This window comes from Thalassospira sp. GO-4, from assembly GCF_023588965.1.
Lineage (GTDB): Bacteria > Pseudomonadota > Alphaproteobacteria > Rhodospirillales > Thalassospiraceae > Thalassospira > Thalassospira povalilytica.
The window spans coordinates 4,394,918-4,452,588 of record NZ_CP097807.1 but is presented as its reverse complement, the minus strand read 5'-3'; the positions used below and the strand labels follow the sequence as shown (position 1 = coordinate 4,452,588).

At 55.2% G+C, this 57,671-nt stretch carries 53 protein-coding genes (2 of these 53 running past the window's edge); 17 read left to right on the top strand and 36 right to left on the bottom strand.

Annotated elements, in window-relative coordinates:
• Together M9H61_RS20240 and cyaY are read right to left on the bottom strand one after the other, a co-directional pair.
• Nucleotides 1-698: the start of an ABC transporter transmembrane domain-containing protein gene (locus M9H61_RS20240; RefSeq protein ID WP_068519707.1), read on the bottom strand. It extends 1,099 nt beyond the left edge of the window; only the first 698 of its 1,797 coding nucleotides appear in the window; its start codon is at nt 696-698; its stop codon lies off the left edge, out of view.
• 46 nt (nt 699-744) lie between these two features.
• On the bottom strand, nt 745-1,077 hold the full coding sequence (cyaY, locus tag M9H61_RS20235; protein WP_228196492.1) for an iron donor protein CyaY: 333 nt from the start codon (nt 1,075-1,077) through the stop codon (nt 745-747).
• A 278-nt stretch (nt 1,078-1,355) separates the two neighbouring features.
• Between cyaY and rpmE the strand changes: the two genes are divergently transcribed.
• Entirely contained in the window at nt 1,356-1,580 is a 225-nt protein-coding gene (rpmE, locus tag M9H61_RS20230) for a 50S ribosomal protein L31 (protein WP_068519706.1), read from the top strand.
• Here the strand turns inward: rpmE and M9H61_RS20225 are convergent.
• Entirely contained in the window at nt 1,577-1,723 is a 147-nt protein-coding gene (locus tag M9H61_RS20225; protein ID WP_250282623.1) for a hypothetical protein, read from the bottom strand. The two genes, rpmE and M9H61_RS20225, sit on opposite strands and share 4 nt — an antisense overlap.
• Before the next feature lie 114 nt (nt 1,724-1,837).
• Between M9H61_RS20225 and M9H61_RS20220 the strand changes: the two genes are divergently transcribed.
• Complete coding sequence (locus M9H61_RS20220; protein ID WP_250282621.1) at nt 1,838-3,658, top strand: adenylate/guanylate cyclase domain-containing protein; 1,821 nt, start codon at nt 1,838-1,840, stop codon at nt 3,656-3,658.
• Nucleotides 3,659-3,816: 158 nt separating this feature from the next.
• On the opposite strand, the gene M9H61_RS20215 is transcribed toward M9H61_RS20220, so the two are convergent.
• Both M9H61_RS20215 and M9H61_RS20210 read right to left on the bottom strand, forming a co-directional pair.
• A complete protein-coding gene (locus M9H61_RS20215; RefSeq protein WP_068519704.1) occupies nt 3,817-4,266 on the bottom strand; it encodes a DUF1465 family protein in 450 nt (149 codons plus the stop codon).
• 501 nt (nt 4,267-4,767) lie between these two features.
• The gene (locus tag M9H61_RS20210; RefSeq protein WP_101245844.1) at nt 4,768-4,962 is read right to left on the bottom strand and encodes a DUF1192 domain-containing protein; all 195 of its coding nucleotides are present in this window, start codon (nt 4,960-4,962) and stop codon (nt 4,768-4,770) included.
• Between the two features lie 214 nt (nt 4,963-5,176).
• Between M9H61_RS20210 and M9H61_RS20205 the strand changes: the two genes are divergently transcribed.
• From M9H61_RS20205 to M9H61_RS20195, 3 genes are all read left to right on the top strand, one after another.
• Nucleotides 5,177-6,184 (top strand): NAD(P)H-quinone oxidoreductase, encoded by a 1,008-nt coding sequence (locus M9H61_RS20205; protein ID WP_250282619.1) that lies wholly within the window; start codon nt 5,177-5,179, stop codon nt 6,182-6,184.
• Between the two features lie 308 nt (nt 6,185-6,492).
• Nucleotides 6,493-7,173, top strand: a complete 681-nt coding sequence (locus M9H61_RS20200; protein WP_250282617.1) for a DUF1013 domain-containing protein — start codon at nt 6,493-6,495, stop codon at nt 7,171-7,173.
• A gap of 167 nt (nt 7,174-7,340) precedes the next feature.
• On the top strand, nt 7,341-8,150 hold the full coding sequence (locus tag M9H61_RS20195; RefSeq protein WP_068519700.1) for a DeoR/GlpR family DNA-binding transcription regulator: 810 nt from the start codon (nt 7,341-7,343) through the stop codon (nt 8,148-8,150).
• A 27-nt stretch (nt 8,151-8,177) separates the two neighbouring features.
• Here the strand turns inward: M9H61_RS20195 and M9H61_RS20190 are convergent, their stop codons facing one another.
• The gene (locus tag M9H61_RS20190) at nt 8,178-9,077 is read right to left on the bottom strand and encodes a LysR family transcriptional regulator (protein ID WP_250282615.1); all 900 of its coding nucleotides are present in this window, start codon (nt 9,075-9,077) and stop codon (nt 8,178-8,180) included.
• Nucleotides 9,078-9,176: 99 nt separating this feature from the next.
• Here M9H61_RS20190 and M9H61_RS20185 point away from each other — a divergent pair, with 99 nt between their 5' ends.
• Both M9H61_RS20185 and M9H61_RS20180 read left to right on the top strand, forming a co-directional pair.
• Nucleotides 9,177-9,746, top strand: coding sequence for a GNAT family N-acetyltransferase (locus tag M9H61_RS20185; protein ID WP_250282613.1), 570 nt, complete (start codon nt 9,177-9,179; stop codon nt 9,744-9,746).
• Complete coding sequence (locus M9H61_RS20180) at nt 9,743-10,999, top strand: MFS transporter (RefSeq protein ID WP_250282611.1); 1,257 nt, start codon at nt 9,743-9,745, stop codon at nt 10,997-10,999. Before M9H61_RS20185 ends, M9H61_RS20180 begins: the two co-directional genes overlap by 4 nt.
• Before the next feature lie 211 nt (nt 11,000-11,210).
• Here the strand turns inward: M9H61_RS20180 and M9H61_RS20175 are convergent, their stop codons facing one another.
• Entirely contained in the window at nt 11,211-13,106 is a 1,896-nt protein-coding gene (locus M9H61_RS20175) for a propionyl-CoA synthetase (protein WP_068519696.1), read from the bottom strand.
• A 395-nt stretch (nt 13,107-13,501) separates the two neighbouring features.
• Nucleotides 13,502-13,666 carry a YdcH family protein gene (locus tag M9H61_RS20170; RefSeq protein ID WP_082817874.1) on the bottom strand — a complete coding sequence of 55 codons (165 nt, stop codon included), beginning with the start codon at nt 13,664-13,666 and terminating at the stop codon, nt 13,502-13,504.
• 115 nt (nt 13,667-13,781) lie between these two features.
• Here M9H61_RS20170 and M9H61_RS20165 point away from each other — a divergent pair, with 115 nt between their 5' ends.
• Nucleotides 13,782-14,399 carry a UbiX family flavin prenyltransferase gene (locus M9H61_RS20165; protein WP_250282608.1) on the top strand — a complete coding sequence of 206 codons (618 nt, stop codon included), beginning with the start codon at nt 13,782-13,784 and terminating at the stop codon, nt 14,397-14,399.
• 15 nt (nt 14,400-14,414) lie between these two features.
• On the opposite strand, the gene M9H61_RS20160 is transcribed toward M9H61_RS20165, so the two are convergent.
• A complete protein-coding gene (locus M9H61_RS20160) occupies nt 14,415-14,885 on the bottom strand; it encodes a TIGR02444 family protein (protein ID WP_206927089.1) in 471 nt (156 codons plus the stop codon).
• 38 nt (nt 14,886-14,923) lie between these two features.
• The gene (locus tag M9H61_RS20155) at nt 14,924-16,030 is read right to left on the bottom strand and encodes an ATP-dependent 6-phosphofructokinase (protein ID WP_250282607.1); all 1,107 of its coding nucleotides are present in this window, start codon (nt 16,028-16,030) and stop codon (nt 14,924-14,926) included.
• 154 nt (nt 16,031-16,184) lie between these two features.
• On the opposite strand from M9H61_RS20155, the gene M9H61_RS20150 reads away from it, so the two are divergent.
• Entirely contained in the window at nt 16,185-16,391 is a 207-nt protein-coding gene (locus M9H61_RS20150) for a YdcH family protein (RefSeq protein WP_068519692.1), read from the top strand.
• A gap of 193 nt (nt 16,392-16,584) precedes the next feature.
• On the opposite strand, the gene M9H61_RS20145 is transcribed toward M9H61_RS20150, so the two are convergent.
• Nucleotides 16,585-17,421: a diguanylate cyclase domain-containing protein gene (locus tag M9H61_RS20145; RefSeq protein WP_228196486.1), complete on the bottom strand. Its 837-nt coding sequence runs from the start codon at nt 17,419-17,421 to the stop codon at nt 16,585-16,587.
• Nucleotides 17,422-17,683: 262 nt separating this feature from the next.
• On the opposite strand from M9H61_RS20145, the gene purE reads away from it, so the two are divergent.
• From purE to M9H61_RS20130, 3 genes are all read left to right on the top strand, one after another.
• The gene (gene purE, locus M9H61_RS20140; RefSeq protein WP_068519690.1) at nt 17,684-18,184 is read left to right on the top strand and encodes a 5-(carboxyamino)imidazole ribonucleotide mutase; all 501 of its coding nucleotides are present in this window, start codon (nt 17,684-17,686) and stop codon (nt 18,182-18,184) included.
• Between the two features lie 114 nt (nt 18,185-18,298).
• Nucleotides 18,299-19,387 (top strand): 5-(carboxyamino)imidazole ribonucleotide synthase, encoded by a 1,089-nt coding sequence (locus M9H61_RS20135; RefSeq protein ID WP_250282605.1) that lies wholly within the window; start codon nt 18,299-18,301, stop codon nt 19,385-19,387.
• A 191-nt stretch (nt 19,388-19,578) separates the two neighbouring features.
• Entirely contained in the window at nt 19,579-20,253 is a 675-nt protein-coding gene (locus M9H61_RS20130; protein ID WP_114113914.1) for a thermonuclease family protein, read from the top strand.
• A gap of 111 nt (nt 20,254-20,364) precedes the next feature.
• On the opposite strand, the gene M9H61_RS20125 is transcribed toward M9H61_RS20130, so the two are convergent.
• From M9H61_RS20125 to M9H61_RS20110, 4 genes are all read right to left on the bottom strand, one after another.
• Nucleotides 20,365-21,060, bottom strand: coding sequence for a COQ9 family protein (locus M9H61_RS20125; protein WP_250282603.1), 696 nt, complete (start codon nt 21,058-21,060; stop codon nt 20,365-20,367).
• On the bottom strand, nt 21,061-21,666 hold the full coding sequence (gene def / locus M9H61_RS20120) for a peptide deformylase (protein WP_068519686.1): 606 nt from the start codon (nt 21,664-21,666) through the stop codon (nt 21,061-21,063).
• Nucleotides 21,667-21,811: 145 nt separating this feature from the next.
• A complete protein-coding gene (locus M9H61_RS20115; RefSeq protein ID WP_068519685.1) occupies nt 21,812-23,044 on the bottom strand; it encodes an HlyD family secretion protein in 1,233 nt (410 codons plus the stop codon).
• Complete coding sequence (locus M9H61_RS20110; protein WP_250282601.1) at nt 23,037-23,564, bottom strand: hypothetical protein; 528 nt, start codon at nt 23,562-23,564, stop codon at nt 23,037-23,039. Before M9H61_RS20110 ends, M9H61_RS20115 begins: the two co-directional genes overlap by 8 nt.
• A gap of 366 nt (nt 23,565-23,930) precedes the next feature.
• Between M9H61_RS20110 and rpsU the strand changes: the two genes are divergently transcribed.
• On the top strand, nt 23,931-24,134 hold the full coding sequence (gene rpsU / locus M9H61_RS20105) for a 30S ribosomal protein S21 (RefSeq protein ID WP_008891676.1): 204 nt from the start codon (nt 23,931-23,933) through the stop codon (nt 24,132-24,134).
• 143 nt (nt 24,135-24,277) lie between these two features.
• Here rpsU and M9H61_RS20100 read toward each other — a convergent pair whose 3' ends face one another.
• The 6 genes from M9H61_RS20100 to M9H61_RS20075 form a co-directional block, all read right to left on the bottom strand.
• Nucleotides 24,278-24,865: a hypothetical protein gene (locus tag M9H61_RS20100; RefSeq protein WP_250282599.1), complete on the bottom strand. Its 588-nt coding sequence runs from the start codon at nt 24,863-24,865 to the stop codon at nt 24,278-24,280.
• 122 nt (nt 24,866-24,987) lie between these two features.
• Nucleotides 24,988-26,385 (bottom strand): NAD(P)(+) transhydrogenase (Re/Si-specific) subunit beta, encoded by a 1,398-nt coding sequence (locus tag M9H61_RS20095; protein ID WP_068519681.1) that lies wholly within the window; start codon nt 26,383-26,385, stop codon nt 24,988-24,990.
• Between the two features lie 12 nt (nt 26,386-26,397).
• Nucleotides 26,398-26,829: an NAD(P) transhydrogenase subunit alpha gene (locus M9H61_RS20090; RefSeq protein ID WP_068519680.1), complete on the bottom strand. Its 432-nt coding sequence runs from the start codon at nt 26,827-26,829 to the stop codon at nt 26,398-26,400.
• On the bottom strand, nt 26,822-27,985 hold the full coding sequence (locus M9H61_RS20085; protein ID WP_068519679.1) for a Re/Si-specific NAD(P)(+) transhydrogenase subunit alpha: 1,164 nt from the start codon (nt 27,983-27,985) through the stop codon (nt 26,822-26,824). The genes M9H61_RS20090 and M9H61_RS20085 overlap by 8 nt, the downstream gene beginning before the upstream one ends.
• Nucleotides 27,986-28,701: 716 nt before the next feature.
• On the bottom strand, nt 28,702-30,081 hold the full coding sequence (locus M9H61_RS20080) for an AarF/ABC1/UbiB kinase family protein (protein WP_250282596.1): 1,380 nt from the start codon (nt 30,079-30,081) through the stop codon (nt 28,702-28,704).
• Between the two features lies 1 nt (nt 30,082).
• Nucleotides 30,083-31,858 (bottom strand): M3 family oligoendopeptidase, encoded by a 1,776-nt coding sequence (locus M9H61_RS20075; RefSeq protein ID WP_206927081.1) that lies wholly within the window; start codon nt 31,856-31,858, stop codon nt 30,083-30,085.
• A gap of 478 nt (nt 31,859-32,336) precedes the next feature.
• On the opposite strand from M9H61_RS20075, the gene M9H61_RS20070 reads away from it, so the two are divergent.
• Together M9H61_RS20070 and M9H61_RS20065 are read left to right on the top strand one after the other, a co-directional pair.
• On the top strand, nt 32,337-34,157 hold the full coding sequence (locus M9H61_RS20070; protein ID WP_250282594.1) for a long-chain fatty acid--CoA ligase: 1,821 nt from the start codon (nt 32,337-32,339) through the stop codon (nt 34,155-34,157).
• Between the two features lie 89 nt (nt 34,158-34,246).
• Complete coding sequence (locus M9H61_RS20065; protein ID WP_250285096.1) at nt 34,247-34,591, top strand: AAA family ATPase; 345 nt, start codon at nt 34,247-34,249, stop codon at nt 34,589-34,591.
• Between the two features lie 44 nt (nt 34,592-34,635).
• Here M9H61_RS20065 and M9H61_RS20060 read toward each other — a convergent pair whose 3' ends face one another.
• Nucleotides 34,636-35,439, bottom strand: a complete 804-nt coding sequence (locus tag M9H61_RS20060; RefSeq protein WP_250282592.1) for a DUF4197 domain-containing protein — start codon at nt 35,437-35,439, stop codon at nt 34,636-34,638.
• Nucleotides 35,440-35,582: 143 nt separating this feature from the next.
• Entirely contained in the window at nt 35,583-38,174 is a 2,592-nt protein-coding gene (clpB, locus tag M9H61_RS20055; RefSeq protein ID WP_250282590.1) for an ATP-dependent chaperone ClpB, read from the bottom strand.
• Between the two features lie 352 nt (nt 38,175-38,526).
• Between clpB and M9H61_RS20050 the strand changes: the two genes are divergently transcribed.
• The gene (locus tag M9H61_RS20050; protein WP_101245829.1) at nt 38,527-39,291 is read left to right on the top strand and encodes an MOSC domain-containing protein; all 765 of its coding nucleotides are present in this window, start codon (nt 38,527-38,529) and stop codon (nt 39,289-39,291) included.
• Between the two features lie 93 nt (nt 39,292-39,384).
• On the opposite strand, the gene M9H61_RS20045 is transcribed toward M9H61_RS20050, so the two are convergent.
• The 11 genes from M9H61_RS20045 to M9H61_RS19995 all read right to left on the bottom strand — a co-directional run bounded on the left by M9H61_RS20045 (nt 39,385) and on the right by M9H61_RS19995 (nt 54,357).
• Complete coding sequence (locus M9H61_RS20045) at nt 39,385-40,974, bottom strand: type IV secretory system conjugative DNA transfer family protein (RefSeq protein WP_250282588.1); 1,590 nt, start codon at nt 40,972-40,974, stop codon at nt 39,385-39,387.
• Between the two features lie 265 nt (nt 40,975-41,239).
• Complete coding sequence (locus M9H61_RS20040; RefSeq protein WP_250282586.1) at nt 41,240-42,019, bottom strand: DUF4167 domain-containing protein; 780 nt, start codon at nt 42,017-42,019, stop codon at nt 41,240-41,242.
• A 292-nt stretch (nt 42,020-42,311) separates the two neighbouring features.
• Nucleotides 42,312-43,202, bottom strand: coding sequence for a peptide chain release factor N(5)-glutamine methyltransferase (prmC, locus tag M9H61_RS20035; protein ID WP_068519669.1), 891 nt, complete (start codon nt 43,200-43,202; stop codon nt 42,312-42,314).
• Nucleotides 43,203-43,204: 2 nt separating this feature from the next.
• Complete coding sequence (gene prfA, locus M9H61_RS20030; RefSeq protein ID WP_250282585.1) at nt 43,205-44,287, bottom strand: peptide chain release factor 1; 1,083 nt, start codon at nt 44,285-44,287, stop codon at nt 43,205-43,207.
• Complete coding sequence (hemA, locus tag M9H61_RS20025; protein WP_068519667.1) at nt 44,284-45,630, bottom strand: glutamyl-tRNA reductase; 1,347 nt, start codon at nt 45,628-45,630, stop codon at nt 44,284-44,286. The genes prfA and hemA overlap by 4 nt, the downstream gene beginning before the upstream one ends.
• A gap of 7 nt (nt 45,631-45,637) precedes the next feature.
• Nucleotides 45,638-46,879: a histidine--tRNA ligase gene (gene hisS / locus M9H61_RS20020; protein ID WP_250282583.1), complete on the bottom strand. Its 1,242-nt coding sequence runs from the start codon at nt 46,877-46,879 to the stop codon at nt 45,638-45,640.
• A gap of 128 nt (nt 46,880-47,007) precedes the next feature.
• Entirely contained in the window at nt 47,008-48,132 is a 1,125-nt protein-coding gene (gene ispG, locus M9H61_RS20015) for a flavodoxin-dependent (E)-4-hydroxy-3-methylbut-2-enyl-diphosphate synthase (RefSeq protein ID WP_068519665.1), read from the bottom strand.
• Nucleotides 48,133-48,311: 179 nt separating this feature from the next.
• The gene (locus tag M9H61_RS20010; RefSeq protein WP_250282581.1) at nt 48,312-49,499 is read right to left on the bottom strand and encodes a helix-turn-helix domain-containing protein; all 1,188 of its coding nucleotides are present in this window, start codon (nt 49,497-49,499) and stop codon (nt 48,312-48,314) included.
• A 168-nt stretch (nt 49,500-49,667) separates the two neighbouring features.
• Nucleotides 49,668-51,950 carry a phosphoenolpyruvate--protein phosphotransferase gene (gene ptsP / locus M9H61_RS20005; RefSeq protein ID WP_250282579.1) on the bottom strand — a complete coding sequence of 761 codons (2,283 nt, stop codon included), beginning with the start codon at nt 51,948-51,950 and terminating at the stop codon, nt 49,668-49,670.
• A gap of 5 nt (nt 51,951-51,955) precedes the next feature.
• Nucleotides 51,956-52,984: a nitronate monooxygenase family protein gene (locus M9H61_RS20000; RefSeq protein WP_068519739.1), complete on the bottom strand. Its 1,029-nt coding sequence runs from the start codon at nt 52,982-52,984 to the stop codon at nt 51,956-51,958.
• 152 nt (nt 52,985-53,136) lie between these two features.
• Nucleotides 53,137-54,357 carry an aspartate kinase gene (locus M9H61_RS19995; protein WP_068519662.1) on the bottom strand — a complete coding sequence of 407 codons (1,221 nt, stop codon included), beginning with the start codon at nt 54,355-54,357 and terminating at the stop codon, nt 53,137-53,139.
• Between the two features lie 428 nt (nt 54,358-54,785).
• Between M9H61_RS19995 and ubiG the strand changes: the two genes are divergently transcribed.
• Entirely contained in the window at nt 54,786-55,550 is a 765-nt protein-coding gene (gene ubiG / locus M9H61_RS19990) for a bifunctional 2-polyprenyl-6-hydroxyphenol methylase/3-demethylubiquinol 3-O-methyltransferase UbiG (protein ID WP_068519661.1), read from the top strand.
• Between the two features lie 38 nt (nt 55,551-55,588).
• Here the strand turns inward: ubiG and M9H61_RS19985 are convergent, their stop codons facing one another.
• Nucleotides 55,589-56,986, bottom strand: a complete 1,398-nt coding sequence (locus M9H61_RS19985) for a diguanylate cyclase (RefSeq protein WP_250282576.1) — start codon at nt 56,984-56,986, stop codon at nt 55,589-55,591.
• 286 nt (nt 56,987-57,272) lie between these two features.
• A protein-coding gene (locus M9H61_RS19980; RefSeq protein WP_068519659.1) for a DUF1178 family protein crosses the window boundary here: on the bottom strand, nt 57,273-57,671 show its 3' portion. 39 nt of this gene lie beyond the right edge of the window; only the last 399 of its 438 coding nucleotides appear in the window; its start codon lies beyond the right edge, outside the window — the gene reads right to left on this strand; its stop codon occupies nt 57,273-57,275.

Here is a 57,671-nt window from a genome sequence, read left to right as displayed (position 1 = left end):
TCGTGGGTATAGGCCTGAACCGTCCGCAATGCATTGAGGGTTTCTTCGGAAAAGGCACTGACATCGGCAATCCGGTCCTGGGATTCGCGTGACAGGCGACGTACCCGACGGCCATAACCGACAATCGGCACCACCACCAGCGGCACCACCAGCAGGACCAGAGCTGTCAGCTTGGGACTGGTGATTGCCAGCATCGTCAAACCGCCGACAAACATCAGCGCATTGCGCAGCGCGATCGAAACACTTGATCCGATGACCGATTGCAAAAGCGTGGTGTCGGTCGTCAGCCGCGACAGAACTTCACCGGTACGGGTGACTTCAAAGAATTCCGAATCCAGCCGGACGATGTGACGATAAACCGCAGAACGGATATCGGCGACCACCCGTTCACCGATCCAGGACACCAGGAAAAAGCGCATATAGCTGGCGCCAGCCAAAAGCAGGGTCACCGCAAACAGCACAAAAAGCGCGCGATCAAGCAACCCGCCATCACCGTCGGCAAAGCCTTCATCGACCAGCATTCGCAGACCGTTGCCCAGCGCGAGCACGGTTCCCGATGCGGTCACCAGCGCAATCAGCGCACCGATCAGCTGTAATCGATATTTCAGAACAAACGGAACAATGGCCCGCAACGAGGACAGGTTCCGACTGGTTTCCCGGTCAATCAGTCTTGCAGAAGCAGTAGGTGTACGCGCCAAGGCCCTTTATCCCGCATGCATAGGGAACGATATAGCCGATCAGCGATCAGCCAAGATCAAGCTTGTTTCCGGTTTTCACCGCCAGATCGGCAGAAAGCTGATCATGGAGCGTGGTCGAACCGCGGGTCGAGGTCCAGGTTTCATTGTCTTCATCAAAGTCATAATGACTTGCGCCACTGACCGGTGAGGACAACCAGACCTGACGGTTCGGGCCATGCTTGTTGATAATGAATTGTTCGCCCGAATCGAGTTCGATTGTCAGGATTCCGGATTGCAAATCGACTTCAAGGTCATCGCCCAGCGCGTCATCGATGACATCGGAAAGGGTCTCGATGGTTTCATCTGCAATCTGATGGAAGCGGGTTTCCTCAAGGGCCACAGTCTTGTTCTCCGTCTGTCGCCGGAAGCGCATCTGCCCCGGCAAGGCGATAATCAATTGTCGGCGCACCATACTATATAAAGTGTGCTGTGCAAGTATGCATAAGATACCGCTTGCGAGAAAAGCTTGAAACGTACGCGCCTGGCTGCTACATGACCGCAAGATCGCTACTGCACTCCCCTCATTTGGCGTTAATCGGATAATTCCCGGTTACAGGGGTTGCGCGAGCCGATTTTTTACACTATACACCGCGCTTCAAATTCCGGAGTGATTAGGCGATGAAAAAAGATATCCATCCCGATTACCATGAGATCACCGTTCAGATGACTGACGGCAGCACCTTCACCACGCAGTCGACCTGGGGCAACCCTGGTGACGTGATGAAGCTCGACATCGATCCGAAAAGCCATCCGGCTTGGACTGGTGTTCACCGTCTTCTGGACAGCGGCGGGCAGCTTGCGAAATTCAAAAAGCGCTTCGCTGGTTTCAATATCGGCAACTAAGCAAAGAACACATTCATGTGTTCTGTGGGATCAGCGCCCGTCGCATCTTGTTGATGCTGCGGGCGTTTTTCTTTGGCAGAACCATTGATTGCGCCCTTGCCGGCACTACGAAACCTGGAATGACCATAAGGATGATCTGCCATGCAGCATATCTGGTGGTTCTCCGGGCATTTTTTTGCCATAATTCTATTTCGTTTGGATAGGGTGGCACCTGACGTGCCGCCCTCTTTGGCTTGTCAAATCGACCAGGGTTGTAGATGAACCAGGTGGCGGCGCGTAACCAGGTAAGTTATGAGGTCTATATCAAAGACCGTTCAGGCCGTTGGCAGATCCACGGCCACTTTACCGGTGCGCAAAAAAAGCAGGCCGAAGAAGAGGCAAAGCAGATCGAACGCGCGAAACATGTTTCGGGCGTCAAGGTGATTCGCGAAGTCTATAACCACGCGACCAACAGCTCGGACGAGTATGTGGTCTATGAGACGCGTGGTCAGGGCAACCTTGAAAACAGCAATGCCCAAAGCCGCCCCAAAGCCAACCGTCCCCCAGCGGCCCAGAAACCGACCGCCCCAACACCCGAGCAGACAAGGCAAACCGAAAGCAATGGCGCGGACGCCAGCAGCAGCGATGAGGCAAAGGCACCGAAACCCGCAAGCCCCAAGCGCACATCCGCGGCAGAAAGCCAAAGCATTCTTGGTTTGGCCCTTAAGATGATGATCGCGTTTTGCGTGGCCATCGCCATTGGTCTGGCGACCATGCTGGTTGCGGCCAAGGGATTGGAATATCTGCCCAATATGGGCATGCAGATCAGCCAGGGCTTTTACGACAAAGCCAATTTCATGTCCTTTACGGTCGGTTTCCTTGCCAGTGTCGTGCCGATGCTGATGGCATTGACCAAGAAGTTCAAGGGACGCGCGCGCAGCAAGCCATCATCTGGCCGACCGCCAAAACCCGCGCGAACCAGCCCGGCACAGCGAAGCCGCGCCCGCGGGGCATCAAACAGCACGCCATCGTCCGGATCACGGATGTCCGCCGCCGAAATGGCCGCGGAACTTGAACGAGACGGGATGGCATCCGATACGGATGATGACACCGCGGACTCCGTTCAGGATCAAACCCCGGACGCCCCGATTGATGATACGCCCGACCGGCCACTGGTCGAAACGCGTGAAATGCGCGCAACCCGCGAGCAGATGAAGAACTTCATTTCCGGATCAATGCAGGCGATCAAACGCACGGTGCCGGTTCTCGATGCCTATCACAAATTTGGCGTCAATCTGTATGTCGCAGGCGCGTGCGATGCGTGCAGCGAGAAGAATGCGCTCGAACAAAGAGACGGCCGGGCCGTTTTGCGCGACTGCATTTCGGCGCTGGGTGCAAACAAGAATATGGCCGATACGTTTTGCAAGAATGTCGATGACTATATTCTTGAGCCGAAATACAAGGATATGTACGGCGCGGGCCGCGAATCGATGGATGCCTATCTGAAGGATGAGAAAAGCATCATGTCATCGGTATCGCGTGCGATAGCAAACTGGAGCGAAAAGCCCGCGGCCAATCCGCAAGGTGGCGCAGGCAAAAAGCTGCACGCGCTGATGTTTACCGACATTGTCAATTCGACGGCCAAAACCCAGGAACTGGGTGATCATGGTGCACAGCAGATGGTTCATATCCACAACCAGATTGTGCGCACCGCACTGATCAATAATTATGGCAAGGAAGTCAAACATATGGGTGATGGCATCATGGCCGTCTTCCCGTCTTCAGCCAGCTCGGTCGAGGCTGCCATCGAAATCCAGAAGAATATGGCCAATCACAACGCCACCCAGGACCTGAAATTCCAGATCCGCATCGGGATCAATGCCGGCGAAGCCATTGCCGAAGAAAACGACCTGTTTGGCAGCGTTGTGCAGCTTGCCGCGCGCGTTTGCGCCCAGGCTGGCGGGGATGAAACGCTGGTGTCAGGCAATGTCAAAAACACCTATAGCGGCAGCCGTGCGAAGTTTGTTTCGATGGGCACCCGCCAGATGAAAGGCTTTGCCGAACCGGTTGAGGTCTTTCAGGTTCAATCGCGCACCTGATCCGTATCTTTGCGGCACCGGGTTCCGTGCGGGAAAACTTGTTGCCCGCGCTTCGGCCTCTCCCCCACACATCTACTTACATGCGAAATTGCGCCAGTGCGTCAACGCCACGCCCGGCCGTCAGGTGATCCGTTGATGTCAGGGATTAAAACGAGCAGTCAGTTTGCGCAGCGTGCGGCGACCTGCAGTTCCATGCGCGCAGTACGCATATAAAGTGCCTGTGCCCGGTCCATCAGATCCAGCAATCCCGGCGACAGAAACTGACACGCATCGCTGCGCTCTTCGAGACAAATGCGCAGATCCACCATCAGGTCATCGGTATCGATTGCTTCTTCCCAGCCGATTTCGCCTTCTTCGACAGCACGTACCGCAAGAAGCCATGCCATTGCCCGTATCAGGCGCGTGGTCATGCGCATTTCTTCCAGACAGCGGACCATGGCTTCGCCGCTGTTGTTCTTTTTACGATGCTGACTTCTGTGAGCGGCGAGATAGTTACGGGCCTCGACAAGCAGGGTAAAGGCTTCGTCATATGTCCGCGAGAAATGAACAACCGCAAAATTGCTTTGATATGACGCCTTTTCGGACGCCGGTGGATGCTCGTGTGTCATCCTGTTTATATTGGAAAGGTGCCGAACTGCTTCAAGGCACGGTTCGGCCAAATAGAAAGACCGCCCACTTGCGGGGCGGCCTCACCTCAACCTGCTAAACTTGCCGGACTTTTAGTTTTATTTTTCTTGGTGAGCGAACTTTAGCCAGCGGTTCATAAGCGGTCAAGGCTATTCATGGCACAAATGTGACAATACGTATTAACCCGTACCCTTTTGCACATTTTACAGATGCGCATTGCCATGGCCCGCAGAACTACAAGCAATACAAGTAATTGAATATACAAGATAAAGAAAAAGAACCGCCCTAAAAGGGCGGCTCAGTTTAACAGGGAGGCATCGAAACATCACGTTCGACAAGGGGGTCAACAGATGACCCTCTATTCCACATATAAGACGGGAAGTTTAAATTTCAATTAACCTCAGGTTTAAAAAAATTATCCTCACGTCTAATATTTGGAAAGACCATCAATCCTTGTTGCACCACCCGAAACTGTTTCGGACTTAACTTTTGAACAATGCCTCGGCCCCGGCATGGGCACCTTTGCGATGTTCAAGTGCCGCATCGACCCGTTTGATTTCCTGTTCCAGTGCGGTCCGGTATTCTTTCAGGCTTTCAACCGAAATGCCTTCGAGGTTGCGCGGCAGGCCAAATTCACGCTTGCTGACAATGCCAAGATCTTCTTCTTCCACACTCATCCTCCATTTCCTGCAGTCGCTTTTTTACCAGCACCCATGCCCCGGTTCGGGTAACGGGATGTCGGTTTGGCTTGTGACCTGTTAGATTTATCGCACTGGTGTCCGGACATTTTGGCGGCTAACTTGCGCCAAAGACCGGTTGACCATTTCAACAAAATTAACAGGTCCTGACCCTAGATAGGTACTAAATCCACAATTCGCCACGGAGGTCGCAATGTCGCACGCCCAATTGCCAACGAAAATGCAGGCTGTCGAAATTCGCAAGGATGCCGATGCCCCCTATCTGGCACTGGCCGAAGCCGATATTCCCGAAATTGGCGATGATGATGTTCTGGTCCGGGTTCAGGCCGCCGGGATCAACCGCCCCGATCTGATGCAGGTTGCCGGCATGTATCCGCCACCGCCAGGCGCATCCGAAATCCCGGGCCTTGAACTTGCGGGCGAGATCGTTGCAACCGGCCAAAAAGTAAGCGACTGGAAAGTCGGGGACAAAGTCTGTGCGCTGGTGGCCGGTGGCGGGTATGCGCAATACGCTGCTGTACCGGCGGCGCAATGCCTTCCTGTTCCCGAGAACCTAACGATGGTTCAAGCCGCTGGCCTTCCTGAGACCTTCTTTACGGTCTGGCACAATGTTTTTGACAAGGCCAAGCTGACATCCGGTGAAACATTCCTGGTGCATGGCGGCACGTCGGGGATCGGCACAACAGCGATCCAGTTGGCCAAGGCATTCGGGGCCAAAGTGATCGCAACCGCAGGCAGCGATGAAAAATGTCAGGCCTGCCGCGATCTTGGCGCCGATGTTGCAATCAATTACAAAACGCGCGATTTCGTCGAAGACGTGAAATCCGCAACCGATGGCAAGGGTGCCGACGTCATCCTTGATATGGTTGCCGGTGACTATGTCAGCCGCAATTTCAAGGCGGCGGCCTTTGACGCCCGCATTCTGATCATTGCCTTTTTGCGCGGTCCGAAGGCCGAAACCAATTTCACGCCGCTGTTGCTTAAGCGCCTGACATTGATGGGCTCCACACTTCGTGCCCAGCCGGTGGCGAACAAGGGTGCTATTGCAAAGTCACTGCGTGAACAGGTCTGGCCGATGATTGCAAACGGACAGATTGCACCAGTCATCCACAAAACCCTTCCGCTGGCCAAGGCAGAGGAAGGCCATGGCATATTGAAGGGTGGCGCACACATCGGAAAAGTGATACTGGAAGTCAGTTGATCGTTTTTGGATATCGGGCCGAACCGTTTATCGGACCTTTCCATCGCAACATGACGATGTTTGCAGATCGAAAAGAAATATTCTTTTCGCAAGTCCGCAACAGATTGTTGCATTTACCCGCACATTGATCGAAAAGAACGCAATGGCGGGTCCGACGATGCGCAGCAACCCTTGGTTCACCCCTTGGTTGCCTTTGCAGCATTGCCGGACCACCAAAAGAGATTATATTCTGGGGCATAGATTCCCGCGCTTTTTGGGCTCATACCCATTGCCGGTCTCCAGAGAGAAAGAAGGAAACAGGAGGAATTATGGCACAGCCCCTCATGCCCAAAGCAACCGCTGTATGGCTTATCGACAATACCGGCTTGTCGTTCCGGCAGATTGCCGCCTTTACCGAGCTTCACGAGCTTGAAATCCAGGCAATTGCGGATGGTGACGTTGGCCAGGGCATCGTCGGTCTTGACCCGGTTGCCAACGGGCAGCTGACCAAGGAAGAAATCGCGCGCTGCGAAAAAGACCCGCGCGAATTCCTTAAGATGGCGAAAACCGATTTGCCGCGTCCGCGCGCGCAGTCCAAAGGTGCCCGTTACACCCCGGTTTCCAAGCGTCAGGATCGCCCGAATGCGATTGCCTGGTTGCTTAAGCATCACCCGGAACTGTCGGATGCACAGGTTTGCAAACTGATCGGTACCACCAAGGACACCATCGGTAAAATCCGTGACCGTACGCATTGGAATTCCGCCAACCTGACGCCGCGCAACCCGGTGACCATGGGTCTTTGCTCCGAACTTGATCTGGAAAAACAGGTCGTGATCGCACGTTCGAAGAACCCGGAAAAAATCGCCCGCGATGTCGAGCCCGATCCGCTGCCCGAAGAATTGCAGATCAATCCGGAGCCGGATTATCCGGGCAAAAAGACCGAAGAGAAAAAAGAAGAGCCGAAAACTTCCGATTACATGGAAGCGGCAGAAAACCTTTTCCGGTCCTGATACGTTTCAAAAGGTCGCCCACGGGGCGGCCTTTTTTCTTTGGGTTGCCCGGCACTTATTGCATAAAGTTTGTTTCACACGATTGCCGCTAAACCGTAACGCAACCGACATATGCGCGACATACCATTCGCCTGCTTTCGAACGAACAACACCGAAGAAACGTTTCCATGCAAAAACGTCCAACTGAACGCCAGGCTGGCATTGTTGAACTTGTCCGCGCCGATGGTTTTCGCACCATTGATCAACTTGCTGAACGCTTTGACGTCACCCCGCAGACCATCCGCCGTGATGTGAATGCGCTGTGTGACGAAGGATTGCTGCGCCGTCGCCACGGCGGCGTCGAACCGGCACTTGAACATGAAAATATCGCCTATCGGGCGCGCAAGGTTCTGAACGTTAATGAAAAGCGCAAGATTGCCGCCCTTGTCGCACGCGAAATCCCCAACGGGGCATCGCTGTTCTTTTCGATCGGCACCACACCGGAACTGGTGGCAAGCGCGTTGCTTCAGCATCGCGACCTGCGGATTTTCACCAATAATCTGAATGTGGCCTATGTTGCGGCAACCAATGACAGCTTTGACGTCACTCTGATTGGTGGCCGGTTGCGTAACCGTGACCGCGATGTTCTTGGCCCCGAGGTCGAGGCATTCTTTAACAGCTACAAGGTCGATTACGGGATTTTCGGCGTCGGCGGTATTGATCCCGATGGCAGTCTTCTTGATTTCGATGAACAGGAAGTCCGCGCCCGTTCGGCAATCCTCAAGAATGCGCGCAAATCATACCTTGTTGCCGATCATACCAAATTCGGTCGGAACGCTGTGGTGCGGGGTGGTTCGATCACCGATGTCAGCGCATTCTTTACCGACTGCCTGCCCCCTGATCACATCATGGCGATGATCAACCGCGCGGGTGTTACCATGCACATGCCCGAACCCAACGCGGAATTTCCGACCTTTTACGTGCCCGAAGAAGACTAGGCCGTATCGAATGCGCCCCCGCATTTGTCAGGACGACTTGCGGGTTTGCGCTGCTGCAATCAGGCTGTTGCGGACTTCGCGCAATGCCGGGGTCAGTGTTTTATCCCGGCGCATGACGATGGCCAGTTCACGCGATAATGGCGGATTAAGCGGCCGGGTCGTAACCGGAAACTGGGTGCGACCCGGGCGTGCGCCCATTTCCGGCAAAATTGTCGCCCCGATCCCCGCCCCGACCAGTTCCTTGATGGCTTCGACACTGCCAAGTTCCATGATCGAATGTCCGGCAACCCCGGCATCACGCAGCCAGTCATCAACAAGGGTTCTGGTCAAACCACCGCGTTCATAAAGCACCAGCGGCTGGGTTTCGAGATCCCGGGGGTGAATAATATCGGGCACATCCGCATCCCCGGCAAAGATCGCCACGAACGGATCGGTCATGACCGGCATGATCGACAGGCTTCTGCCGCTGCACGGCATGGTTACCAGCCCGATATCAAGCTGGTTGTCTTCGATCGCGCGGACAATGTCGCTGGTATTGCCGGTCCGCACCATGATTTCGAGCTTCGGATAGGCCCGTTGCAGTTTTTCCAGAATGGCTGGCAGAAAATAGATACAGGCCGTTGCACCGGTGCCGATCCGCACCTGACCGGCCGGGCCATCGGCAAAGCTTGAAACCGCATCCAGTGCAGAACGGATCGATGCATCAATCCCGCCAATATGGGACAGCAATGCCTGCCCGGCAGCGGTTGGTTCGGCCCGCTTTCCCACCCGTTCAATCAGCTTGACACCAAGCCGTTCTTCGAGCTGGCGCACCTGCTGGCTGATCGCGGGCTGGCTCAGATTAAGTTTGGCGGCGGCTGCCGAAAAACTGCCAAGTGCGACCACATCGGCAAAGGCATGAAGCTGATCAAGATTAAGAGCACGCATATCAAACTTTTCCTTATGACATGCATAAGATTTCAAAACTTACGTTATGATAGAATTCGCCGTACTGTCTGGTCAAACAAATCAACACCGGACAATAAAATGTGCCTGACTACCAGCGGCCCGATCCCAGTTACCCGCATAACCGTGCGCGATGCATGCGATGCAGATATGGCGCACATCACCGCGATTTATCGCCACCATGTGCTGACCGGGACGGCATCGTTCGAAGAAATTCCGCCAACACAGGATGAAATCACCATCCGGTTTCATGCAATCCGTGACAAGGGAATGCCCTATCTGGTGGCGATCAATGATCGGAACATCGTCGGATATTGCTATGCCAGTTCCTATCGTCCGCGCACGGCCTATCGCCATACGGTGGAAAATTCGATCTATGTGGCCCCGGATTGCGCCGGTCAGGGTGTCGGCAGTCTTTTGATGGGTCATCTGATCGAGCGTTGCGAAAACGGTCCCTGGCGTCAGATGGTCGCAGCGATCGGTGACAGCGCCAATCACGCATCGATTGCCCTTCATCGCAAATTCGGGTTTGAGCAAACCGGCGTTTTCCATAATGTCGGCTTCAAGTTTGGGCGCTGGCTTGATTCCATTCTGATGCAACGATCCCTTGGCGAGGACAAACCGGTTCTTCCCGGTCCGCTCGACAAATGATCCGTCCACGCACTGTTATTGCCCTTGGCCTTGCCCAATTGATCAGTTGGGGGACGGCCTATTACCTGATCGGGAATTTCGGTGCGATCATTGCCGCACGACATGGCTGGGACAGTGCAGTCGTCTATGCCGGGTTTTCATCGGCACTTCTGGTCATGGGGATCTGTTCGTCGACATGCGGGCGGCTGATTGATCACTGGGGCGGACGACCGGTGATGCTGGCGGGATCGGTGCTTAACGCGCTTGGTTGTTTGACGCTGGCCTTTGCCGATCAGATCTTCTGGCATTTCGTTGGCTGGATCATTCTGGGCATTGCCATGCGCGCGACGCTTTATGATGCTGCCTTTGCCACACTGGCGCGCATCGGCGGTCCGAATGCCGGTCGGGCCATGGGACAGATCACCCTGTTTGGCGGGCTTGCATCCACCGTGTTCTGGCCGGTCGGTCATCTGATCGAAAGCCAGTTTGGCATCACCACCGCCCTTGCAAGCTATGCCGGATTTGCCCTTTTGACGGTTCCGCTGCATTTGATGCTGCCGCCGGCTTCGCCCAACAGTGACGATGAAACCGATACCCCCGCCCCATCTTCACCAACGGCCCATGCCCCGCCTGGTAATATCGCGGCAAATCCAAAAGCCCAAACCCGCGAAGGAACACCGGTAAACAAGCAGCTGTGCGGCATTCTCTATGCGGTGATTGTGACGGTTCTGAATGTCGTCAATGCGGCGATGTCTGCCCATATGATCGCGGTTCTGATCGGGCTTGGCCTGGGCACTGTGATTGCCATTGAAACAGCAAGTCTGCGCGGAATTGGTCAATCGATCGCACGGGCCGCCGAAGTGCTGTTTGGCAAACGGCTTGCGCCAACCAGACTGACGGTGCTGGCGACTGCGATCCTGCCGGTCTCCTTTTTGCTGGTTCTGATCGGGGATCCCCATGTGATGGCGGCGATGGCATTCACGTTTTTATATGGTGCTGCCAATGGCGTTCTGACCATCACGCGCGGGACATTGCCATTGATGATTTTCGGGCGGCGCGGATACGGACAGCAGGTCGGCAGATTGCTGATCCCGGGCTTCTTTTTATCCGCCATCGCGCCCAGCCTATATGATCAGCTGATTGCCCGTTTCGGACCGCAATCTGCGATCTGGGTATCAAGCGGGTTGCTTCTGATCGGGTTCATCAGTGCAATCGTCCTTTACCGGATGCTCACCCCCGGTCACACGCGCATCCCGATGGCAGAACAATCCTGACAGCCCGCCCTTTCACCAAGTCCGGCAACCCCGCACCGAGCTGAGCTGAACTGAACCGAACCGGACCGGACCGGACCGAACAGAGCCAACACCTCCGCCATTCCGACCACGTCCAAGAAAAAACGCCTGCCAATCGGGGATGGCAGGCGCAAGGTGTGCTCTGTGATGAAAGAGCCGGGAGTATCCGTGCTTACGGGATCTTTGGTTGGTGTTATTTCGCGTATCCGATTTCCTTGAGTGCCTCGGCGATTTCCGGAAGGATCGCCGGATCATCAATGGTGGCCGGCGTGTTATAGGTTTCCCCGTCGGCAATCGATCGCATGGTCTTGCGCAGGATTTTGCCAGACCGTGTTTTCGGAAGCCGGTCAACCACGGTTGCCTGCTTGAACGCCGCAACCGGTCCGATCTGATCGCGGACCATGGCGACTACTTCGGCAAGGATGGCATCATGGGGCCGCGTCACACCGGATTTCAGGACGATGAAACCAAGCGGCAATTGCCCCTTAAGATCGTCATGCACGCCAATGACCGCACATTCGGCAACGTCGGGATGACCGGAAAGAACTTCTTCCATTGCCCCGGTCGACAAGCGATGCCCGGCGACATTGATGATGTCATCGGTGCGCGACATGACATAGATATAGCCGTCTTCATCAATGAAACCGGCATCACCGGTGGCGTAATAGCCCGGGAATTCTTCGAGATAGGATGACTTGAACCGGTCGTCATTCTGCCAAAGCGTCGGCAAGGTGCCGGGCGGCAATGGCAGCTTGGCGGCCAATGCGCCGATCTGCCCGCGTTCAAGCGGTTTGCCCGCCTCGTCAAGAACCTGAACATCCCAGCCACAGGCCGCAACCGTCGGCGACCCGTACTTGATCGGCAACAGTTCAATGCCGCGCGGGTTGGCACAGATCGACCAGCCGGTTTCGGTTTGCCACCAGTGATCAATCACCGGCACACCAAGGCTTTTTTCCGCCCATTGCAGGGTATCGGGATCGGACCGTTCACCGGCCAGATACAGCGCCTTTAGACAGCCAAGATCGTAATTCGCCATATGGGCGGCTTTGGGGTCGTCACGTTTGATCGCACGAAATGCGGTTGGCGCGGTAAACAGGACCTTGACCCTGTGTTGGGAAATCACCCGCCAGAAGGCACCGGCATCGGGGGTGCCAACCGGCTTTCCTTCATACATCACCGTCGTACAGCCCGCCAGAAGCGGCGCATAGACAATATAGGAATGCCCGACCACCCAGCCGACATCGGACGCCGCCCAGTAAACATCACCGGCTTCGACGTCATAGATGTTTTTCATCGACCAGTGCAGGGCAACCATATGGCCACCATTGTCGCGGACAACGCCCTTGGGCTGACCGGTTGTCCCGGACGTATAAAGAATATAAAGCGGATCGGTCGCCGCCACCGGCACACAATCCGATGGCGCGGCCTTGGCACATTCCACGGTCCAGTCAAAATCCCGCCCGGGGATCAGCAAGGCGTCACATTGCGGGCGCTGGTACAGAATGACCGATGACGGTTTATGGTCGGCAAGTTCGATCGCACGATCAAGAAGCGGTTTGTATTCAATGATGCGCGATCCTTCGATGCCGCAACTGGCCGTCAGGATCAGTTTGGGTTTGGCATCATTGATGCGCGTGGCAAGTTCGTTTGATGCAAACCCGCCAAACACCACCGAATGCACAGCCCCGATGCGCGCGCACGCCAACATCGCCATCGCGGCCTGCGGGATCATCGGCATGTAGATAATTACCCGGTCGCCCTTGGTCACACCGCGTGCATGCAGGGCCCCGGCAAGGCGGGCCACATCGTCGCGCAGATGGCGATAGGTGATTTTTTCGACCGTGTTGGTGACCGGGCTGTCATAGATCAGGGCCGTTTGGTCCCCGCGCCCGTTTTCGATATGCCGGTCAAGCGCGTTATAGCAGGTATTGACCTCGCCGCCGGTGAACCACCGGTAAAACGGCACATTGCTGTCATCAAGAACGCGGTCCCATTTTCGGTACCATGTGATGTTTTCGGCAGCTTCTGCCCAGAAACCTTCCTTGTCAGCAAGGGAGCGATCATAGGTTTCCTGATAACGACCAGTCATTGGCGAAAATTCCTCCCGCGATGATGGATCTTGTGCCCATACGGACCGCGTTTTTGTGGCGAGCGATTAAATCGGCATCATAATACCTATTTAATGCGCACTTACCCCTTAGACATTGGTAGAGCGTCGGTATTCCGCCATTTTCTGCGGATTAAAATCACTAAAATCCATTACGCCGTGATCGACTTGGGCCGCACGGGCGTATCGGATCAGGTGTCATCAGTGAAGCGGGAATGTCGCCGGGCGCTTTAAAGCGCAGACATAAAGTTGCCGCCTCACGCGTGGGCGACAATCGGAGGCGGCAAAAGCAAGAGTTAGGAAATCTGTGAGGTCGTCAAACCGTCTGCATGGTTGATCGCATGTTTTTCATCACGCGTTTGGCCATGCTCAAACGGCTAATGGTTTATTCGGTTTATCTCGTCCTTGATTTCAAGCTTGCGACGTTTAATGTCTGCGACAAGGGAATCATCGGGCGCCGGTCGGCGCGTCTCGAGGTGGAGTTCCTGCTCAAGTGCAGCATGTTTGGCAGTAAGAGCTTCGATATGGCTTTGAACGCTCATTCGCCTACTCCTTATATCTGACATTGCCCACAAGAAGATGGTATTAATTTCGTAACATGATTTCCAGTGTTTCAATCACAATCGTGAACCAGAACACAGTCCAGCAAGGATCGGCATGACGCAAAAAGATCGACTTATCATCGGCATAACCGGCGCATCGGGTGTGATTTACGGCATACGTTTTTTAGAATTGCTCAAAAACACACCAATCGAGACTCATCTGGTTCTTTCGAAGGCAGCCGAACGCACCATCGCCTATGAGACCGATTTTAAAATCCGCGATATCAAGGAGATGGCAAACGTCATCCATGACAATGCCGACATTGGTGCATCCATTGCGTCGGGATCGTTCCGGGCACGCGGGATGGTGGTTGCCCCCTGCTCGATGAAGTCCCTGGCCGAGGTCGCAAGCGGAGTCGCCGATAATCTGATCGCGCGTGCAGCTGACGTGATGCTCAAGGAACGCCGCCGTCTGGTGCTGATGGTGCGCGAAACCCCGCTGCATGCCGGGCACATCCGCAACATGGCGCAGGCCACCGAAAACGGTGCGATCATTGCCCCGCCGGTTCCGGCCTTTTATGCCCGGCCGCAATCGCTTGATGAAATGGTCACGCAAAGTTGCGGGCGGGTACTTGATCTGTTTGATATCGATTTGCCCGACACCGCGCGCTGGGGCGATGAGGATGCAGCCAATCACATCCCGGTCACCGGCAAGCCGAAAAACCGGAGCTGATCGTTCATTGCGGCCTCAGGCCGTGACCAACCCCATCAGCGAGATCAGGCGATTTAGCGCCTGATCACATTCGCCCTGTTCCAGATCGAACCGGGTGGGCGACAGATATGCCCGTGCCCCGGCAAACGGGTCATCCGACGGGATCGGCGTTACCGCGTCACACAGGATATGCTGTTCAATCCGTTCTGCCTGCAATTCGTCTGATTTGACCTTTTGGCGCAGTTCCTGGGCAGTTGCTCGCGGGTCATCACGCAAAAAGCGTCTGGTTTGGCGCAACGGAACGATCACGTTGTCGCGCCAGTCCCGCACGGCTTCTTCCAGTGCGCTGACGCTGTGCGGTGCCAATCCTTTCTGACCAAGAAAGAACATGAACAGCAGCATGTTCACATCCAGACCACAGCGTTCCTGCAATTCCAGACACAGCTTTGCCACACCGTCGCGACCATACATCCCGACCGTAAAGGTCCAGACTTCATCCTGATCCATTGTTACCTGCTCGTATCGTTTTTTGTTTTGTCTGATCATCACACGGTTTTTGCCGTGCGCGCGACCTTTGGCGGATGCCCGAGATAAGCACCAAGCCCCTTTGCCGTCGAGACCATCGTACCCGCCGTATCAACCAGACGCGGACCGACAATAACATCGGCCATCGCCACATCGACGACCTTGCGCTTTGACCAGGCGACAACCCGGTCAAACTTCTGTTCGGCAATCAGATCGACCGCATGAACCCCAAAGGCCGATGCAATCACCCGGTCACGCGGCGATGGCGTTCCGCCGCGCTGAACATGCCCCAGAACAGTAACCCGCGTGTCCCAGCCCGTACGCGCACCAAGTTCATCGGCCAGCCAATGCCCGATCCCGCCATAGCGGACCTTTTGGCCGTCATCGTCCTGGGTCACGGCCGCCCCGTCATCGCGTTTGACCGCCTCGGCGACAATCACCAGCGCATGGTTGCGCCCGCGTTTGCGGATATTGAGACAATGTTCGGTCAACGCATCAAGATCGTAATCCATTTCCGGGATCAGAATGGCATCTGCCCCACCCGCGACCCCGGCAAACAACGCAATATGCCCGGCATCGCGCCCCATGACTTCAAGGATCATGATGCGATCGTGGGATGCGGCAGTCGGTTGCAGGCGGTCCAGTGCCTCGACCGCGACATTGACCGCGGTGGTAAAGCCGACCGAATATTCGGTCTGGGCCAGATCGTTATCGATGGTTTTGGGAATACCGACCAGATTGATGCCCCCCATCTGGGCCAGCCGATGCAGGATCGCCATGCTGCCATCCCCGCCAACCCCGATCAGCGCATCCAGTCCAAGCTTGTGATAGCCATCAATCACTTCCTGCGAGCGGTCGGCAAAACTGCCATCGGGCATCGGATAATGAAACGGATCGCCTTTGTTGATCGTGCCAAGAATGGTCCCGCCAAGACGCAACATGCCGTCATTATTGACCTGATCATTAAGATCAATCGCCTGGGGCGGGTCCTGCATCAGGCCGTGCGTGCCCTGACGGATACCGACAACATCCCAGCCATAACCAAGAACCGCGCGGCGCACGACCGCAAGAATAACAGCATTCAGCCCGGCACAATCGCCACCACTGGTCAAAATCCCGATCCGCATGTGTTTCCTTCCCAAGGTCGCCATCATTATTTTAAAGTCCGGATCCTGATTTCAGGGTCCCGCCCGCAAAGGGTGATACAAATCATATGGGTTGCCCACCTCAATTCTGGTATTATCAGAATCCCTTCGCGTTGATTATTAAGCTGGATCAAAAATGGACGAAATCAATCAGATCGAGATTGAAAAGAAACTTCTTTCATTGCGCGAGGAACACCGCGATCTTGATATCGCCATCGAACAGATGGTTCAGGCCCCGCACCATGACCAATTGCGTCTGGGCCGCATGAAAAAGCGCAAACTCGCGTTAAAAGATGAAATTCGCTATGTCGAGTCGCAACTCGTGCCCGATATTATTGCCTGACCGGGCCGGCAATTGCGCCCGCGTGGGGCGCCGATTTTGCCCATACGCGAAAGCGCCCGGCACCCTGTAAAAATTCGATCCGAACCGCACCCCGACCGTCAATTGACGATGCGGGGTTTGTGTTTTGACGACCACACAAAAAAACATGCAAGGCCAAGCCTTGCATCGGGCATTCAATCCATATGCGAAGCAATCAGATGCCGTAAGGGATACGGTCAAGCTGGGCAAGGCGCATTTCCTTTTGCGCGCGCAAGGCGGCATCCGCAGAATTCAGAACCGACTGGGCCGTATCGCCATTGGTCGCCTGATACAGGCCAAAGACCGGCACGACATAGATGAATTTGTCATTATGCGAATAGGGGTTCTGTTCAAGCCAGCGCGTTATCGCATCGGCACGCTGCAACACATCGTCACGATCGACATTATACATCAAGGCGACAAAGTCGTTACATCCCAGATAGCCCAGATGATGCGGTGCCATCACGAAATCGGCCATGATTCTGCGGACATAGTTGAACAGGCCGTGTTTGCAGCCCTGTCCATAGCGCTGAAGAATATCGTCAATGTTAAACAACTCGCAGATCAGAACCGTCCTGTTGGTGCGATCCGTACCGATCAGGGAAACCTCGTTTTCAAGGATCTGCATAAAGGTCGGATAGCTGAGCGCCCCGGTAAACGGATCGCGGCCTTCGGTGCGGGCCAGACGTGCCTGCCGCTTTTTCAGTTCATTGACATTTTCCGTCAGACTGTTGATGCGCACCATCAACCGGCCGATGGCCTGTTCAACGGCCGGGGTTACCTGACTGTCGGGAATGCCAAGGACATTGGCCATATCAGGCGTGTGAAAGGGAACGTCATCCACCGTGTCGGGATGCGTTTCCGTATCGATATCAACCTGATGTTCGCGGCTGGGCGCACGTCGACTTCCGGCATCCCTGCCATAGGCAAGTACACCATACGGATTGGATGGGTATCTGCCATCCCCGCCCCCCATGGAGGGTGTCAACGAACCGGGCCTTGTGACTTTCATGTCTGACCTTCCCGTGCTACCTGCACAGTTATATGAGTGATTGGTAAATAATAAATCAAAAGTACAATCATTTCACATTAATTTTCAATCGACAGTAAGAATAGTATCGCTACCCTTCCGGGTAGCGCGGAATAATTGAAGATCGGACAGGAAAATATAAAGGATTCTGCGGGTCTGGCATGTTGCAAGCAGGCTTGCATGATGGCCCGTGCTGCATATAATGCGGCCCTTCACGAAACCGCCCGAATACGGAGCCGCCAACATGAGCGATCAAACACCGGTCATCGGCATTATCATGGGAAGCCAGTCCGACTGGGAAACCATGAAAAACGCAGCAGATGTCCTCGATGCGCTGAACGTCCCTTACGAAAAGAAAATCGTTTCGGCCCATCGCACCCCTGATCGCCTGTATGACTATGCCAAAACGGCAAAGTCGCGCGGCCTTAAGGTCATTATCGCCGGTGCGGGCGGGGCGGCCCATCTTCCGGGCATGGCAGCGGCCATGACGCCGCTTCCGGTGCTGGGCGTGCCGGTTCAAAGCCGCACCCTTAAGGGCCTTGATAGCCTGCTTTCCATCGTGCAGATGCCGGGCGGCGTTCCGGTTGGCACCCTTGCCATCGGATCGGCGGGTGCAAAGAATGCCGGTCTGATGGCAGCGGAAATCATGGCGCTGATGGATGACGGACTTGCCGCACGCCTTGATGACTGGCGCGCAGCCCAGACCGCATCGGTCGCCGACGAACCGGTTGATCCGGCACCATGACCCAAGACAGGCGCGCCCAAACGGGCGCGTTTTTGTTTTGCCCGTCACAGATTTGAAATTGGCCTGACGACAGGCAATGTTTTCCCACCGGGAAGATTTTTGATCGAGGATTAAATGACGCAGGATTTCGACACGCGCATCATCGCACCGGGAAGCACGATTGGCATCATGGGCAACGGGCAGCTTGGCCGTATGGCGGCCTTCTGTGCGGCTGAACTGGGCTATAAGGTCCATGTGTTTGGGCCGGGGGCCGACAGCCCGACCGAACAGGTTTGCGCCAAGGTAACCGTTGCCGATTACACCGATCTGGATGCGCTGCGCGCCTTTGCCGAGGATGTCGATGTCGTCACGTTTGAATTTGAAAACGTCCCGCATGACAGCGTAAAGCTTTTGTCGGAACTGGTGCCGGTACGCCCGGGCTGGAAATGCCTGCATATTTCGCAAAACCGCCTGCGTGAAAAGACCTTCTGCAACGAGCACGGTATCGGCACCGCCCCGTTTGAAGCCGTCCGTTCGCTTGCCGATCTTGAAGCAGCGGTCGCCAAACTTGGCCGCCCGTCGGTTCTCAAGACCACCGAACTTGGCTATGACGGCAAGGGACAGGTCAAAATCAACGCCGATACAGATCTGGCCGAAGCCTGGGACGAGATGAAGGGGGCCGAGGCCATCCTTGAAGGTTTCATTTCCTTTGAGCGCGAAATTTCGGTCATTGTCGCACGCGGCGTTCAGGGTGATACCGCCTGCTTCTGCCCGGTCGAAAACGTGCATACCAACCACATTCTTGATGTGACCGTCGCCCCGGCTGAAATTGCCGACAGCCTGTCAAAAAAGGCCGAAGACATCGCAATCAAGCTGGTCAGTGCGATGGAGTTCGTCGGCCTTCTGGCGGTTGAAATGTTTGTCACGACCGATGGCGACATTCTGGTCAATGAAGTGGCCCCACGCCCGCACAATTCCGGTCACTGGACCATTGATGCCTGCATCACCAGCCAGTTCGAACAGTTCATCCGCGCTGTTTGCGGCCTGCCGCTGGGCGATCCGGCCCACCATTCCAAGGCCCGCATGAAGAACCTTCTGGGTGATGACATCAATGACTGGCAGGCAATTTTGACCGAGCCGAATGCAAAACTGCACCTTTACGGCAAGGCCGAAGCAAAGCCGGGACGCAAAATGGGTCACGTGACCTGGGTTCTTCCCAAATAAAGTGCCCCGACCGTAAGGTCACACAATATCCAAAGCCCCGGACAGCCTATGCTTCCGGGGCTTTTTGTTATGTATTTCATTACGTTACGCATCAACATCGCATCAATATCACCGGCTGGCATTTTATGCCCAGCAGATTGGCATCGGGTTTGCTGTTGATCAGGCAGGAAACTCTTTACGGACTGAAGGTGATGAAGAAACTTCTGATCATTGTTGCAATGCTTGCCGGGCTTGGCGCCATTGAAACCCGCCTGAATGACGCACATGCCGCACCGGGTGCGGCCGGATTTCCCGAAGTTGTCGAAGGCGACAAGCTTCGTTTTGGCAATCTGATTGTTGAACTGTTTGGCATTCGCGCCCCGAAACCGGGCATGATTTGCCGTGCGGGGTCGGTTGAATTCCAGTGCGGTGCCGCCGCATCCCAGGCACTTGATCGCATCATCGACAACTATGCCATCAAATGTCAGCAGGTCTCGGATGTGCAGCTGTTCCCGATGCTGACCGAATGCACCATCGGGCGCAATGACCTGAACCGGTTGATCCTGCGTGCCGGGTGGGCAATGGTCGATATGGTCAGTTGCGACAGCCATCCGAGCTGTGCGACCTATTTGCGCGATCAGGAATTTGCCAAGGAAAACCGCAAGGGTATCTGGATGGGAACGCCGCCGTCCGAACTGGTTGCGCTGGCGGCCAAACCGACCCTTGAAGAAATCCAGTCCGCCGATGACAAGGCAAAGCGCAAAGCCAATGGCGACAGCCCGCGCCATCTTTTCGGATCAGCCTTCACCGTCGACCTGGCCGAGGACATGAAGCGCGCAAACGCCCCGGACAGAACGCTTCTGAGTTTTCTTGAAAACACCTTTTAGGTCCGCATTCCGGACCATCGCCCCAAAGAGTTCCCGATCCAAAACAAAACGCCACCGCATTGCTGCCGGTGGCGTTTCTGATTTCGTCTTTATGCTTGGCAGTCGGTCGGCTCAGCCCCCGAACTGACGGCGCAGCCGCCCCGGGGTCGGCACGCAATTGGCGACCTTTGCACCAAGCTTGAACGGGGCTGTGGCAAATTTGCCGACCTTGCCCAGCTTGGCGGTGATTTTCGGGATTTGCAGAACATTGCCGATCCGGCGATCAAGGAACGCCCAGGTATCGGCATGGTCATCGGATGTATCATCCAGCCAGTAAGCCAGCGTCGATCCATACACCCCGGCCAGCAGCATGCGCTTGGTGTACCAGTTATGATCGGTCGATGTATCACCGGCGGCAACCCACATCGCATCAACCGTGCCATGGGTCAGTTTAAGGCCAAGGGCGGCATTTTGCGGAAGGGTCATGAAGGCCAGCGCACCGCGCACGGCGTCTTTCTGATTTTCCACCAGATCAAGCCGGGTTTTGACCGCCGTGGCAATCCGGTCGCGGATTTTCATGTTTTCCAGCCCCTTCTCATCAAGGGCGGAGATCATTTTGCGATCGGTCATTTCGACATATGTCACAATGGCCTGACGGATACCATTTGGCAGCAACCGGTCCACTTCACCCGGCGCAAGATCAAGATCTTCTGCCCCGGCCAGCAGCGCCTGTCTGGTCCAGCCGTCAAAGGGGATATGTTCAAGGGCGGCCTCGACCAGTGCTTCGCGCTGGGCTTGCAGGCGGCTCATGCTTTCGGACACGGTCATTTATGCCTCCTCGTCAGGTGATCCGGCGTCTTGCGCATCGTCATCACTTCGCGATGCACAAGCCTGCCTGAATGTAGTCTCGGGCGGGTATTCGCGCAATTCTTCGTTAAACCCAAGAAGCGTCATGTCTTCCATACGTTCGGGATACATGACTCCGATCAAATGATCATATTCATGCTGAACGACCCGGGCATGGAACCCACCGGCAATGCGTTCGATTTCTTCGCCCTGTTCATTTAACCCGCGATAACGGATTTTGTTCCAGCGCGGCACCACCCCCTGAAGCCCCGGGATCGACAGGCACCCTTCCCAGCCATCAACGATTTCATCGCCAACCGGTTCGATTTCCGGGTTGATCAGAACCGAAAGCGGAATGGCCGCATCGTCGGGATCGTCGCTTTGGCGCATCGCGGGCACGTAATAGACCATGATCGCCTTTGACTGAAACACCTGTGGTGCCGCAAGGCCAACGCCACCGGCATCCTTCATGGTGTCCTTCATATCAGCAATCAGACGCTGAATTTCGGGATCAAGCGGGTCTTCGACCCGGTCGGCGACCTTGCGCAGAACCGGGTGGCCCATCCGGGCAATTTTCAGGATCGACATAGCACTATATCCATCCAAAACCGCCCGGCTGTAAAGCCCCGGCGTGCAAAACATCCCGACGATACCGGCCCTTGCAAGCAACACCCGCGATGCCAGCGGCACTCATCCTTGCAATCCCCCGGCGCATCCCGGGAATACCCCATCCCTAGTGTCCGGTCAGAACCAGCGTCTGGATCGGCAATAGCAGGGCCTGAACCCGCAGGAGCAGCGCATGAACCACACCGACGGTCTGCACCATATGCAGGAACAGCCATTCGCCGGTTCCGATATCGGGATTTTCAAGCTGATCATGGGTGTTGGTATAGGCATTACCGGCACATTTGCTGCCAAGCGGCACATCGGCAATCGATTCCGGATAAAGCGGCACCATCTTGACCAGGAACGTACCGGGCTTTGCCCGTTCGGTGATATCAAGCAACTGGTCGCTTGGCCGGAACTGACCGGCGGCGATCACCGGCTGCACATCAATCACCACCATCGGAATGATTTCAAATGGCAGGGACGCACAGGTGACTTCGGTAATCACACCGGTTTTGACCACCTGTGTCGATATCTGGTTAAAGCCGGCAAGGAATATGGTTTCCCCGTCCCGTTCCGGGATCAGAATACCGGCCGGACGCAAGATCGGGCTGACAAAATCCCCGACCTGAAGGGCGAATTGCTGGATATTGCCCTTTACCCCGGCACGGACCACGGTTTTGGACAAATCAGCCTCGGCCGATCGCAAGGCTGCCTGCGCATTGGCAAGCTGGGCGGGCAGAAGACTGTCAAGCTTGGTCTTGATCACATTCAGGCTGGCCTCGGCGGCATTAAGGCCGCCCTGGCGCGTGGTTAATGATACTTCCAGCCGTTCGACTTCGCGCCTTGAAACCGCATTGGTGCCGCGCGACAGCAGGTCCGATTTGACCTTCAATTCGTCGCGCACCTGATTATAGGCCCCGCGCGCCTGTTCGACATTGCCTTCGGCCACGGCAATATCGGCACGCGCCACATCCATCTGGGCACGGATTTCGGCAATACGCTGTTCGGCCATGGCAACGGCTTCGCGTTCGACCCGGTTATCAAGGCGGAATAACGGGTCCCCGGCATCGACATCGTCATCATTATCGACATAAACCTCGACCACGCGCCCGCCCTTTTCCGGCAGAATGGTGATGGTCCGGAAAAAGGACGACACATTGGTTGTCGACGGATGGAAATAGAAAATCAACGTCACCAGACTAAGCGTCAGGATCGCACAGGCCGTAATGCCATAGCGAAGCTCGTACCAGACGGAAAACAGGGTTAATTCCTTGCCGATCCGTTTGCCCTGGACATACCGGCGCACCAGAAAATCGGGCAGGATGGTGAACATCGAACACAGAAGAAGCTCAAACATCTTTCGGATTCTCCTGACGCGCGTCCCCGGATGACGGATCAGGGTTCCCAGCCCCGTCCGCCGGTTTCACATCGGTTGTCCCATGTGCCGTTGCTGGTGACGGGTTTGGCGCCGGGGCTCCCGACGGGCTTGACGACGGGTTTTGGGCTGCACCACCGGGGCTTATGGTCGCCCCCTTGGCCTGCGCCATTGCCATAAGCGCATTGGCAATCGCCTGAATCGGGGAAATGAAATCGGGGAACCTGATCACCGCCAGAACCAGCGCCGCCGCCCAGAACACGTTGTTATGGGTAAATAACGCCAAAAGCGTCAAAACACCGATCAGCTGAATTTGGGTGTGATTGGCATGATGGGCCAACCGTTCGGGCAAGGCATGGATATTCAGATAAAACGCCCCGATCAAAAACACCGCCAGAATCACAAACCAGACAACTCCGACAAACAGGGCATCGGTATCGCCCGGCGCTGTAACAAAGAACGGCGCATGGGCAATTGCCGCTTCGCGCAGACTGTTTTCCATCTGTGGACCCTACCCGTTTTTGAACCAACCTTGTCTTGTGCGTTTTGATATCCGGGGCTGATCACCCTTGGTGGCCCGCGATATATTGAATTTTGTCAACGCATTATAGCAACTTTTGATTTTATTTTTACTATATAATTCACCCAAAGCATCCTATCACAAAACCGACACCGGAATTTCACCTCCCATGCCTTGGCGTTTTGCGGTGCAGGCATGTATAAACGTCAAAGGCGAATATCCCCTTCCCTCTTTTCTTTTTGGCCGGTTTGCACTATATACAGGCCACGGTCAGCTTGACCGTAAATCCAACCGGGGAGCATTCCGCACTCCGGGTGTTTTTGTTTTTTTGAAAGGAGCGTGGTTTCCGTGCAGGTAATCGTTCGCGACAACAATGTCGATCAGGCTCTGAAAGCGCTTAAGAAAAAGATGCAGCGCGAGGGCATTTTCCGTGAGATGAAACTCCGTCGCCACTTTGAAAAGCCGTCGGAGAAGAAAGCTCGCGAAGGGGCGGAAGCAATCCGTCGTGCCCGCAAGCTGGAGCGTAAGCGCATCGAGCGCGAAGGCTTCTAGTCTTTTTCACTTTCGGGGTATCTCGAACGTGACTGTACGATCGAATTTGGCTTGCCAAGTTCGGACCCGTGCGCCAAGCCCGCCTCGGAGCAATCCGGGCGGGTTTGGTTTTTCTGGACTATTGAAACGCGACTGATTTCACATCAGTTTCCCGACACCCAGGCCCGGATATCATCAAGCATCGTTGGTTCATAGCCAATCGGATCGGGCATTGGCTCGGACCGGATGATAATCCCCGACTGGGTGCGATAAACACGATACACCGTATCTTCCTTGATATCGGTATAGGTCGAACTGCCATATTCGGCATCGACCAGAAAATTCCATTCCGCCAGATAGTTCATCAGATCAAGCGCATCACCCGTCCCAAGCTCATAGGCCCGAAACGGTGCGGTATTTTGCCGCACCACATCGCGATAGCGGCCCTCGAACCGCACAAGCTGATAACGCGCATCCATACCAATGATATTGGCCCACGGCTTCAGCTTGATGAATTCCGCATCAATGCGCCACTGATCGCCAAGGATTTCATAAGTCCCGCTGACACCGGGATCATCGGACACCAGATGCACGGTAAACACATCCTCGGAAACCGGTTCGAAATAAAGGGCAGCAATCGGGTCTTCAGCGGTCAGACGCACATAGGTCAGAATGTTCAACCCCATCGACGCGACCAGCGCAATCGACAGAATGACCACCATAAAAAGCGAGACCCTGACTATTCGAAACATATGACCTTCCGATCCATGATGTTCAAATCCTCCGACAGCTTGGGGTTATAAGCAACCACTCCGACGAAAAAAAGGCGGCCCCATCGGAGCCGCCTTTTGTCTTTTCAAACCGGATGGTTTGATCAGTTATCAAGATGCATGACGATTTCTTCGCACATCTTTTTGGCGTCGCCAAACAGCATCATGGTGTTGTCCTTGAAGAACAGTTCGTTCTGGATGCCAGCGTAACCGGCTGACATGCCGCGTTTGACGAACAGGACCGTTTTGGCCTTTTCGACTTCAAGGATCGGCATGCCAAAGATCGGGCTGGCCGGATCGGTTTTGGCAGCCGGGTTAGTGATGTCGTTGGCCCCGATGACAAAGGCAACATCGGCGGAACCGAAATCACGGTTGATTTCTTCCATTTCCAGAACGTCGTCATAGGGAACGCTGGCCTCGGCCAGAAGCACGTTCATGTGACCAGGCATACGACCTGCCACCGGATGGATGGCGTAGCGGACATTGACACCCTCGGCCTTGAGGATATCGGCCATTTCACGCAATGCGTGCTGTGCCTGTGCGACTGCCATGCCATACCCCGGAACGATGATCACGTTCGATGCATTCTTCATGATGAAGGCCGCATCATCGGCCGATCCGGATTTGACCGCGCGATCGCCATCACCACCACCAGCAGCGGCAGCTTCACCTTCGGCACCAAAGCCGCCAAAGATGACGTTGAAGATCGAACGGTTCATGCCCTTGCACATGATGTAGGACAGGATCGCCCCCGAAGCACCGACCAGCGCACCGGTAATGATCAGCGCGTTGTTTTGCAGGGTAAAGCCGATGCCACATGCCGCCCAACCGGAATAGGAGTTCAGCATGGAAACAACGACCGGCATGTCCGCCCCGCCAATCGGAATGATCAGCGTGATGCCCAGAACAAGCGCCAGCGCCACCAGGATCCAGAAGGCCGTATGGCTTTCGGTTGCAACAAGGATGATGGCAAAGACAACAATGCCGATCCCGATGCACAGGTTCAGCATATGCTGCCCCGGGAAGCGTACCGGCGTCCCCGAAACAATGCCCTGCAACTTGCCGAATGCAACCAGCGATCCGGTAAAGGTAATCGCACCGATGGCAACACCAAGCCCCATTTCAATCAGGCTGGCTGCACCGATATTGCCCGCCGTTCCGATGCCATAGGCACCTGGCGAATACAGGGCCGCACCGGCAACAAACACCGCTGCCAGACCGACAAGCGAATGGAAGGCCGCGACAAGCTGTGGCAAGGCGGTCATCTGGATTTTAAGGGCGATCACCGTACCGATCGCACCGCCAATCAGGATGCCGACAATGATGGTGGTATAAGACAGCACCGCCGGGGAGGCCAGCGTGGTAAAGATGGCAATTGCCATACCCACCATGCCAAGAATGTTCCCGGTCCGGGCCGATTCAGGTGACGAAAGTCCGCGCAACGACAGGATGAAGCAGACCGAGGCCACCAGATACAGGAAAGCCGAAAGGTTTTCCGACATTGTGTGTTCCCCCTACTTCTTTTTCTTGAACATATGCAGCATGCGCTGGGCGACGATAAAGCCGCCAAAGATGTTGACCGATGCCAACACCACCGCGATGAAGCCCATCATCTTGGAGAAGTTCATCTCCACCGGGCCTGCTGCAAGAAGTGCACCGACAATAATCACCGACGAAATGGCGTTGGTAACCGCCATCAGGGGTGAATGAAGGGCCGGGGTGACTTTCCACACCACGTAATAGCCGACAAAACAGGCCAGTACGAACACGGTCAGACCAAGAACCGTCGGGCTGACACCCGTTCCCTGGACTGCGACCGTGGCGGTGTTTGCTGCGTCGGTTGCGCCACTTGCCAGACTGTCGGCAAGCTTTGCGGCCTTTTCTGCCAGACCAAGGGCGGCATCACGCAGTTCATTTGCATTCTGGGCTACGGATTGATCAGCCATTTGCGACCTCCTCCCCGCCGAATTTCGGATGGACGACCTTTCCGTCGTGGGTGAGCCTGGTTTCGGCGATGATCTGGTCTTCGCCGTCAAACACCAGTGCGCCCTTGTCCTTGTCGACAGAAAGGGTAATGAAGTTCAAAAGGTTCTTGGCATACATCGCGGTTGCATCGGTCGCGACCGAGCTTGTGATATTTGCCGGACCGATCAGCTTGACGCCATTGTCAGTAAGAACCGTTTCGCCAAGCTTCACACCGGCAACGTTGCCACCGCGTTCAGCAGCCAGATCAATGATCACCGAACCCGGTTTCATGCCGGCAACCATGTCGGCTGTGACAATTTCCGGGGCCGGACGGCCGGGAATAAGCGCGGTCGTAATGACGATATCGGTCTTGGCCAGAACTTCCTTGAGCTTCTCGGCCTGCTTTTTCTTGTAGTCGTCCGACATTTCCTTGGCATAGCCGCCAGAGGTTTCTGCATCCGATGCATTGTCGTCTTCGACTTCGATAAAGGTACCGCCAAGCGACTGGACCTGCTCCTTGACCGCCGGGCGCACGTCAAATGCCGACACAACGGCACCAAGGCGCTTGGCCGTTGCAATGGCCTGAAGGCCGGCAACACCGGCCCCGACCACAACAACACGGGCGGGCGGCAGGGTGCCGGCAGCCGTCATCATCATCGGATAGATCCGGCCGAACTCATGGGCGGCATCAAGAACCGCGCGATATCCGGCAAGGTTGGATTGCGACGACAGAACGTCCATCGACTGGGCACGCGAAATACGCGGCATCAGTTCCATGGAATAGCCATCAACCCCGGCCTTGGCCATCGCATCGATCAGGTCTTTGCGGTCATAGGGCTCAAGCAGGGCAACAACAGCAGCACCCTTTTTATAAGCCGTCAATTCGTTGGTTTTGCCATCAATGACAGGTGGGCGAACCTTGAAGATGACATCGGCATCCTTCACGGTCGTTTTCATTGTCTTGGCAATGGTTGCACCGGCATCGACAAAGCGATCATCCGGTATGGCGGCGTCAATTCCGGCACCAGCCTCAATTGCGACGTCGAACCCCAGAGCCTTCAGCTTCTTGACGGTCTCTGGTGTGACGGCAACGCGCTTCTCTCCGGGCCATATTTCCTTTGGAACGGCCAGTTTCATCGCGTTAGACCTCCTTCCCTAATGTAATGGTAAGCACGGTAATTCTTGTTGTTATTGCGAAGTAACCGGTTTCAGAATGTCATCACGCATTCTGTTTTGATCCGGCTACCGGCACCCTTGCCCGGAAAGAAAAAAGGCGGTTCTTCCAGCTAACGCAGAAGAAACCGCCCACTTTCCCACCACGCATTCCGAGGCATAAAGCCTTGGTGACATGTCAGGTCCCACCCGCCATTGGTGCTCAGGACAAACAATCAATGACGCCCCGCCATGTCTGCGTTGAAAGCAAGATGCGATTTCCCACCAACAACCACAATATCAAAAACCTATAAAAAATCAGTTTAACTGAATTTCAATTAATAACGGTGAAATTCCATTATGTGCGGATTTTCGCACATTTTATTTCCGTAACGGAACAGGTCTTGATCCGCACCATCACACAATAGACCGTTGATTTACAGCAGTTTCCCCTATTTTCACCCCACGCAGAAAGTGAACATTATCTTACAAACAAACGCGCAAGTCTGCATGAAATGCCTGACTGGCATTGATCTGGGAACGCTTGAATTATGAAAAAGTTCGCAAAAAAACTTATCGTTCGCGTGAGAAACGGCAGTGTTTTTTGTCTCGAATACGATCAAACATCGATCTGTTTGGCGAAAATCAGCCCCGATTCCGCCGCCTCAAACCACGAATCGTCGCGACTTATAAGCCGTTTATCAATCTTCCGGGCGTTCCAGCCCGATCAGATCAAGGGCCTTTTTCTGACGGGATTCGAGTTCAGAGACATCAAAATCGCCCACCAGGTCATGGAACAGACGATACCAGTTCACATGCGCATCAAGGCGCAGGAACACAGCCCCCAGCCCGACAGCGGCGCGATCGACCAGCACGAATTCACGCGGCGGCTTTACTCCGCCGACGCGGCGCAATTCCTGATGGACCTTGGCGGCGACTTCCGCGCCATAGGCAACCGAATTGGTTTCGCCCATTTTGCGTTCGCGGTCATCCAGGATCGGGCCATAAACAAAGCTGGCCCAGATGTTAAGCACATCAATCAGTTCGCGTGACGGCGCTTCAAAGCCCCAGCTTTCATAGGCGGAAACGGCCTTTTCCTCGTCCTCGTCACGAAGGGCTTCATAAAGCGTGATCACCGCCTTGACGAAATCGGGTTTGAAGATACGGATACAGCCGAAATCCAGAAGATTGACCGACAGGTCATCACGCAATGTGTAATTGCCCAGATGCGGGTCACCATGAATGACCCCATAACGGTAAAACGGCACATACCAGGCCCGGAACATGTTAAGCGCCACCTGATTGCGCGCATCCTGATCGGGATTGCTATCAAGGAATTTCTGGAACTTCTGCCCGTTTTGCCAGGTCATGGTCAAAAGCCGCCCGGTGGTCAGCCCGTCCACCGGTTCGGGAACATGCACGGTATTTTCACCGGCCAACATGTGGCCATAAAGCCGCATATGTTTGGCTTCGCGGGCGTAATCAAGCTCTTCGCGCAGGCGTGCTGTCAGTTCGTTCTGGATATTTTCGGCATCGATCGCACTGTCATAGCGCTTATAGATCGCAAAGGCGGCGCGAAGCTGCTTAAGGTCGGCCTCAACCGTTGCCGACATGTCGGGATATTGCAGCTTGCAGGCCACTTCGCGTCCGTCGGGCAGGGTTGCCTTATGCACCTGTCCAAGCGATGCAGCAGCCACCGCATCGTGGCTGAATTCGGTGAAATTTGATTGCCATCCCGCCCCCAGTTCACTGCGCATCCGGCGTTTGACAAACAGCCAGCCCATGCTGGGCGCATCAGCCTGAAGCTGTGCCAGGGCCTGGGTATATTCCTTGGGCAGAGCATCGGGGATGGTTGAAAGGATCTGGGCCACTTTCATAAGCGGGCCTTTAAGCCCGCCCAGGGCCGAGGTCAGTTCGGCAGCATATTTGGCGTGATCAATTTCGCCGCCGAACACCTTTCCGGTGGCAAGGCGTGCGGCCAGTTTCCCGGCCGACGCCCCCACCCTTGCATAACGACGAACCCGCCCGCCAAACCTGTTTTCTTCGGAAGGTGGGGTAAAATCATCGTCGTCTGCATTCATGTCAGGAAAGCTCCTCCAGCTCGTCGATCATGCGTTTGATCATGTTCAGACCCCGTTGCCAGAAGGCCGGGTCGGATGCATCAAGACCGAACGGTGCCAGAAGTTCCTTGTGATGTTTGGTGCCACCGGCTTTCAGCATATCAAGATATTTCTGCTGGAAGCCGTCTTCGGCGTGTTCGTAAACATCATAAAGCGAGTTCACAAGGCAATCGCCAAAGGCATAGGCATACACATAGAACGGCGAATGGATGAAATGCGGAATGTAGGACCAGTAATATTTGTACTCGTCCTCATACCGGATGGCATCGCCCAGACTTTCATGTTGTACGGCAAGCCAGATCTCGCAGATCTCATCAACGGTCAATTCACCTTCGCGGCGCTTGTCATGGACGCGTTTTTCGAACTCGAAGAATGCGATCTGACGCACGACGGTGTTGAGCATATCCTCAACCTTGCCGGCCAGCATGATGCGTTTCATCTTCGGATCGGCTTCCGAGCGCAGCATCGACTGGAAGGTCAGCATTTCGCCAAATACCGATGCGGTTTCCGCAAGGGTCAGCGGCGTATCAGACAGGAAATAGCCATGCTCACCGGCCAGAACCTGATGCACGCCATGGCCCAGTTCATGGGCAAGGGTCATCACGTCACGGGTTTTGCCGTGATAGTTCAGCAGCAAATAGGGATGGGCTGACGGTACGGTCGGATGGGCAAAGGCACCCGATGATTTACCGGCACGCGGCGGCACATCGATCCAGGGATTATCAAAGAATTTCTGCCCAACCGCGGCCAGTTCCGGTGAAAATTCACCATAAGCCTTAAGCACGGTCGACCGTGCGGTTTCCCAATCGATCTGACGGTCATCATCATCAGGAAGCGGCGCGTTACGGTCCCAGTAATCAAGCTGATCGACACCGAACCATTTTGCCTTCAGGCGATAATAACGGTGCGACAGATCGGCATGGCTGTTTTTAACGGCGGTATTAAGCGCGTCAACCACTTCGTCTTCGACCTGGTTCGACAGGTTGCGTGACGATACCGGGGTGGCAAATTTGCGCAGGCGATCATCAATCTCCTTGTCCTTGGCAAGGGTGTTGGTGATATGCGCCAGAAGCTTGATATTCTTGCCCAGAACATCACCAATTGCCTTGGCGGCCTTTTTGCGATCTTCCACCTTGGTCGAGGACAGCATGTTTGATGCGTCCGACATGGTCAGCTCATTGCCATCAATCGGGAAGCGCAGATCGGCCATGGTCTGATCAAACAGGCGCACCCAGGCGCTTGATCCGGCGACACGGCGTTCATGAAGAACCTGTTCGACTTCGTCAGACAGCTGGTGCGGGCGGAAGGCCCGGTTTTCATTCAGCCACGGGCGATACCGGCGCAGCTCCGCACTTTCGGCATATTTCGCATCAAGCGCGTCATCTTCGATCCGGTTCAGCTCAAGCCCGAAGAACAGCGACAGGCTTGAAATCGCCGTCATTTCTTCCTGAACCGACTGATAGAACTGACCAATTGCGGGATCGGCACTGTCACCGGCATAAAGCAGCTGTGCAAAGGAGCCGATTTTACCGCAAATCTCGCTGATGGCTTCATATTCGGCAATCGCACCTGCCAGTTCGTCGCCCGACAGATCGTTCAACTTGCCCTGATAGCTTTTTTGGAACGCCTGACTGCGATTTTTTGCATCATCAAGATCGCGCCGGATAGCGGGGTCTTTTGGATCGTTATAGAGATCCGTCAGATCCCAGGTCGGCAAATTCTTGTTGATCGCGTTCATTTGTCCTCCAGACTAATCTCTTGCTTTCGCCCCGTTCTGCGCCGTCATGATCCGCATGCCGCGCAGTCACATCCCGATACCGATATATAGCTGCTTGATGCCATATCACCAGCCCTGAATGCGGATCGATTTCCGGGCGATCCAACCGATCATATCGTTACCGTCGATCCGAACAACAGCAAACCGTCATGAAGATGGCCCGACAATGTGTTCAGATCACGTCATCGCCGGCACGATTGCGTGAAAAATTTCCCGAAAATTCAATGTTCTTTGTGAAAAGCATTCCGGCAGACGCAAATTTCGTCATTTTCAGGCTGCCAAACGATGCAATCCCTGATAACAAAATTGTCTTGGAACGTTCATTTAAATTGGTCCAGCTTGCATCTTGCGCGATCTGAACGATTTGAAGAGAACAACCAGTTCAGGGCAACCCGAAGATTGCCGACCACGGGAAAAGATAACAAGGCAAGGAAATGTCATGACGAGCTTGCAGGATTATGCCGACTGGCAAAACTTGCCCTCGATGTTTTTCGCACAGGCCAAGAAATATGGTGACGCACCGTTTCTTTGGACCAAAAACAGCGAAACCAATGAATTTGTCCCCACCACCTGGCTTGAGGCGGCCGACCAGGTCCGCGCCCTTGCCCGTGCGCTTTATGATATCGGTGTGCGTCCGGGGGACCGGGTTTTGCTGGTGTCGGAAAACCGCACGGAATGGGGGATTGCCGATCTTGCCATCATGTGCGTGGGCGCAATGACTGTCCCGGCCTATACCACCAATACCGAACGCGATCATTTGCACGCGATCGAAGACAGTGGTGCGGCCGTTGCCATCATATCGACCAAGAAACTCGCCCAGCCCTTCCTGCATGCCGCCCTTGATAGCGGGCGCTGCCGTCATGCCATCATGATGGAAGAATGGGGACAGAGCTTTGTTGGCGATATCACCATTTCACGGTGGGATGACCTGATTGCCAAGGGCCGCGGTCTTGCGCATGATATCGACAGCTGGGTCAACGGGATCAAGCGCGATGATCTGGCCTGCCTGATCTATACGTCAGGGACCGGCGGTTCGCCCAAGGGTGTGATGCTTGCCCACGGGGCAATCCTGTCGAACTGCATGGGGGCGTTCGACATCATTGATACCCTTGGCATCGAAGATGAAATCTTCCTGTCATTCCTGCCGCTGTCGCATTCCTACGAACATACAGCCGGGCTTTATTTCCCGATGAGTATCGGCGCGCAGATCTATTACGCCGAAAGCCTTGATAAGCTTGCGGCCAATCTTGCCGAAGTCCGCCCGACCATCATGACCGCGGTGCCGCGTCTTTATGAGATGCTTTATCAGCGCATGAGCCGCATGGTCGAAAAAGAAGGCGGCATCAAACAGAAGCTGTTTGAACTGACACTCCGCCTTGGGCGCAAGAATTACGAAAAGCAGCGCCTGACATTTGTGGAAAAGCTTCAGAACCTTGCATGTGAATTGCTGTTGCGGCGCAAGTTGCGCCAACGTTTCGGTGGCCGCATCAAGGCCATGGTATCGGGCGGCGGGCCGCTGAACTATGAACTGGGTGTTCTGTTTGTATCGTGCGGTATCCGCATTTTGCAGGGATATGGCCAGACCGAATTCGCCCCGGTTGTTTCGTGTAACCGTGCCGAAAACAACAAACTGCGCACCGTTGGTCCGCCCATGGTCGGCGCAGAGGTACAGATTGCCCCGGATGGCGAAATCCTTCTGCGCGGCGAAAGCATGATGAAAGGCTACTGGAACCTGCCCGATGTGACGGCAGCAACCATTGTTGATGGCTGGCTTCATACCGGCGATATCGGCATGTTTGACGAAGAAGGCAGCCTGATCATCACCGATCGCAAAAAGGACATCATCGTCAATTCCGGCGGGGACAATATTTCACCCCAGCGGATCGAAGGTCTGATGACGCTTGAAACCGAAATCTCGCAGGCCATGGTATATGGCGATGCCTTGCCCTATCTGGTGGCGGTTGTCTGGCCGGAAGAAGACTTCATGCGCGAATTCGCCCGCGACAATTCGATTGAAAACAATATCGATGTGCTGGCGAAAAACGAAGATTTCCGCAAAGCCATCCGTGACGCCATTGATCGCGTCAACAAACGCCTGTCGACGATTGAAAAGGTCCGCAGCTTCATGTTCGCCGAAGCTCCGTTCAGCATCGATAACGAAATGCTGACGCCGTCGATGAAAATCCGTCGCCATAAAATCCGCGAGGCTTATGGCAAACAGCTTGATGGCCTTTATCAGCGCAAGCGCAAAGGCCAGTAACTGTCGAAATGCCTGGCGTCAAAGACGGAAAGCTCCAAACACTAACCCTGATCCGGGGTCTTCCCGGATCAGGGAAATCAACATTGGCCGTGCATCTGGCATCGGCAACCGGCGCGCTCCATCTGGAAGCCGACATGTTCATGGTCGACCGTCAGGGCTTCTATGAATTTGACATCCGCCGGCTTCGTCATACCCACGCCAAATGCGAAGCCAAATGTCGCGAGGCCCTGACAGATGGCAGGAATGTCATCGTCTCCAATACCTTTACCCGGTTCTGGGAAATGAAGGCCTATATCGACATGGCCGAACAGCTTGATATCAAACTTCTGATCGTCGAATGCCACGGCAAATTCGGCAGCATCCATCAGGTTCCCGACGAAACCCTTGCCGACATGCGTGACCGCTGGGAAGACCTTCCCGAACAATACCGCTGATCAAAACCGGTCGTTTCGCATCCGCTGTCCCCGGCTCCAATGCCCTATTGCGCGGCCGAGAAAACCTTTTTGAGGATATCTGTCGTCCAGCGGGTCGGATCGGAACGAATATCTGCTTCCTGAAGCGCGATGTAATGGAACAGGCCGTCCATTGCCTTTTCCGTCGCATGATCGGTCAGTGACGCCTTGAGATCGGGGACGAACGGCAATGTGTCATATTGCCCGACCATCTGATCATAAAGCGACAGGGCACCGGTATCTGCCAGCGCGTCGGTAATAACCGGGCGCAAGCGCCCTTCGATGTCCGAACCGGCAACACGACGCAGATAACTGGTTGCGGCATCATCCGGTCCTTCAAGGATGCCTTTGGCATCGGCAACAGTCATCTGTTTGACCGCATTGACCAGGATATCCCCCGCATCGCTCATGGTTTGTTCGGCCGCCCGGTTCATACGCAGCTCGATCTCGTCGGCATAGCTTCCAAGCCCGGCGGCACTCAAAAGTTTCTGGGCTGATTTGACACTTTCAGGAAGCGGGATATGGGCCACCGGGTCGGCATTGAAGCCATCGGTCGCGCCAAGCTGACTGGTGACAAGATCAACCCCCATATCAAGCGCCTGTTTAAGGCCCTGCTCCACCGTATCCGATGACAGGGCCGAAACCGCCGCACTCGTGGCATCTGACGAACTGCCTGATCCCGACGAATTCAAGGCTTCGCCAAGCGTTTGCTTGGCCTTGTCAAAAAAGGATTGCGCCACAGACGGCTGGGACATCCCGGTTGAAAGAACAAGCGCACCAAGTGCGATCGCGCCAAGGCGCTGCATGGATGAAAACGGTTTTGACTGCATGTGATGTCCCGGTCGTTTACGTGGTTGTATATTGTCTGATCTGTCTATCTTATCGCAAACCGATAGTGCCGGGTAATCGTGACCCGAAAAAGACAAAACCCCGGACATATGCCGGGGTTTTGCATTTGTAATGTCAGGCGGGGTTATTCAACCACCTCGACCTTTTTGCCATTCAGCAAAAGATCGCTTCCTTCGGTCGAGACCGGCACGGTATCGCCATCCTTGATCGCGCCTTCAAGGATCTGCATCGCCAGCGGGTTTTGCAGATAACGCTGAATGACGCGTTTAAGCGGGCGGGCACCGTAAATCGGGTCATACCCTTTTTCTGCCAGCCAATCCTTGGCAGCATCATCAAGCTTGAGATCGATCTTGCGATCAAACAGCAGCTTCTCAAGACGGCCAAGCTGGATTTCAACGATCTTGCCCATCTGTTCACGGGCCAGACGATGGAACAGGATGGTTTCATCCAGACGGTTGAGGAATTCCGGACGGAACGATGCCCGGACAATTTCCATGACCTGATTGCGGACTTCGCCGCTGTCATGACCCGGTTGCTGCTTGGCAAGAATTTCACCGCCCAGGTTCGAGGTCAGAATGATCAGCGTATTGCGGAAATCGACAACCCGGCCCTGCCCGTCGGTCAGACGACCTTCGTCAAGAACCTGAAGCAGGACGTTGAACACATCGGGATGTGCCTTTTCGACTTCGTCAAACAGCACAACCTGATACGGACGCCGCCGTACCGCTTCGGTCAGAGAACCGCCTTCTTCGTAACCGACATAGCCCGGGGGCGCACCGATCAGACGCGCGACGGCATGTTTTTCCATGAATTCGGACATATCAATCCGCACCATGGCCTGTTCATCATCAAACAGGAACTGTGCCAGCGCCTTGGTCAGTTCGGTTTTACCAACCCCGGTGGGGCCAAGGAACAGGAACGAACCGATCGGTCGGTTTGGATCCTGAAGCCCGGCACGGGCACGGCGCACCGCATTCGAAATCGACCGCACGGCGTCATCCTGACCAACAACCCGCTTGCGCAACGTGTCTTCCATTTCCAGAAGTTTTTCACGTTCACCTTCAAGCATCTTGTCCACCGGAATACCGGTCCAGCGCGATACCACCGATGCGATATGCTTTTCGGTTACCGCTTCTTCCTTGATGCCGCGCGACGGATCGTTTTCGGCCTTTTCAAGCAATGCCATCAGGGCCGGGATTTCTTCGTATTGAAGCTGTCCGGCACGGTCGAGTTTGCCATCACGCATGGCGCGTTCAAGTTCACCACGGGCCTGGTCAAGCTGTTCCTTGATATGGGTTGATGCCGCCAGTTCTTTTTTCTGGGCTTCCCATTTCGCGGTCAGTTCGGCCGACTTGCCTTCCAGTTCGGCCAGTTCCTTTTCCAGACGGCCAAGACGATCCTGTGACGCGCTGTCCTGTTCTTTTTTCAGGGCTTCGCGTTCGATCTTGAGCTGAATGATACGGCGATCAAGCTCGTCGATTTCCTCGGGCTTGGAATCCAGTTCCATCCGAAGACGTGATGATGCCTCGTCCATCAGATCGATCGCCTTGTCAGGCAGGAAACGATCCGTGATATAGCGGTTCGAAAGCGTTGCGGCCGCCACCAGTGCGGTATCGGCAATCCGGACCCCGTGATGGAGTTCGTATTTGTCCTTGATGCCGCGCAGGATCGATACCGTGTCGGCAACCGATGGTTCGGATACAAAGACCGGCTGGAAACGCCGGGCCAGTGCCGCATCCTTTTCGATATGCTGACGATATTCGTCCAACGTGGTCGCACCAACGCAGTGCAACTCACCGCGCGCCAGTGCCGGCTTCAGAAGGTTGGATGCATCCATCGAACCTTCGGCCTTGCCTGCCCCGACAAGGGTGTGCAGCTCGTCAATGAACAGAATGACCTGACCGGCTTCTGATTCAATTTCGCTCAAGACCGCTTTGAGGCGTTCCTCGAACTCGCCGCGGAACTTGGCACCGGCAATCAGTGCCCCAAGGTCAAGCGACAGAAGTTTCTTGTCCTTAAGCGTTTCGGGCACGTCGCCCTTGACGATGCGCAATGCCAGACCTTCGGCAATCGCGGTTTTACCGACACCGGGTTCACCGATCATTACCGGGTTGTTTTTGGTCCGGCGCGACAGGACCTGAACGGCACGACGAATTTCCTCGTCACGGCCAATGACCGGATCAAGTTTGCCTTCGCGCGCCGCCTCGGTCAGGTCACGGGCATATTTCTTAAGGGCGTCATACTGATTTTCCGCGCCCGCACTGTCTGCAGTGCGGCCCTTGCGGATGTCATTGATCGCCCCATTAAGGCCCTGTGCGGTTACACCGGCATCCGCCAGAACCTTGCCCGCAGTCGATTTCGGATCAAGTGCGATGGTCAGCAACAGCCGTTCAGCCGTGACATAGCTGTCACCAGCCTTTTTGGCGACTTCCTGTGCCTGATCAATCAGACGGGCAAATTCCGACGAAAGGTAAATCTGACCATTGCCGCCGGAAACCTTTGGCAATTTTGCCAGTTCCTGCGCACAGCGTTCCTGGGCAAGTTTGGGCTTGCCACCTGCTGCCTTGATCAGATTGGCTGCCAGACCTTCTTCGTCATCCAGCAGCACTTTCAGAAGATGGATCGGTACAAATTGCTGATGGTTTTCACGCAGCGCAAGCGATTGCGCAGACTGCAGAAATCCTTTGGACCGGTCCGTAAACTTTTCGAATTCCATTCCTGCCACTCCTTGAGTCAACAGTATCCATACGATGTGGACCTTCTTTGAAGCATCCACGGCCTTGGCGTCATTGCCGAATTCTAAAATTATAGATTATTTCAACAGCGACAACATTGATATGTCTCAGTCTAGCCTGTTTGCAACCATATACCCCTACAAAAGTTGCAAGAATTATTTGTGCGCCGCAACACGGAATTCTGTCATTATTCCAGAGACGCCCGGACTGCCCTGAAACATGTATGAATGTTGGGGTTGCTCTTGGCAAAACAACGAATTAACGTCACCGTTTACGGCATGTATTCCGCCCCGAACCGATACCATGCCCAAGCGCCATACAGGAAGACACACCATGACGGTCGAGCTCAAAGCCATCAAACGATACCCGGTCAAGGGAATGCGCGGCATCGATATGCCAGACGCCAAAATCACGGCGCATAAAATGCTTGCCGATGACCGCCGGTTTGTCGTCGCCACCCAGTCATCGCTGGGACAAGACGGTGTGCGGGAATGGGCGCGCAAAAGCAACTTCCTGCAACTGGTCAACACCCCCAAACTGGCCGAACTTGGCACCGAATATGATCAGGACACCGCGACATTGACGGTTTTGCGAAATGGCCGGGCAATCTGCAAGGGCAAGCTTGACGATGCCATGGGCCGCACCGTGATCGAGGATTTCCTCAAGGCGTTTCTGAAAAACGATGTCGCTGGCACGCCGAAGATCTATTCCGCACCTGAAACCCAGTTTGGCGATATGCGCGAACCCTATATTTCGCTTCTCAATCTGGCATCCATCCGCGATTTCGCCACCCGCATCGTCCAGGGCGAAGTCGACCCGATGCGGTTCCGTGGCAATTTGCTGATTGACGGACTTGATCCGTGGAAAGAACTGGAATGGGAAGAAGGCCAGATCATCAAGATCAATGGCGGATCATTCCGGGTCATTCACCCGATCACCCGGTGCAAGGCAACAAGTGTCAATCCCGACACCGCCGTTTCCGACATCAATGTGCCCCTGATGCTGCGCAAGGGCGTGAACCATCTTTATATGGGTGTCTATGTCGAGGCCCTTGACGATGTGACCATCACCCCGGGTGATGCGATCACGATCGACTGACCCGAATATTCCCGAAATTTCCATTCTGCCGGTGGTTCACCCAAAACCGGCAGGATGTCGTTCATAGATGATCGCCGCCCCCGAATAGCGTTTCTAGTTTTCCGGATTGAATGTCGGGGCGTGAACAGCCATCCCGGCAAACATTTCATCATGATGCCAGTCAAGTCGCCAGGCCCGGATCGGCGGGCATCCCTTGCGGAACAGGATTTGTTCTTCCTTGGGGAACCGTGCGACTTCGGCTGATCTGAGGATCGGCTGGTTGTCCTGCGGGCGCAAATGCACCGGGCGTGTGGTATCAGCCCCGCCACCGGTATCGTCAAAGCGTGACATCGCCGTCAGTCCCGACACCCAGTCAAGGTTGAATGCCCCTTCCTGGCTAAGCACCGAAATGGCATCAACCCGCCCGACAACGTTTTCCCAGTTCAGGCACACATCCATCAGGCCGCTGACACCGCTAAATCCGGGCCAGACCACCATGCCATCACCATATCCGCCGCCAAGAAGCCGTTCAAACAGCGGCATGCGCCCGACCCGTTCCACCCCATCCAGCAGGATCAGGAATTCCGGATCCCCCGATTTCCAGCCGCGCTGATTGATCAGGTTCATCATCCCGGCCAGCATCACACGGCTGAAGGATGGTTGAACATCTGGCGTTTCCCCGGCCAGCTGCCCGATGACAAAAATCGAAACGCCGCCCGATACGATATCATCGATGGTAAAGCTGCTGCTGCTGACCAGGCGCGAGATTTGCGGATGATCGAATTCCGCCGTCGCATTGCGGCAGGCCTCGATGATCTTCATGCGCTGATCTTCGGTCATATCAAGGATATTCAGGGCGACCTCGGAAATCCGCCCATCGGCCGATTCAATCCCCATCAATTCTTCAAGGATCTTGTAAAACCGGTGAGAAGGCATGATCAGGTTGCGGCGAACTTCGCCCAAATTCCTGTTTTCCTTAAGGCTTTTCTGAATAGTATGAACGATGAAGCCCTGCAACAGGGTGCGCGCAGTTCGCACTTCCTGTTCGTCAAGTTCCTGGACAAACATCGGCGCCAACAGGGTATCGGCGATCAGCCCGGTATCGGTAATCAAGCCTTCACCCTGCTGACGGATAAAATCAAACGGATTGAATTGATGGGTTTCAGCACCGCTTTGTCCGTGCGGATCCAGCACGATCAGCTTCTGGCCCATTTTTGCACGGCGATCATGAACCGCGCGATAGATGCTGCCTACCCGTTCATAAACAAACAGATTGCCGGTATGAAGCAACGCATTGGGTTCGGCCGAGGACCGGTAATATTCGTCAGGTGACGTAGCAAAGGTGATGACACGTTTCAAACCCGACGCCCCGACCAGGCGTTTTTCATCCCCCCAGCGCCCCAGAACAAGTGGCGGATTGTTTTCAAGAAGCTTGCGTGCCGTCAGGTCTTCGCGCTTGGCCCATTGCCCTTCGGCCTTGATTTTGGCCTGCTGGGCCGGTGACAGGGTTTTCTTGGACTTCGAAGAAGCCGGTCGTGACCGGTTAATGGCAATCACAATCAGCGGCAGGAACATCGGGATGATGAAACATACCCCGCCAAGCAGGGCCAGTTCATAGTCACCATTAAACAAACCAAGGGCGATGACCATCCCGCCAAGTGCCCATAACAGCACCATGATGACCCGAAACAGACCTGTTCCCATCAACCACTCCCCGACTATGCGCGCCTTTCGGTGGTCACCACCTGTGTTCTTTGACCGGCAGTAACCTTACGGAATTATTTGTGATTTTTATAAATTGATACCAACAATAATCTCAGGTTGCACGATATATTCCGATATATTGCTTTACAGTTACACCGCGTTAAACAGGCACCCGGGACCGAAAATTCCCCCGGAAACGACAACACCCCTGCAAGTCATTGACTTACAGGGGTGTTTGTCATGTTGAGATGATGTAACCGTCAGATCAGGCCGAAACCGGTTCCGTACCTTCGTCGGAAGAAACGGCTTCTTCGTCATCACGGCCTGCCGCACGGCTGCGCCCGCGACGTGCTGTCGGATGGCGGCCACGGGTGCGGGCGGTACCACTTGCGGCACGGCGCGGTTTCTTTTCGGTTTCGTCACCCTGCTCTGCCGTTTCGGCATCAGCCGGGGTGTCGTCGCCAGCGGCATCTGCGGCTGCGGGCTTGTCGGACGCATCGGCATCTTCGGTTTTGCGCGGGCGACCGCGACCGGTTGCACGACCGTCGGTACGACGGGTGCGGGTTGCGCGTTTCGGCTTGTCGTCACCATCGTCGCTTGCAGCAGTTTCGGTGTTTTCACCAGCCGAACCGTCTGCATCCGCCGGGGTTGCAACACTGTCGTTGGACGCGTTTTCCGCGTTTTCGGTGTTGTCACCCTGCTGGTCGTCGCCCTGGTTTGACTGGGCGTCGTTGCGGTCGTCACGGTTGCCACGGTTGTTGCGCTGACGATTGTTTTCGCCACGTTCTTCGCGACGCTGGTTTTCCCACTCCTGTGCCGCCTGAAGAATGCGGTGGTAGTGTTCAGCGTGCTGATAGAAGTTTTCCGCAAGAACCGGATCGTCAGTGCAATCCTTGGCAAGCGAAACGTATTTTTCGTAGACCTGCTGGGCGTTGCCGCGAACACGGCCGTCCGGCCCATTGCTGTCAAAATTCTGGAATTTTGGATTTACTGGACGTTTGTTAGACTGTTGCCGTCCGCGCGGACGTTTATTGTTATTTCTCATATCAACATGACTTTGGTGTTGAAGAACAATCCGGTGGCATCAAAGGCCCCGGAACCACTCCGTCTGAAAAACATATTTCCCGCTAAACAGCACCGGTCAAAACGGCACCTACACAAACCTGCCGGGATCCATCAATGGAACGGAGATTGTTAACTGTTTACTGGGGAACACGGCGCTCTCATAAGCGCGTCGGGCACCCGGCCCGTTAAAACCAACCTATATGGCTTGATCTGTTATTCCAACTGTTTTTTTCACTGCCAATCGCTTTTTTTACATCACAGGGACGCAAAACTCAGATTACGCAACGACCAACAGAACAGCGCGTTTTCTTTGCCGCGACACAGCGCACAATACCGCCAAGGTCTTCGCGATATTCCACCCCGACAAAACCGGCTTCGACCAGCAACTGGCCAACGTCTTTTTCCTGACCGCGGCCGATCTCGAAAATCACGAAACCACCCGGCTTTGCCAGATCAAAGGCAACCTGTGACAGCACCCGATAGGCCGCCAGCCCGTCCCCTTCATCGGTCAGGGCAATGCGCGGATCAAATTTCTGAACTTCCGGTGACAGCGTTTCCATCTCGTCCCGGGTGATATAGGGCGGGTTGGACATCACAAGATCAAACCCGTCCGCACGTTCGCGATCATCAAGGGCACTATCCCAATCCGAGACCCGGAATTCCACCTGCCCGTCCAGATCAAGGGCGCGGGCATTTTCCCGCGCACAGGCAACCGCACCTTCGCTGATATCAAGACCGATACCGCTTGATCCGGGCAGATCACCAATGGTCGAAAGCAACAAACACCCGGTGCCGGTGCCAAAATCGACAATGCGCGGCGCATCATTGTCTTCAAGGAAATCAATCGCCCATTCAACAAGGGTTTCGCTATCGGGGCGCGGTTCAAGCGTTTCGGGGGCCAGCTTGAAAGTATGACGCCAGAAATCGCGTTCCCCCAAAATCCGCCCAACCGGTTCATGGCCGCTGCGCCGCGCGATCATGTCACGAAACAGTGCTTCCTTGTCAGCCGCGACTTCGTCTTCGGGCCATGCCGAAATCCGCCCGCCATCAACACCGGCCGCACGTGCAAGCAAGATACGCACATCCATCCGGGCATTTTCAATGCCCGCTTCATTCAGGGCTGCGACCCCTTCTGCCATCAATGTGCCGAGTGTTGCGGACATGCTTACCCTTCGATCTCGGCCAGTTTCTGTGCCTGTTCTTCGGCAATCAGGGCATCAATCATTTCATCGACGGCCGGGCCACCGGCAATGAAATCATCCAGACGATACAGGGTCAGGTTGATGCGGTGATCCGATACGCGTCCCTGCGGGAAGTTATAGGTCCGGATACGCTCGGAACGATCGCCTGAACCGACCTGCGATTTACGGTCAGCTGCACGCGCGCTGTCCTTGCTTTCGCGTTCCTGGTCATACAGGCGCGAAAGCAGCATCTTCATCGCCTTTTCCTTGTTCTTGTGCTGCGATTTTGCTTCCTGGCTGGCGGCAACCACGCCGGTTGGGATATGGGTGATGCGCACCGCACTATCGGTTGTGTTGACGTGCTGACCACCGGCCCCTTGCGAACGGTATGTATCAATACGCAGATCCTTGGGATCAATGCGGATATCGACTTCTTCGGCCTCGGGCAGCACCGCAACGGTTGCCGCAGACGTATGAATGCGACCGCCGCCTTCTGTCACCGGGACACGCTGCACACGGTGCACGCCACTTTCAAATTTCAGACGCGCAAACACGTCCGTCCCCGACACGTTGACGATGACTTCCTTGTAACCGCCAAGGTCGTTTTCGCTGGCATCCATCTGTTCGAACTTCCAGCCGCGGCCTTCGGCGTAACGCTGATACATGCGATACAGATCGGCTGCAAACAGGGCGGCTTCCTCGCCGCCGGTGCCGGCACGAATTTCAAGAATGGCGTTTTTGGTGTCTGCGCTATCCTTGGGGATCAGCATCAGCTTCATCTGCCGTTCGGCTTCGGGCAGTTTTTCAAGAATTTCGTATTTCTCGGTTTCTGCCATTTCACGCATGTCGCGATCGCCGGACGGGTCAGCCTGGATTTCTTCGGCTTCTTCAAGGTCGCTCAGAAGGCGTTTATAGGCCTCGATCGCCTCGACCACCGGGGCCAGTTCGGCATGTTCGCGCGACATTTTGGCAAAGCCTTCTCCATCAAGCTCGCCGCTTGAAAGAAGCGCGTTGAGTTCGTCAAACCGGCGCACAACACCATCAAGTTTACCAAGGTCGAGACTCACTCTTCATTCTCCTGCTTCGGATCGGTCGGGCTTTTTGCCGTGTCGACCGGTTTGTCTTCAAGTTCAAACAGGCGTGCCAACAATTTCTGGGCCTTGACCCATTCCACGGTGCCAACACCGTCTGTTGTCGTCGCCAAATCTTTCAGGGCCTGGGTCGGTGCATGCAAAAGACGATTGACCAGAAGTCTGGTTGCCTTTTCCGCATCCCCGTGGCTTTCACGCAGCGCATCTTCGCGGACGGCCTCGAACCGTTTGCGCAAATCGGCAATGGCCGGAACAGCCGCCCGTTGCGCACGATCCCGGACAAAACCGTCAAGCTCGGTTTCAATCAACGCCCAGGCTTCGTCTGCCTTTTCCTCGCGCCCGCCGCGTCCTTCGGCAGCGATCTTTTCCAGATCCTCGATCCGGTAAAAGAACACTTCGTCAATTTCATCGACCTGCGGATCGATATCGCCCGGAACGGCGGTATCAATCATCAGAACCGGTCGGAACCGGCGGCGTTTGACCGCGGCAAGCGCGCGGTCCTTGTCAATCATGTATCGCCGTGAACCCCCGGCGGTCAGAACCAGATCCGCCTCGGCCAGAAGCCGGTCCAGATCGTCCATTTCCGACCAGTGGCAATCAAGCCGTCTGGCCACCAGCCGCGCCCGGGCCGTCAGGCGATCGGTCACCAGAATGCGTCCGATGCCCCGTTCGGCAAGCGATGCGGCGATCAGTTCGCCCATGTCGCCTGCCCCGGCAACAAGCAAGGTACAATCCTTAAGATCACCATGCAGGTCACGGGCAACCGACTGGGCCGCTGCGGCAATCGAAACCGCGCCCTGTCCGATACCGGTCTGGCTTCGGACCTTTTTGGCGATCGCATAGGCGGTCTGATAAACCTGTTCCAGTTCGCGCCCGACCAGATCATGCTTGCGCGCGATGCGATGTGCATCCTTGACCTGACCAAAGACTTCGGGTTCGCCAATCACCAGGCTGTCAAGCGATGCGGCGACCGCAAACATGTGGCGAAGCGCATCCCGGCCTGCGCGGATATAAAGTTCGGTCGCCAGCTGATCACGATCAATATCAGCCCAAAGCGACATCAGATCGATCAGACGTTCGCGACCGCGCTCGGCCTCAGACGCCAGCAAATGGATTTCGGTGCGGTTACAGGTCGAAACCACCACGGCCTGCCCCAGACGGGCCTGCTCGATCGCGGCCAGAAACTGTGGCAGGCGGGCTTCTTCGATGAACAGACGGTCGCGGGTATCCTCGCTTGAGCGCCGATGATTGGTGCCGATCACCATCAGGCGATCAAGCGGCCAGTCTCCGGCATCCTCATGCGTTGGTCCGTCTGTCACGCTGTTCTCACTTTTTGCCGATCACATCAGCAAGCTGATCAAGTGCGACTTCCTGTTGCTCGCCACTGTCAAGATCGCGCAACTGGGCGACACCTTTGGCCAGTTCGTCATCACCAAGGATCACGGCCTGGCTGGCATTTGCCTTGTCCGCGCGCTTCAGGCGCTTTTTCATATTGCCTGAATAACCAAGCTCGACAGCCACACCGGCTTCGCGCAAAGTCTGGGCCAGACTTCTGCATTTGACTTCGGCCGCATCCCCCATCGGGATCAGGGCCACCGGACGGGCACCGGCCGGGGCTTCGCCCACCATCAGGGCAAGACGTTCCACACCGGCTGCCCAGCCAACACCGGCAGTCTGCGGACCACCCATGGTCGAAATCAGGCCATCATAACGGCCACCGGCCATCACGGTGCCCTGTGCGCCAAGGGTGTTGGTGGTGAACTCGAAACAGGTATGGCAATAGTAATCCAGACCACGCACCAGACGCGGGTTCAGCTGATAGCTGATGCCGATATCCCCCAGACCTTCGGTCAGGCCCTTGAAGAATTCCTTGCTGTGGTCATTCAGATATTCCGAAAACAGCGGCGCATTGGCCACCAGTTCGCGGTCGCCTTCATCCTTGGAATCAAGAATACGCAGCGGGTTCTTTTCCAGACGCGCGCGGCTGTCTTCTGACAGCTTGTCAAAATGGCCCTTGAAGTAATCGACCAGCACATCGCGATAAGCCGCCCGGCTTTCCGGATCGCCAAGGGTATTGAGTTCCAGCGTGATATCATCCCAAAGGCCAAGGCGTTTAAGGATATGTGCGCCATACCCGATCATTTCGATGTCGCCTGCGACCTGTTCGACGCCAAGAAGTTCGGCACCGATCTGGTGGAACTGGCGTTGGCGGCCTTTTTGCGGACGTTCATACCGGAACATCGGGCCATAATAGCTGACCTTGACCGGGGACATCTGCTGCATGCCATTGGAAATATAGGCACGCGCAATACCCGCGGTTCCTTCGGGGCGCAGCGTGATCTGTTCGCCGCCGCGATCTTCGAACGTATACATTTCCTTGGTCACGACATCGGATGTATCGCCAAGGGTTCTGGCAAAGACTTCGGTAAACTCGAAGATCGGCGTGGTCATCCGGTGGTAGCCATACAACTCGCCGATTTCGCGTGCAGTATTCGCGATATAATCCTGCAGACGGTTCTGTTCCGGCAGAAGGTCGTGCGTGCCACGGACGGGTTGAAGCGATGCCACTTTGGGTCTCCGATCTAACTTGAATTCCAGATATTTGCGCGAAAATCCGCGTTGCGCAAATTCATGCGAACATGAAAATAGCTTTCCGCCGGTGTGGCGGAAAGCCAAAATTGATCAATACAGCGTTGCTATTCCGCTGCGGTTTGTTTTGCTGCTTCTTCGGCTTCGATCTTGGCAGCCCGCTCTTCGACCAGTTCGACGATATGGTCGACCATCTTTTCGGTGCTGATATTGTGATCGGGACGGCCGGAAATATACATCTTGTGATTTCCGCCACCACCCCCGGTCAGACCGATATCGGTTTCGCGGGCTTCGCCCGGGCCATTGACGATACAGCCGATAATCGACAGGGAAATCGGGGTCGAGATATGGGCAAGACGCTTTTCAAGTTCTGCCACGGTTTCAACCACGTTAAAGCCCTGACGCGCGCAGGACGGACAGGAAATGATCTGAACACCGCGGGTCCGAAGGCCAAGCGATTTCAGGATATCAAACCCGACATGGATTTCCTCGACCGGGTCAGCCGACAGCGACACACGAAGCGTATCACCAATACCGGCCCACAGAAGGTTGCCCATACCGATCGACGATTTTACCGTACCACCGCGCAGACCACCAGCCTCGGTAATGCCAAGATGCAGCGGATAATCGCATGCTTCGGCCAAACCGTAATAGGCGGCAACCGCAAGGAACACGTCCGATGCCTTTACCGAAATCTTGAATTCGCGGAAATCCTGATCTTCAAGGATCTTGGCGTGGTTAAGCGCACTTTCGACCATCGCCTCCGGGCAAGGTTCGCCGTACCGTTCCAGAAGCTCCTTTTCGAGCGACCCGGCATTCACGCCAATGCGCATCGAACAGCCGTGATCCTTGGCTGCCTTGACGACTTCGCGCACGCGGTCGGTCGATCCGATATTGCCCGGATTGATGCGCAGACACGCAGCACCGGCTTCGGCCGCCTCGATCGCGCGTTTGTAATGGAAATGAATGTCGGCAACGATCGGGACATGCACCTGTTTGATGATGTCTTTCAGGGCTGCGGTTGATTCCTGATCGGGGCAGGAAACACGCACAATATCCGCACCCGCTTCTTCCAGACGATGGATCTGCGCAACTGTCGCGTTCACATCGGTGGTCAGGGTATTGGTCATCGACTGCACCGAGATCGGCGCATCTCCACCAACTTCCACATTACCAACACGGATTTTGCGGCTTTGGCGGCGTTCAATATCGCGATATGGGCGGACGCTCATTTCGTGTTCCAGAATGTTCAAGATGTCTTGGGGGTGTATATAGCTTATCAGGCACAGATTAGAAACCGTTGCCTGACAGATTTTCAGCCAGATTTTGCATATCTGACACGAAAAAGGCGACCCATCGGGTCGCCTTCGTCATCAGATCACAGTTCCGTGCCAGTTCGATGGCAGAAAAGTTACTGTGCAGTCGGCTGATCGGCCTGTGTCAGATCATCGACATCAAGCGAAAAGTCCGAAATCACCGCACCGTAATCGCCGACCGGCTTGGCGTCCGCACCGTCGATGCTATAGGTCAGCGCACCGGCATTGCCGACTTCAAGTTTAAGGCCATCGCGATTCGGCACCTTATAGGTATCGCCTGCCGTCAGCATACGGGTCAGAAGCACATTGCCATCTGACTCACGGATGCGGACCCAGCTGGTCTCAACCGCCGAAATCGTGACACGGCTGTCAACATTGACCGCCCCGAACACACGGGCACCGCCCGCCTCTTCGACTTCCGGTGCCGCAGGAACCGACGCAACTTCCGCTGCGGGTGCCGCCGGTACCGATGCCGAAGCAGCAGGTTGCTGCTCAGCCGGTGCAGGCGTCGCCGTCGCCGCAGGTGCCGTTTCGGGCGTGGCTGCGGGTTCTTCGGTCACAACCGGTGCCGGTGCATCAGATGCGCCCGTTGCCTCGGTTGCTTCTGCAACTTCGGCGGCCGGTGCCGATTGCGGTTCCGCGACCGGTTCTTCTGTCGCGGTTGCAGTTTCCTGTGACGGCACGACCGGGGTGACTGGCGCATCAGATGCGTCATTCGCCGCCGTTTCCGGGCTTACCGGTGCTGTTGCAGGAACATCGGCCTCAGCAGCTTGTGCCTCGGCTGCGTTTTCAAGATTACGCGGTTCAGCCGGCTCGACCGGCTTTGCCGAATAGCTTGCCAAGCGTTCGGGCAACGGATCAACCAGATCAGCAATGGTTTTGCCCTGGCTCGACAGATAGTACCATCCGCCATAAGCACCAAGACCCAGCATCACGGCAATCAGCAGCACCGCCCCACCGGGCACACGGCTTTCCTGAACCGGTTTCGGGAATGACAATTCGCTGCGAACCGCAGGCGCATTGCTTTCCTCGCGGAAACGACGGGTCATTTCTGCCCCGTCCAATCCAAGATGTTCGGCATATGCCTTTACAAAGCCAAGACCATAGGGACCATTCGGCAAGATCGAATAGTCGCTGTTTTCAATGGCTTCGATATAGATTTTGCGAATACGGAGCATACGGCAAACGTCTTCGACTGATTGCCCCAATCCGGTACGGGTCGCCTTAAGCAGGCTTCCGACATCGGCACTTCCACCGCCGAACTGATTATTCTCTGCGTCCATCACAACATCATTCGATGGCTGGTCCCCGGATAAAGGCCTGAAACGCAGGCGTTCGCGGGACTCATCACCCAAATGATCTTCCTTTCGCTTTTTGATCGCCAACTCCGCACCCCCACGTTACGATCTAGCAATAAAAATAGCAGATACCCCCACCAAAAGCGATGTTTTTTAAAGTTTTACACCATGATCTATTGCGAAAGCCTTAAGACGCGAACGCAGAGATCTGGTGGAACTGTCCATTATCGTCAGGACATATCTTTCAACTTCAGCCTTGCACATGCTTCTGACCATTTCCTTTACAGGACCGACAGATGCAGGCGCCATTGACAATCGTTTGATTCCCAAACCGATGAGAGCCATCGCTTCGAGCGGCCGCCCCGCCATTTCACCACAAATGGTCAGGCGGACATTCCGCTGGTCACACAATGTCACCAATTGCCGCATAAATGCAAATACACTCGGTGACAGGGTATCATACCGTCCTTCGATCCGCGGGTTACCGCGATCGGCTGCAAACATGAACTGCAACAGATCGTTAGTCCCAACCGACAGGAAATCCACCCGGTCAAGCAATGTCGGAGCCTGCCAGATCAGGGCGGGCACTTCGAGCATTGCGCCAACTTCGACCTTGCGCGGCACAAATCCGCGTTCGGCTTCACGTTTAAGCTGCTGATCCAGAAGCTGCTTGGCCTGATCAAACTCGGCCACTTCTGCGATCATCGGGAACATGACATACAGATCCCGGTCATGACCGGCCCGGATCAGGGCGCGCAACTGATGCACAAGCACTGCCGGGCGATCCAGGGTGATGCGGATCGACCGCCACCCCATTGCCGGGTTTTCTTCTGTCATGTCCTCCCAATAGGGTAACAACTTGTCACCCCCGACATCAAGGGTCCTAAACACAACAGGACGCCCGTCCGCCTGTTCGAAAATCCGGTCGTAAAGGCGCGTCTGGTCGGTGATATCGGGCATGGCCGATCGCACCATGAATGGAATTTCCGTCCGGTACAGGCCAATACCATCCGCACCGCTTTCCACCACATGGGGGACATCGATCAAAAGACCGGCATTCACATTAAGCGAAATGTCCGCACCATCGGTGGTGCGTGCGGGCATGTCGCGCATCTGGGCATAAAGCGCCTTGCGTTCCGCCCGGGCCTTAAGGGCGCCGTCAATTACCGCGCGCACATCTTCGGTCGGGCGGACAAACAGCTGGGTATTGTCGGCATCAACAATCAGCGGATCACCGGCCTCGACCTTGTCGAGAACCCCTTTGACCCCGCCCAGAACCGGAATATCAAGCGCACGGGCAACAATCGCCACGTGCGAGGTATGCGACCCTTCTTCAAGCGCCAGACCGCGCAACCGGGTATGATCATAATCAAGAAGTTCGGCCGGACCGATATTGCGCGCAACCAGAATGATATCATCAGGCAGATCGCCAAATGCCGGGGACTGATATTGCCCGGAAAGATGCTGCAACAACCGGTTGGCCAGATCTTCGAGATCATGAAGACGTTCGCGCAAATACGGATCGGAGACCTGCGCCATGCGCGCACGCGTATCGTCATGGACCTTTTGCACCGCGGCTTCTGCGGTAAGGCCGGTATGGACCGCCTCGGTGATGCGGTTAAGCCATCCGGTATCCTGGGCAATCATCCGATAGGCTTCAAGAATATCGCCCGGATCGTCGGCCTCGTTCAGGCCATCAATACCCGATACTGCTTCGAGCATCTTGTCGAGATGGTTCTGAAGCCCGTGCATGGCTTCGCGCAGACGCGTCAGTTCTTCTTCCGGGTCTTCGGACACCATGCGATCAATGACGATGCGCGGTTCATGAAGAACGGCAAGCCCCTTGCCGATCCCGGGTGCCAGACGCGCCCCGCCCAGACGCAGCGGCAACAATGCAATCCCATCAGCCGGAAGCAGTTCTTCACGGCTGACCAGTTCGCCACCGGCGACCATTTCGGCCAGCACCATGGCAACGTTTTCAAGCGCTTCCTGTTCGTCTTCGGAATAAAGGCGTTCGGTACGGTTCTGGACGGCCAGAACCCCGATGATGCGACCACCGCGCAAAATCGGCACACCGATCATGGAATGATAGATTTCCTCGCCGGTTTCCGGGCGATAGGCAAAGTTCGGGTGCTTTTGCGCATCCTTGAGATTAAGGGGACGGGCATGGGCAGCAACAAAACCGACAATGCCCTCGCCAACGCGCAGGCGGGTCATGTGGACCGCCTCTTTGGACAGACCACATGTCGCGAACAGTTCAAGCACTTCGCCCGCGCGCATGACATAGACCGAGCACACCTCTGCCACCATATCAGCAGCAATGATGGTTACGATCTGTCCCAGACGCTCTTCCGCAGTCCCCGGCCCAGCCATAACGTCACGGACGCGCTTTAAAAGGCGTCGCGGACCAGTGACTGCGGCGGAGGGAATGCTCATTTGGCTTAGTCGTCTCTCTTAATCAGGGAATGAACGGCCTGTTCGACCAACTCTTGCAGAATTTCGGTAACCGGTTGTTCTTTCTTTACCATACCAACCGACTGCCCTGCCATAACCGATCCACTTTCGACGTCACCATCGATCACGGCGCGGCGCAATGCCCCGGCCCAGAAATGTTCGATTTCAAGCTGGGCGGCACCCTGATCGAGTTCGCCTGAACGGAATTTTTCAATGACTTTGCGTTGGGTTTCGCGGAATTCCTCAGTTCCCTTGTTGGCAAGGGCACGGACCGGAATAACCGGGAAACGGTCATCAAGCTGCACAGTGGTGACAGCATCACGCGCGCTTGCGCGAATGAAGGCCTTCTTGAAATCGGGATGGGCAATGCATTCTTCGGCACACACCAGACGAGTCCCGATTTGCACACCCGCCGCACCCTGTTCAAGCAGACCGGTAATTGCTTCGCCACGTCCGATACCACCGGCACAGAAAACCGGAATGTCGGAAATGTTTGGCAGAATTTCCTGAACCAGAACAGTCAGCGATACCGGGCCGATATGGCCACCGGCTTCACTGCCTTCGATCACCAGCGCATCGGCACCCGAACGGATCAGCTTCTTGGCCAGAACCAGTGCCGGGGCAAAACAGACAACCTTGGCGAATTCCTTGGCCTGCTTGATCGAGTTCGACGACGGCAAACCGCCAGCCAGAACCACATGACCGACATTATGTTCACGGCAAACTTCGATCAGATCATCAAGCTGCGGATGCATGGTGATCAGATTGACGCCGAACGGCTTTTTGGTCATTTCCTTGGTCGCGGCAATTTCGGCCGACAGCAAATCCGGGGTCATGGAGCCACAGGCAATTACACCAAAACCGCCCGCATTTGAGACCGCCGAAACCAGATGACGTTCAGACACCCACGACATTGCGCCAGCCATGATGGCATAATCGGTTCCAAGGAATTCCTTGCCCGCTGCCCACAGTTTTTCAAGGCGCGCGTGTGCTGCGTCGAATTTCGGATCACTCATATTTTCTGTACCCCAAAGCAGAAATGCAGGAGACCGATTGATCCCCTGCCATTTCATCACAAATGGCCGAAACACATCGTTGCGACCAGTATGTAGTATTACACGTAATTTAACAGTGGCTTAATCGCGCAAAAGCGATCGGACTGTCGAAATTATTCGTCATCAAGACCATAAGCAGTGTGCAGGGCACGAACTGCAAGTTCGGTATATTCCTCGGCGATCAGAACACTGACCTTGATTTCCGAGGTGGAGATGACCTGAATGTTGATGCCCTTTTCAGCAAGGGTTTCAAACATTTTGCGCGCGACACCGACATGCGAACGCATGCCGACACCAATGATCGATACCTTGGTAACATCCGAAGTGCTCAGAAGTTCCTGATAGGCGATCTTGTCCTTGTTTTTTTCGATGACCTGAAGCGCACGCTGGAATTCACCCCGCGGAACGGTAAAGGTCATGTCCGTGCTTTTGCCGTCTTCAGAGACGTTCTGCACGATCATATCGACATTGATATTCGCATCAGCCAGCGGGCTGAAAATAGAAGCGGCAATACCCGGCTTATCAGCGACTTTAACCAAGGTGATCTTGGCTTCGTCACGGCTATAGGCAATTCCGCTGACGACTTCCTGTTCCACGATTTCGTCCTCGTCTACAACAAGTGTTCCTTCTGCTTCGCTAAAGGTCGAGCGGACCTGTACCCGGACGCGATGGTTCATGGCCATCTCGACAGAACGGGTTTGCAGGACCTTCGCACCCAGCGAAGCCAGTTCCAGCATTTCTTCGTAGGTAATCTTTTCGATCTTCTTGGCCTTGGGCACGATGCGCGGATCGGTGGTGTAAACCCCTTCGACATCGGTATAGATGTCGCAACGATCCGCATTCAGTGCCGCCGCAAGCGCCACAGCAGACGTATCCGACCCGCCACGCCCCAGCGTGGTGATCCGGTTGTCCGGTGCGATCCCCTGGAACCCGGCCACACAAACGACTTCGCCGCCATTCATGCGCTTGTCGAGTTCGGTGGTATCGATTTCCTTGATACGGGCCTTGGCATGTGCGCCATCGGTCTTGATCGGAATTTGCCATCCAAGCCAGGAACGCGCAGGCACATCCATGCTTTGCAGCGCCATGGCCAGAAGCCCGACGGTAACCTGCTCACCCGACGATACGATGACGTCATACTCGCGTGCATCATACATCGGCGAGACTTCCTGCGCCCAACCGACCAGTTCATTGGTCTTGCCAGACATGGCAGAGACGACCACAGCAACCTGATTGCCAGCGTCCACCTCGGCCTTGACCCGACGTGCTACGTTTTTGATTTTATCAACATCAGCGACCGAAGTGCCGCCAAATTTCATGACAATACGGGCCATGAAGTATCCCCGCTATGCTCTCCGTCCATCGGCGATCCGAACGAGACGGTATGTGATCCGGTTCCCTGGCAGGGATGCAATGCCATCGTGTCGGCGCGTCCCCTGTTTCGGGCGGCGTTATCAATACTTCCATAATCATCGCGAAACAAGCATCAACGCAGCCGATAAATTGCGTCGGAGCAATTTTTATAAGCCAAATTTGTCCCGAATGGCTCCGCGCATGCAAATTCAGTGAAATATCGTGCGAAATTTACCCAAAAACCCTGACGATCCATACCGGAAATGCAGATCACCTCAGACATGGTTTTGATACCCGATCAGCGACGATGGGCGCGCGCATTTGTTAGCTGAGTATTGCCTTGCCGATCAGGCCCGCGTAAACAGGGCACAGAACACACATACTGATGTCACGCCTTTGGAGCCACGCCATGTCGGACGCATCCGCCAAAACCAGCCGCACCGCCAATGCCGAGGAAATCGCGCGTTTTTCCGCGATGGCAGAAAAATGGTGGGATCCGAATGGCGTGATGAAACCGCTGCACCGCTTCAACCCGGTGCGTTTGCAGCTTTTGCGGGACAATATCTGTGCCCATGTCGGGCGTGACCCCGCACAGATCGAACCTCTTAAAGATATCGAAATCATCGATATCGGCTGTGGTGCAGGCCTGTTGTCAGAGCCGCTGGCACGGATGGGGGCCAAAATGACCTCGATCGATGCTGCGGAAAACAACATCGAAGTCGCCAAGGTGCATGCAGCACAGTCCGGACTTGAAATCGACTATCGTTGCTGCACGCCGGAAATGCTGGCCGATGAAGGCAAACAGTTTGATATCGTGCTCAATATGGAAGTCATCGAACATGTCGATGATCCGCAATTCTTCATGCAGGCCTGTGCATCGGTTCTCAAACCGGGCGGACTGATGTTTGTTGCGACCCTTAACCGCACCATCAAGTCACTGGCACTGGCCAAGATCGGCGCTGAATATGTTCTGCGCTGGCTGCCGGCTGGCACCCATGACTGGCGCAAATTCGTCAAACCATCGGAAATGTCGGGCTACCTGCGTGGTGCCGGTCTGGAACTGACCGATATCACCGGTGTTGCCTATAACCCGATCAAGGATACCTGGTATCCCGCCCCGCGCGATCTTGACGTCAATTACATGGTCATCGCCCGCAAACCCGAGGCTGCCTGAACCCGGGGCCTCCTGAACCCGGGGCCGCGAAACGGCCCCTAACATTGCGAAATCACAAACCGGTTCTTGCCCGACCTTTTGGCTTCATACAGATCCCGGTCGGCGACCTGCATGACCTTGTCCGTATCGATGCCATTGCTCGGAACCACGAAACATGCGCCAAGGCTGACAGTGATCGACACATGCTGACCCTCGGCAAGCTCAACCCGGCATGACCGTGCATTTGACAGCACCCTGGCACACAGGATGTCCGCTGCTTTGCGCTCCTTGACGATTGAGGCAAAGGCAAATTCTTCGCCGCCGATCCTGCCAAACACATCTTCGATGCGGAACTGATCGTCAACCGCGCGCGCCAATTGCACCAACACCTCGTCCCCCACGCCGTGACCGTGCGTATCATTGACATATTTGAAGTCATCAATATCAAAAATGCCGACCAGCAACGGGTAACTGTTGCGCACACAAAACCCGAACATCTTTTGCAACTGGTCGGTGAAGCTGCGCCTGTTGGGAACGCCAGTCAACGCATCATAGTAGGCAAGCTGTTCAAGCTTCATATTGGCTTCGCGAAGCTGACGGGTCTTTTCCTGAACAAGCTTGTTAAGCGAGTCCTTGATTTGCCTGAGCTCCGCATTGCGTCGTTCAAGCTGCTGCGCGTTAAATACTGATTCCGTCACATCATGTTCAATCGCCGCAAAATGGGTAACCTGACCATTTCGCCCAAAAAGCGGCATGATGCTCATATCAAGCCAATATGGCTTTCCGGTTTTGGAATAGTTCAGCAATGTCTCGCGGATACTGGTTTTTTCGTACAGAGCCCTGGAAATGCGTCGACAGGCTTCGATATCGGTCAGTTGGCCTTGCAATATGCGCGGTGTTTCACCGATGACTTCGTCGCGCGAATATCCTGTGAGCTTTTCGAACGCCTTGTTCACATAGACGATTTTCGGGCCAAACGGTGCCTCTATCGGATCGGCTTCGGTAACGATGACCACATCCCCGGCATGTTCCAGAATATGTTCATAGGAAAACAGGTTCTGCCGGTCGGTAATGTCATTGAAGGAAACAACAATGAAGCCTTTGCCATCGGGCAGATTGGGCTGTCGTTCGACATAGGCATTTACCAGAAACCACCTGACGTCACCGGTTTGCTCATTCACCTTGCCAAAGACTTCGTTGACCATCGTGGTGTTGGTTTTACGCACCCTGTTGACCGGGTATTCGTAAACCATCAACCGCCTGTGCTGTTCGTCAACAAAGTGCCATTGCGGATCGTATGATGTTTTTCCGATCAGATGATCGTAGCTCATCTCCAGCAAATCCATCGCCCGCGGGTTGGCATAGACGATCGATGTATCCCAGTCATGGATCACCACGCCGACGATGGAATTATCAAGAAGGGTCTTCAGATTCAGTTCGTTAAAATCAATCTTCATCTTCCCACACTCTTCTTCGGTCGGTTGAACCGGACACAGTCTATGGTCCGCGCGTGGGAGAGCCGTCTGATCAGATAACGATTTCTGTGATGGCCTTCAGGCCATTCTGGTTTTCAAGCCAATGCCGGGAATACCGAAATTGCGGTGCTTTCGCTTCCCCGAACCTCTCCCTCCGAATAGCTCCAGCCATTCAAATGGGGAGGAACAGAAATCTTTCAATGCAATTGCAGGCAACTTTCGATGATTGCAACTTGCATATCAAGACACCCGTCGGCCTGCTGTGCTGTCAGTTCTTTTTCTTGGTATCATCGCCCCAGGGCAAGGCGTGAACGTCGATGCCTTCTTCGACGAGTTCGACCGTTTCCTTCAGCGAAGCCTCACCATAGATGCCGCGTTTTTCAGCTTCGCCGTAATGGATCTTGCGGGCTTCCTCGGCAAATTTGTCACCGACATGTTCGCAATTGGTTTCGACCTGCTTGCGGATTTCGGCAATCGCGGCCTTGGTTGCTTCGGCCACGGCTTTTTGCTGCTGTTTTTCCGCTGCCAGTTCCTTTTGCCGCGATGTGCGCAATCGCGGCGCCATCAGGGCCTTGCCCACATTGGACGTGCCACAGACCGGACAGGACAAATCGCCGCTTGCGGCCTGCGTGTCATAGGTCGCGCCGTCCTTGAACCAGCCTTCAAA

Excerpts from the sequence above, each read along its gene's own strand:
- M9H61_RS20205 (WP_250282619.1), top strand. The coding sequence starts at position 5,177 with ATGTCGCACGCCCAATTGCCAACGAAAATGCAGGCTGTCGAAATTCGC.
- ispG (WP_068519665.1), bottom strand. The coding sequence starts at position 48,132 with ATGAGCGTCCGCCCATATCGCGATATTGAACGCCGCCAAAGCCGCAAA.
- M9H61_RS20145 (WP_228196486.1), bottom strand. The coding sequence starts at position 17,421 with ATGAAAGTCACAAGGCCCGGTTCGTTGACACCCTCCATGGGGGGCGGG.
- M9H61_RS20130 (WP_114113914.1), top strand. The coding sequence starts at position 19,579 with ATGAAGAAACTTCTGATCATTGTTGCAATGCTTGCCGGGCTTGGCGCC.
- M9H61_RS20185 (WP_250282613.1), top strand. The coding sequence starts at position 9,177 with ATGTGCCTGACTACCAGCGGCCCGATCCCAGTTACCCGCATAACCGTG.
- M9H61_RS20000 (WP_068519739.1), bottom strand. The coding sequence starts at position 52,984 with ATGAGTGATCCGAAATTCGACGCAGCACACGCGCGCCTTGAAAAACTG.
- M9H61_RS20080 (WP_250282596.1), bottom strand. The coding sequence starts at position 30,081 with ATGAATGCAGACGACGATGATTTTACCCCACCTTCCGAAGAAAACAGG.
- M9H61_RS20180 (WP_250282611.1), top strand. The coding sequence starts at position 9,743 with ATGATCCGTCCACGCACTGTTATTGCCCTTGGCCTTGCCCAATTGATC.
- M9H61_RS20220 (WP_250282621.1), top strand. The coding sequence starts at position 1,838 with ATGAACCAGGTGGCGGCGCGTAACCAGGTAAGTTATGAGGTCTATATC.
- M9H61_RS20050 (WP_101245829.1), top strand. The coding sequence starts at position 38,527 with ATGACGGTCGAGCTCAAAGCCATCAAACGATACCCGGTCAAGGGAATG.
- M9H61_RS20075 (WP_206927081.1), bottom strand. The coding sequence starts at position 31,858 with ATGAACGCGATCAACAAGAATTTGCCGACCTGGGATCTGACGGATCTC.
- M9H61_RS20215 (WP_068519704.1), bottom strand. The coding sequence starts at position 4,266 with ATGACACACGAGCATCCACCGGCGTCCGAAAAGGCGTCATATCAAAGC.
- ubiG (WP_068519661.1), top strand. The coding sequence starts at position 54,786 with ATGTCGGACGCATCCGCCAAAACCAGCCGCACCGCCAATGCCGAGGAA.
- M9H61_RS20070 (WP_250282594.1), top strand. The coding sequence starts at position 32,337 with ATGACGAGCTTGCAGGATTATGCCGACTGGCAAAACTTGCCCTCGATG.
- M9H61_RS20010 (WP_250282581.1), bottom strand. The coding sequence starts at position 49,499 with ATGGACGCAGAGAATAATCAGTTCGGCGGTGGAAGTGCCGATGTCGGA.
- M9H61_RS20200 (WP_250282617.1), top strand. The coding sequence starts at position 6,493 with ATGGCACAGCCCCTCATGCCCAAAGCAACCGCTGTATGGCTTATCGAC.
- M9H61_RS20045 (WP_250282588.1), bottom strand. The coding sequence starts at position 40,974 with ATGGGAACAGGTCTGTTTCGGGTCATCATGGTGCTGTTATGGGCACTT.
- ptsP (WP_250282579.1), bottom strand. The coding sequence starts at position 51,950 with ATGAGCATTCCCTCCGCCGCAGTCACTGGTCCGCGACGCCTTTTAAAG.
- M9H61_RS20085 (WP_068519679.1), bottom strand. The coding sequence starts at position 27,985 with ATGAAACTGGCCGTTCCAAAGGAAATATGGCCCGGAGAGAAGCGCGTT.
- M9H61_RS19995 (WP_068519662.1), bottom strand. The coding sequence starts at position 54,357 with ATGGCCCGTATTGTCATGAAATTTGGCGGCACTTCGGTCGCTGATGTT.
- M9H61_RS20210 (WP_101245844.1), bottom strand. The coding sequence starts at position 4,962 with ATGAGTGTGGAAGAAGAAGATCTTGGCATTGTCAGCAAGCGTGAATTT.
- rpmE (WP_068519706.1), top strand. The coding sequence starts at position 1,356 with ATGAAAAAAGATATCCATCCCGATTACCATGAGATCACCGTTCAGATG.
- M9H61_RS20155 (WP_250282607.1), bottom strand. The coding sequence starts at position 16,030 with ATGCGGATCGGGATTTTGACCAGTGGTGGCGATTGTGCCGGGCTGAAT.
- M9H61_RS20040 (WP_250282586.1), bottom strand. The coding sequence starts at position 42,019 with ATGAGAAATAACAATAAACGTCCGCGCGGACGGCAACAGTCTAACAAA.
- M9H61_RS20100 (WP_250282599.1), bottom strand. The coding sequence starts at position 24,865 with ATGTTTCGAATAGTCAGGGTCTCGCTTTTTATGGTGGTCATTCTGTCG.
- M9H61_RS20165 (WP_250282608.1), top strand. The coding sequence starts at position 13,782 with ATGACGCAAAAAGATCGACTTATCATCGGCATAACCGGCGCATCGGGT.
- M9H61_RS20125 (WP_250282603.1), bottom strand. The coding sequence starts at position 21,060 with ATGACCGTGTCCGAAAGCATGAGCCGCCTGCAAGCCCAGCGCGAAGCA.
- M9H61_RS20160 (WP_206927089.1), bottom strand. The coding sequence starts at position 14,885 with ATGGATCAGGATGAAGTCTGGACCTTTACGGTCGGGATGTATGGTCGC.
- M9H61_RS20225 (WP_250282623.1), bottom strand. The coding sequence starts at position 1,723 with ATGGCAGATCATCCTTATGGTCATTCCAGGTTTCGTAGTGCCGGCAAG.
- M9H61_RS19985 (WP_250282576.1), bottom strand. The coding sequence starts at position 56,986 with ATGAAGATTGATTTTAACGAACTGAATCTGAAGACCCTTCTTGATAAT.
- purE (WP_068519690.1), top strand. The coding sequence starts at position 17,684 with ATGAGCGATCAAACACCGGTCATCGGCATTATCATGGGAAGCCAGTCC.
- clpB (WP_250282590.1), bottom strand. The coding sequence starts at position 38,174 with ATGGAATTCGAAAAGTTTACGGACCGGTCCAAAGGATTTCTGCAGTCT.
- def (WP_068519686.1), bottom strand. The coding sequence starts at position 21,666 with ATGTCGATCCTGAAAATTGCCCGGATGGGCCACCCGGTTCTGCGCAAG.
- M9H61_RS20060 (WP_250282592.1), bottom strand. The coding sequence starts at position 35,439 with ATGCAGTCAAAACCGTTTTCATCCATGCAGCGCCTTGGCGCGATCGCA.
- M9H61_RS20115 (WP_068519685.1), bottom strand. The coding sequence starts at position 23,044 with ATGTTTGAGCTTCTTCTGTGTTCGATGTTCACCATCCTGCCCGATTTT.
- M9H61_RS20135 (WP_250282605.1), top strand. The coding sequence starts at position 18,299 with ATGACGCAGGATTTCGACACGCGCATCATCGCACCGGGAAGCACGATT.
- M9H61_RS20095 (WP_068519681.1), bottom strand. The coding sequence starts at position 26,385 with ATGTCGGAAAACCTTTCGGCTTTCCTGTATCTGGTGGCCTCGGTCTGC.
- M9H61_RS20175 (WP_068519696.1), bottom strand. The coding sequence starts at position 13,106 with ATGACTGGTCGTTATCAGGAAACCTATGATCGCTCCCTTGCTGACAAG.
- M9H61_RS20170 (WP_082817874.1), bottom strand. The coding sequence starts at position 13,666 with ATGAGCGTTCAAAGCCATATCGAAGCTCTTACTGCCAAACATGCTGCA.
- M9H61_RS20090 (WP_068519680.1), bottom strand. The coding sequence starts at position 26,829 with ATGGCTGATCAATCCGTAGCCCAGAATGCAAATGAACTGCGTGATGCC.
- M9H61_RS20195 (WP_068519700.1), top strand. The coding sequence starts at position 7,341 with ATGCAAAAACGTCCAACTGAACGCCAGGCTGGCATTGTTGAACTTGTC.
- M9H61_RS20110 (WP_250282601.1), bottom strand. The coding sequence starts at position 23,564 with ATGGAAAACAGTCTGCGCGAAGCGGCAATTGCCCATGCGCCGTTCTTT.
- prmC (WP_068519669.1), bottom strand. The coding sequence starts at position 43,202 with ATGTCCGCAACACTCGGCACATTGATGGCAGAAGGGGTCGCAGCCCTG.
- M9H61_RS20150 (WP_068519692.1), top strand. The coding sequence starts at position 16,185 with ATGGACGAAATCAATCAGATCGAGATTGAAAAGAAACTTCTTTCATTG.
- M9H61_RS20190 (WP_250282615.1), bottom strand. The coding sequence starts at position 9,077 with ATGCGTGCTCTTAATCTTGATCAGCTTCATGCCTTTGCCGATGTGGTC.